The organism is Sinorhizobium glycinis (genome assembly GCF_001651865.1).
Lineage (GTDB): Bacteria > Pseudomonadota > Alphaproteobacteria > Rhizobiales > Rhizobiaceae > Sinorhizobium > Sinorhizobium glycinis.
In genome coordinates this window covers 1,075,851-1,132,676 of sequence record NZ_LPUX01000053.1, presented here as the reverse complement: position 1 = coordinate 1,132,676, position 56,826 = coordinate 1,075,851, and the positions used below count along the sequence as shown (strand labels likewise).

The window sequence follows — 56,826 nt, the reverse complement described above, 5'->3', positions numbered from 1 at the left end:
GGAGACCTATCTGGAAAGCGGCGAGCCGCTCGGCTCGCGTAACCTCTCGCGCCTTCTGCCGATGTCGCTGTCGCCCGCCTCGGTGCGCAACGTGATGAGCGATCTCGAGGATCTGGGGCTCATCTATTCGCCTCATGTCAGTGCAGGTCGGTTGCCGACCCAGAGCGGGCTGCGCTTCTTCGTCGACGCCTTCATGCAGGTCGGCAACCTCTCCGCCGAGGAGCGAGCCTCTATCGAGCGGCAAGTGCGCCCCGGCAATCGCGACCAGCCGGTCGAGAGCCTTCTCGCCGAGGCAAGCCAGATGCTTTCTGGCATGTCCCGCGGCGCCGGGCTGGTCATCACGACGAAGAGCGATCCGGTGCTGAAGCATGTCGAATTCATTCGGCTCGCGCCGACCAAGGCGCTCGCGGTCCTGGTCGGCGACCATGACCAGGTGGAAAACCGCATTATCGAGCTGCCGGCGGGCATCACCAGCGCACAGCTCACCGAAGCGGCGAACTTCGTCAATGCGCATCTTGCGGGCCAGACAATCCCGGAACTGCGTGCGCAATTGGAGAAGGTCAAGGAGACCGTGCGCGGCGAACTCGACGCGCTGTCGCAGGATCTGGTCGAGCGCGGGCTAGCGATCTGGTCGGGCAGCGAGGGCGACGAGAAGCCGGCCCGCCTCATCGTGCGCGGCCGTGCCAACCTGCTCGAGGGCCTGGAAGGAAGCGAGGACATCGAACGGCTGCGCATGCTGTTCGACGACCTTGAAAAGAAGGACAGCCTGATCGAGCTGCTCGATCTTGCCGAAAGCGGCCCGGGCGTGCGCATCTTCATCGGCTCGGAGAACAAGCTGTTTTCGCTGTCCGGATCGTCGCTGATCGTCGCCCCCTATCGAGACGGCGACGACCGGATCGTCGGCGCCGTCGGCGTTATCGGCCCCACGCGGCTGAACTATTCGCGGATCGTGCCCATGGTCGATTACACCGCCCAGCTCATGTCGCGGCTGTCGCGCTGAGCGATTCCTTTTCGATGATGGACCGATGGACCCTTGATTTTTCGGGCTCAAACCTCGATATCGGCTTCAAATCCAGGCAACAGAACGTTCAAGCAAAGCGACTTCCGCTGGTTTGATGATGCCGAACACACCAAAGACAAGACATTCGGAGAACGTCATGACCGACGAAACGAACAAGAACGGACCTGAGGCCGCGGCGCCGGAAGACACTGTAAAGGCAGCAGCCGGGCCGGAAGCGGCGGAAACAGCGCAAGCGGATGCTTCCGCCGCTGCGCCGGATCCGCTGGAGCTCGCCAAGGCGGAAAATGCGGAGCTGCGCGACAAATATCTTCGCCTCGCCGCCGAGATGGACAATCTGCGCCGCCGCACCGAGCGCGACGTGAAGGATGCAAAATCCTATTCCGTCGCCGGTTTCGCGCGCGACATGCTGGCCGTTTCCGACAATCTGCGCCGCGCGCTGGAAGCCATTCCGGCCGAGGCGAGGGAGTCCGGCGATGCCGGCCTCACCGCGCTGATCGAAGGCGTCGAAATGACCGAGCGCTCGATGCTGGCGGCGCTCGAGCGCCATGGCGTGAAGCAGCTGGACCCGACCGGCCAGAAGTTCGATCCGAACTTCCATCAGGCCATGTTCGAGGTTCCGAACCCCGAAGTTCCGAACAACACCGTCGTCCAGGTCGTGCAGGCCGGCTACACGATCGGCGAACGCGTCCTGCGCCCGGCCATGGTCGGCGTCGCCAAGGGCGGCCCGAAGGTCGCCGCCGCGGAAAGCGAGACGCCGGCCGCCTGACGGCAAAAGACGGGTTTTGGCCGTGACCGACGCAAACGAAAGCGCACAGAAAGAAATCTGTGAGAAGTATGGCGCGGCTTATTACCCTTCACCATCAGGGATGAAGGTGGGAATAGCTCTGAACGGACGGAATGGCACAACGCCCATCAACGGCTTGCGCCATCCGCCGGAGGGCGACACCACCGGCTGGTTTATATGGGCCGGTGACGAGCTATCTGATGATCCGGATTTCTTTAAGCCGCTGCATGTGCAGCATTTGCGTGCTTGGTGTCCACAGGTGCAGAAGTACCTTGCTTTGCCGCCCGGGTGGCGATTTCTGGTAGCAGGGGACTATGAGGATGTTTGGTACGACGAGTCGTTATTGAACATCTAAGCGAAAAGCTGCCGCAGATGGTCGTTGAGGAAACGGCCCTCCGGATCGACCTTTGCCCTTAGCGCCCGGAAGTCGTCGGAGCGCGGATAGAGTGCCGTCACGTCCTCGGCGCCGAGGAAGTGCAGCTTGCCCCAGTGCGGGCGCGAGCCGTATTGGCGGAGAATCGTGTCGACGTCCTTCAGATAGTCCCAGTAGTCCGTTCCGGGCTCGCCGGAGACGGAGAGGGTAATCGAGTCCTGCTGGTAGAACGGGCTGATCCAGCCGGAATCGCCCGCGGTGAAACGGTATTCGATCGGGTAGATGCAGGTCGGATGCTTTTCGAGCATCAGCTTGCGCACCGCCTTGACGGCCTCCTTGCCGTGGGCGACCGGCACCGCATATTCGAGCTCGTGGAAGTTCGGCACATATTCGATCGGGTAGATTTCCGAGGAATAGGCGATCCTTTCGAAAGCGCTCTCCATCGGTGGCCGGTCGGTGATGTCGATCACCTTCATTTCGCAGACGTCGGCCGTCTTCTCCGTCGTCGAGACGGACGAAGTATCGGGCAGGCAGTAGCAATGGCGGCTTTCCGGAACCGGGCACCAGAAGAAGCCGAAATGCCGGTGCCTGGCGGCGAGTTCGTCGTGCTGCTCCATGCATTCGTCGAAATCGCAGCGCCACAGCTTTTCGTGAAGCTTGTAGCTGTCCATCACCTGCAGCGTGATTTCGGAGATGACGCCGAGCATGCCGACGGAGACGCGTGAGGCCTCGAGCAGATCCGGGGTCGTCTCGTCGACGACGAGGATAGAGCCGTCGGTCTGGACGAGGCGCATGCCGACGATTTGCGACGCCATGTTGCCGAGCGCCGCGCCGGTGCCGTGGGTGCCGGTGGTCAGCGCGCCGGCCAGCGCCTGGCTGTCGATGTCGCCCTGGTTGATCAGCGACAGGCCGTTCGACTTCAGCGTCTTGCCGAGCTGGTTGATGGTCGTTCCGGCGCTCGCCGACACGCGTTTGCGCTCCTGGTCGACATTGGTGACGCCCTGCATGCCGGACAGCGTCAGATGCAGGCCGCTCGTCAGCGCCACCGGCGTGAAGGAATGGCCGGAGCCGGCGCAGCGGACGTTGAGACCGGCCGACGTCGCTTCCCGCACCATTTCGGCAAGGGCTGCTTCGCTCTCCGGGACGCCCCGGTGACGGACGATGCACGACTGGTTTCCGACCCAGTTGCGCCAATGACCACCCGCTTGCAGCATTCTCGCGTCTCCTTAGACCGCCGTGAAGCAATTGTCGACGAACAGGTGCGTGCCGTTGACGAAGCTCGACTCGTCGCTCGCCAGGAACAGCGCGGCGTTGGCCACCTCCATCGGATCGCACATCCGCCCCTGCTGGGCAGCGATCGCCGCGTCCGACACGTCGACCCCGTATTTGCTCAGGCCGACGAGCTCGCGCTTGCCGTGGTCGGTGGCGATGAAGCCCGGGCAGACGGCGTTGCAGCGAATACCCCGGTCGCGGAACTCGACGGCGATCGCCCGGGCGAACATGTGGCAGGCGCCCTTGGTCGTGTCGTAGAGCACTTCCATCGGCGTCGCCGCCACCGCCGAGATCGACGAGGTGCAGACGATGCTGCCGCCGCCGGCGCCGATCATGCCCGGCAGCACCGCCCTGGTCATCAGGAACATGCTCTTCACGTTCACCGCCATCAGCCGGTCCCACTCCGCCTCTTCCGTTTCGAGGAATGGGCCGACGGCGAGAATGCCTGCATGGTTGAAGAGGACGGTGATCGGGCCGAAGGCATCCTCGACGGCATGGACGGCGGCGCTCACCTCGGCCGAGACCGAGACGTCGGCGGCCGCGAACACGGCTTGCCCGCCCTCGGCGCGAATGGCGGCCGCAGCCTCCTCGCCCCTACTCTTCGGCAGGTCGACGATGCCGACCTTGGCGCCCTCGCGCGCGAAGAGCCGGGAAGCCGCCAGCCCGCAGCCGCCGGCGCCGCCGCTGATCAGCGCAACCTTGCCCGAAAGCCTGCCCGTCATGATGTCCTCCTCCCGCATCGCCGATCGGATGCCGTGTGGTGGATTATTGTTGACGACGGCGAGGCTGTCGATAGCCCCTCAGGATGGGCGGCAGCACTCTTTTGGAGATAGGCGAGGAGCGGCGGAACGTTTGAATTCCTTGATCATTCCGGATGCACGCAGCGCCATTGTAACGGAAACACGATCGCGCCGGTTTTCGGTCAGTTACAGGGATCCGAGTCGCGCCATTGCGGCCGCTTGTCACGCGGCGTGCGAAGTCGTGTCTTCGTTGAGGAGCATGTAGATGGCGCTAGCGGAATCGGTCGCCCGGATTCGCGTCACCATGTCATGGTCGCGAAGCACCCGCGCAATGCGCGACAGTGCCTTCAGATGATCGGCTCCGGCGCCTTCCGGCGCCAGCAGCAGGAAGACGAGGTCCACCGGCTGGTCATCCAGCGCCTCGAAATCGACGGGCGTATCGAGCCGCGCGAAGATGCCGACGAGCGAGGAAAGATTGCCGAGCTTTCCATGCGGGATGGCGATGCCGTTGCCGACGCCGGTCGAGCCGAGGCGCTCGCGTTGCAGGATGACGTCGAAAATCTCCCTTTCCGGCAGGCCGGTGAGTTTCGATGCTTTTGCCGCCAATTCCAGAAGGAGCTGCTTTTTCGAGTTGGCCTTCATGGCCGGGATGATCGCATTTTGATGCAGCAAGCCTGCCAATGCCATTCTTTTATCCTCGTTCGCCGGTCAGGGCCCGACAACTTGATCACAAATATGCCGCAATGGCTCTAACCATCTTCAGCCTGGCGGGTCCCATGCACAGAAAAATCGAACTTTCCCGGCGGCCCGCCGATCAGAACGGCGGGGAAGGCCGACGGCGCCGGCATTCCCCAATCCACTCATCCCTTGATATTGGCGGCGTCGATCCAGCCAATATTTCCATCGTTGCGCCGATAGACGATGTTCAGATCTTCCTTGCCTGGGGTGCGAAACATCAGCACCGGTTCGTCCGTCATGTCGAGCGCCATGACGGCGTTGGCAACGGACATCGTTCTCAATTGCTTCGTGCTTTCGGCAACGATGGTCGGTGCATAATCGTCGGGAACTTCCTCGTCCTCGAAAGGAACCGAGTCCATCACCCTATAGGCCACCTCGGCGGCATTCTGGCCGTTGCCGTTGTGATGGTCCTTGAGCTTGCGCTTGTAGCGCCGGAGCCGCTTCTCGATGCGGTCCGAGGCTGCGTCGAAGGCCGCCTGTGGCTCATTCGCCTGACCGTTCGCCTGCAAGACCACGCCCGTATCGAGATGAAGCTTGCAGTCGGCGCTGAAGCGTGAGCCGGATTTTTCCACAGTGACCTGGCTTGAATATCCTCCGTCGAAATATTTGGTTACGGCCTCGCGGACCTGCTCGCCGATGCGCGAGCGAAACGATTCGCCGATTTCCATATGTTTACCGGATACACGCACACTCATGGAGTTTCCTCTCTCGTTCGTGACTTGCGCATCCAGTCTATTCCAAGCGCCTTCGTCATCCAAGCATTTCAGCAAGGGTGCGGATGGGCCGCTTGAAGCCGCCGAAGGTGGAGTGATGGCCTCGGCAATTCGCGGCGGCCTCATATCGCCTGCGTCGTAAGGAGTCAATTGCAGCCCAAAAAAACCGCAATCAGAAGCCGGCTGCCTTTGCAAGGGCGCGCTTCTCGCGACGGCGCTGGACCGAGGAGGGGATGTTCATCGCTTCGCGATATTTGGCGACGGTGCGTCGCGCGATGTCGACGCCGGCCTGTTTTAGGACATCGACGATATCGTCGTCGGACAGCACGGCGTCGGCGCTTTCCTGGCTGATCATAGTGCGGATCCGGTGCCGGACGGATTCCGCCGAATGGGCGTCGCCGTTCTCCGCCGAGCCGATCGAGACGGTGAAGAAATACTTCAGTTCGAAAAGGCCGCGCGGGGTCAGCATGTACTTGTTCGAGGTGACGCGGCTCACCGTCGATTCATGCATCTTGATCGCGTCGGCGATGATCCTGAGGTTCAGCGGCCGCAGGTGGTCGACGCCGTGGACCAGGAAGGCATCCTGCTGCCGGACGATCTCGCTCGCGACCTTCATGATCGTCCTGGCGCGCTGGTCGAGACTGCGCGTCAGCCAGTTGGCGTTCTGCATGCATTCGGCGAGAAAGGCCTGCTCGGCACTGTTCTTCCGGCTATGGCGCGAGACCTCGGCAAAATAGTCGTGGTTGACGAGTACCCGCGGCAGCGCGTCGGGATTGAGCTCGACCAGCCAGCCGCCATCGGGCGCCGAACGGACGATGACGTCGGGTATGATCGCCTCGGTGACGCCGGTCTCGAAGCTTGTCCCCGGCTTCGGGTCGAGCTTGCGGATCTCGGCGAGCATGTCGACGAGATCCTCCTCGTCCACCCCGCAGATCTTCTTGAGGCTGGCGAAGTCGCGGCGGGCCAGAAGCTCGAGATTGGCGACAAGCGCCTCCATGGCCGGATCGAGGCGGTTGCGCAACCGAAGTTGAATGGCCAGGCATTCGCTGAGATTGCGCGCGAAGACGCCGGGCGGATCGAACTGCTGCAGCACGAGAAGGACGCGCGTCACATCCTCCGTCGTCGCGCCGAGCCTTGCCGCCGTCTCCGCGATCTCCGCATGCAGATAGCCCGCTTCATCGAGCTGATCGATGAGATGCTGCGCGATCAGACGGTCGCCGGGGGTGCCAAGCGCAAAGGGGACCTGCTCGATGAGCGTCTCGCGCAGCGTCTTCCGGTCGGCGACGAAATCGTCGAGATCATACCCCTCGCCATCGTCGCTGCCGCCCGCACCCGGCATCGATTTCCACTGGCCGAGCAGTTCCGGGGCATCGGCGCGCTGCGGCGCCGTGTCGTCCTGGAAGACGTTGGCGAAGTCGGCATCGAGTTCTTCACTGAGCCGCTCGCCGGAGCTTGACGTGGCGCTGTCGTAGAAATCGCCCTGGCCGGCGCCCTCTTCCGTCCCGCCGCCCGCCTCGGCGGTCAGGCTTGCCTCGTCGCGTTCGGACCGATCGGTGCCGATGCCCGCCTCCTCGGCGGATTGAAATTCAAGCAGCGGGTTCTTTTCGACTTCCTGGGCGATGAACTGGCCGAGCTCAAGATGCGTCATCTGAAGCAGCTGGATCGACTGCATCAGTTGCGGCGTCATGACCAGCGACTGTGACTGTCGCAAATGAAGGCTGGCGGACAAAGCCATGCAGACGCGAAACTCCCGTCAAATCTCCGGGCCAGTCTTGCGTGGACGGGCCTTTTCTTAGTTGGCCCAAAAATTGCTTATTACTAGGATTTGGTCAAGCGCCGAGGCGTTGTGGAGCGGCAATTCGCCTGCACGCATGGTTACAGGCTGAAATTGTCGCCCAGATAGAGCCTGCGCACATCCGGATTGGTGACGATGTCGTTCGCACGCCCGTGCGTCAGCACTTCACCGGCATGGATGATATAGGCGCGGTCGATCAGTCCGAGTGTCTCGCGCACGTTGTGGTCGGTGATCAGGACGCCGATGCCGCGCGAGGTCAGGTGCCGGACCAGCGCCTGGATGTCGGCGACCGAGATCGGATCGACGCCCGCAAAGGGTTCGTCGAGCAGCATGAAGGTCGGGTCGGTCGCAAGTGCGCGCGCGATTTCCAGGCGCCGGCGTTCGCCGCCCGAAAGGGCGATGGCCGGCGACTTGCGCAGATGCGTGATCGAAAATTCGGCAAGCAGGTCGTTGAGCTTGCTCTCGCGCCGATCGACGTTCTTGTCGTGGATCTCGAGCACGGCGCGGATGTTTTCCTCCACCGTCAGCCCACGGAAGATCGAGGCTTCCTGCGGCAGGTAACCGACCCCGAGCCGCGCCCGGCGGTACATTGGCATGCTGGTGACATCGTTGCCGTTGATCTCGATCGATCCCTCGTCGACCGGGACCAGTCCGGTGATCATGTAGAAGCAGGTCGTCTTGCCGGCGCCGTTCGGGCCGAGCAGGCCGACCGCCTCGCCGCGCCGCACGACAAGCGAGACCCCGTTGACGACGCGCCGCGAGCGGTAGGACTTCGTCAGGTTGCGGGCAATCAGCGTGCCGTCATAGCGCGCCTTGTCGACCGTGCGCGCAGCAACGGCTGCCGCCGGCGGTTTCTTGACCCGTTTGCGTTTGGGAAGAAAGGGAATCTGCACGTCCGAATCTTGCATCAATTCTGCTTGCGGGACTGCGGATCGAGCTGAATCTGCACGCGGCCGCCGCAGGCCTCGAGCTGGGCTTCGCCCGTATCCATTTGCACATTCAACTGGCAGCCGACGAAGACGTTCTTGCCCTCGGACAGCACCACCTTCTCACCCTTCAGCACGATCGTCTGTTTGGTCATGTTGACGATGCCGCTGTCGCCGGTCGCCTGCTGGGTGCCGGAGCTCAGGAACACGCGATTGTCGACCTCGATCCGGTCGATATCGGCATTGCCGCTCGTGATCGTGGCGCCCTCGGTCGCCTTGTAGAAGACGGTCATGTTGCCGGCCTGCAGCGTCGTCGTGCCCTGCACGACCTTCACATTGCCGGTGAAGATCGCCTTGCTTTCCGGATCCTTGATCTCGAGCTTGTCGCTCTCGATCTGGATCGGCTTGTCATTGGAAAGCTGCAGGCCCTTCATGCGGCTGGATGTGGCCTGCGCCAGGGCGCCGGAAGCAATGATCAAAGCGCCGATGCCGGCGGCAGCCAGGGTGGCGGATACCTTGAAAGAAACGGTAGAAGTGACCGACATGGGGATGCACCAGGTCCTATTTGGCGTTCTTGCGGATGGCGCTGGGCTCGACATTGACCCTGACCATGCCCTCGAATGTTACAATACGTCCCTTATCTGTCATTCGCAGCGACTGCGCAATGATCGATCCGCCGTTCATGCTGATGGCAATCGGACGTTTCGTTTCCATCTCGCCGACGTCGATATCCAGATAAGCCGACTGGAAATCGGCATTGACGCCATTATTCATCGAAATAGTGAACGGGGCGTTCATGTCGAGCGTATTTGCGCCCCGATCGTAAATGCCGCTCGTCGCGTCCACCGTGGCGATCAGCGTCTCGTTGACCGGCATTTCGGCGTGGATCCGCTCGAGCGTGATGATATCCGGATTGGCGATGTCCTGCAGCGCGCGCTGCGCCTTCATGGAATAGCTGATGTCCTGCCGGTTGCGGCCGGAAATAGCCGGGTTCTGCATGACGATCTTTCCGTTTTCGATCGTCGCTGTTTCGAGCTGCAATTCCTCCGGCAGGAAGGCGCGCACGAAGGAAACGGCCGCAAAGACGAGAGCGATCACGCCGGCCGCGAGCGGCAAGACGACTTTCAGGCGCTTTACCCGCGCGGAATGCCGCGCCGCCGATGCATAGGCATCTGCGGGGCTCGTGCCCGAATCGGCAAAGATATCGGGAAAGCGCGCTTGGTTCAGCATCAAGAGCTCGTCAATTCCGTTGGGTTCCTGCGGTGCGCGCAGGATGCGCATTCACATTGAAGGGCGTAAGTCACGGCGAATATGGTTATTTTGTTGTCGTCCGGCAATGGAGCGGCAAAAACTTTGAAGGGGCTGCGAAAAGCACCGGCTTTCGACTTTCCTCGGCCGCCAGCCGCGCCTATCTAGCCTGCCACCGCGCGTGCAGATAGCATGTTCCTGGGGAAACTGACAGAACCCGCGCCAAGATTTGGGAGATGCCCATGGACGAACTCGCCATTGCCGACCGTCGCAGCCTGCGCAGGAAGCTGAGCTTCTGGCGCTGGGCGGCTGCTGCCATTCTTGTCCTGGGCGGTTTCGCGCTGATTGCCTTTTCCGGCTGGACCGAGGTCAGCGAGCGGGCCCGCGAGCATGTTGCCCGCGTCACCGTTTCGGGCGTCATCCAGGACGACCGGGAACTGGTCGAGAGGCTGGAGCGGATTGCCGACAACAAGTCCGCCAAGGCTCTGATCGTGACGATCTCGTCGCCGGGCGGCACCACCTACGGCGGAGAAGTGCTCTATAAGGCCATCCGCAAGGTCGCCGCCAAGAAGCCGGTGGTCTCCGATGTCAGGACGCTCGCCGCCTCGGCCGGCTACATGATCGCGCTCGCCGGCGATCGCATCGTTGCCGGCGAAACCTCCATCACCGGCTCGATCGGCGTCATCTTCCAGTATCCGCAGGTCAAGCAATTGATGGACAAGGTCGGCGTGTCGCTGGAATCGATAAAGTCGCGGCCGCTGAAGGCCGAGCCATCGCCGTTCCACCCGCCGAGCCCGGAGGCCAGGGCGATGATCCAGACGATGATCGACGACAGCTACGACTGGTTCGTCGATCTGGTGTCAGAACGGCGCAAGCTGCCGCGGCCGGAGGCGCTGGCTCTAGCCGATGGCCGCATCTTCACCGGGCGGCAGGCCCTCCACGGCAAGCTCATCGATACGATCGGCGGAGATGACGAGATCAGGGCATTTCTGGCCGAACGCAAGGTGTCGAAGGACTTGCCCGTGGTCGAGTGGGAAGCACCGGGCGGTTCCTTTCCTTTCGGGCTTTCGACGGTCGTCTCCCATTGGCTCAAGCTGTTGGGATATGACGCTTTTCCGGCGATGAACGGGCTCGAAAAGATCGGCGGCGACAAGTTGTTTCTTGACGGTCTTGTTTCGGTTTGGCAGGTTGATGCTCAATAAGGAAGGCTCCACAAGCCGCCCTGAGCGCCATATGGCTCTCACCGCAGAACGGGGTCGGGCGAGACCTTCCAAGCGTCATAATGCAGACGGAACAAGCAAAAGACCGAGGGGGCGAACGTGATCAAGTCAGAACTGGTGCAGATTGTTGCCGCGCGCAATCCGCACCTCTATCACCGTGATGTCGAAAATATCGTCAATGCGGTTCTCGATGAGATCACTGATGCCCTTGCGGCCGGAAACCGGGTCGAATTGCGCGGCTTCGGTGCCTTCTCGGTGAAGAACCGGCCGTCGCGATCGGGCCGCAACCCGCGCACGGGCGATTCCGTGTTCGTCGAGGAGAAATGGGTGCCTTTCTTCAAGACCGGCAAGGAGCTGCGCGAGCGGCTCAATCCCGGCATGAACGGCAAGGACGAAGACTGAACGAGAGGCGTATCGGCCGGGCGGACCGTTCTCCGAAGGCGCGGGCGTCCCTCTCATTGCAATCTGCGCGCCGTGCCTGCCGAAGAGCATTCCCAGCCGGTGCCATAGCCGGAGCGGTGCATGTTCAAGAAAATCGTCAACATCGTCGTGCTCGTACCGCTTGGGGTGATCCTCATCGCCTTGAGCGTGGCCAACCGGCAGACCGTCACTTTGGCGCTCAATCCCTTCGATACCGCCGACAGCGTGCTTTCGGTGTCGGCGCCCTTTTTCCTTTTCCTTTTTCTCGCGGTGATCGTCGGCCTCGTACTGGGAGCGGCCGCGGTCTGGCTCAGCCAGGGAAAATACCGTCGCCGCGCGCGCAGCGAGGCCCATGAGGCGCTGAAGTGGCATCAGGAGGCGGAAAAGCACCGCAGCGAGGCCGAAAGGCTGGCGCAGACGAGCCTGCCGGCGCCGCAGAACTGACGGGCGCCGGCACGGGTCGTTTCAACTCGCCGCTTCGGCGCCGCCGCTGATGGCGAGGTTGATATTGGCGAAGAACTGATGTGCAAGCTTCTTGGCCGTCGAATCGATCAGGCGAGAGCCTAGCTGGGCCAGCTTGCCGCCGACTTCGGCCTTGACGTCGTAGCGCAGCACTGTTTCGTCGCTTCCTTCAGCGAGCGTGACATCCGCCGCCCCCTTGGCGAATCCGGCGATGCCGCCCTTTCCCTCACCGGATATCCTGTAGCTCTCGGGCGGGTTCAGGTTGGAGAGCGTGACGGTGCCGTTGAAGGTCGCCGACACCGGACCGATCTTGACCTTCACGACGGCAGTGAGTTCCGTCGGCGAGATCGCTTCGATCGCCTGGCAGCCGGGTATGCATCGCTTCAGGATGTCGGGGTCGTTCAGGCATTGCCAAACCGCCTCGCGGCGTGCCGCGATCCGCTCCTCTCCGGTGATTTCCATCGAGCTTCCTCCCGTCTGCTGCATGTGTCCTTAAATCGACCTCGATTTAAGGACACATGCAGCAATTCAAAGTGCTACAGAGACCTTTGCGCGCCTGATAAGGCACGCGGCAGCTGTAGGTGACGCTACCGATCTTCGCAGACCGGAAACGGCTTTGCCAAGAGCATCCACGATGCTATTGCACGCATTGAACATGTCGCGCGTCCAATTCGGGACGCGAACAAGGCACTCGCACGCGAGCTTCCGCCCGATTGCCGGGCGAGAGCGGATGTGCCGGTGGTCGAGCGAAATCCAAGGGTCAGCGCGTGAAGGAAAAAGATCGGCGATCGAAGAACGCCTCGGTCACGGCGGCGAAGGGCCGCGGCGCGGAGGCCCGTGGCGGTCGTCACGAGCAAAGGCATCCATCGGCAAAGAGCGGCCCTCCGAAGGGCAAGGCCGGCGGGCTGCCACCGCCCAAAGCGGCGCCGCAGAGATCGCCGCGGCCGGCCGCACAGGAGAGCGCCCCGGCCCGTGTCATCGAGCCGCGCAGCGGCGAGAAGCCGGCCGAGACCGTGCCGCTCATCCTCGAAACGGTGCCGACCGCCGGCTACCACCTGATCGACAGCGGCGACGGCGAGAAGCTTGAGCAGTACGGCCCGTATCGGATCGTCCGGCCGGAGGCTCAGGCGCTGTGGCCGAAGGCACTCCCGGCCGCCATCTGGGAAAAGGCGGATGCGATCTTCACCGGCGACACCGACGAGGACGGCATGGGCCGCTGGCGCTTCCCGCGCGAAGCGCTCGGGGAAACCTGGCCGATGCAGCTTCTCGATACGGATTTCCTCGGCCGCTTCACCTCCTTCCGCCACGTCGGCGTCTTCCCCGAGCAGCTTGCCCACTGGTCGTGGATGAAGGACCAGGTGGCGTCGGCCGGCCGGCCGCTGAAGGTCCTCAATCTTTTCGGCTATACCGGCGTCGCCTCGCTGGTCGCCGCGAAGGCGGGCGCGGAGGTGACCCATGTCGATGCCTCGAAGAAGGCGATCGGATGGGCACGCGAGAACCAGGCAATGGCGCGCGCCGAGAAACTGCCGATCCGGTGGATCTGCGACGACGCCATGAAGTTCATCCAGCGCGAGGAGCGGCGCGGCAGCCGCTACGACATCATCCTGACCGACCCGCCCAAGTTCGGCCGGGGGCCGAACGGTGAGGTCTGGCAGCTCTTCGATCATCTGGCGGCGATGCTCGACATCTGCCGCGAAATCCTGTCTGAGGATGCCCGCGGCCTGGTGCTGACCGCCTATTCGATCCGCGCCAGCTTCTATTCGATCCACGAACTCATGCGCGAGACGATGCGCGGGCGCGGCGGCCGGGTGGAATCGGGTGAGCTCATCATCCGCGAGGGCGGTCTTGACGGCAGGGCGCCGGGGCGGGCGCTTTCCACCTCACTTTTCAGCCGCTGGGTACCCAAATGAACTCTGACAGAAGCGAACACGGCACGCCGCGCGTCGGCCAGGTGAAGGAGGTCACCAGCCTCACCAATCCGATCATCAAGGATATCCGCGCGCTGGCCCAGAAGAAGCATCGCGACGAGACCCGTTCCTTCATGGCCGAAGGGCTGAAGCTGGTTATCGATGCGCTCGATCTCGGCTGGAAGATCAAGACGCTCGTCTATGCCAAGGCGGCCAAGGGCAAGCCGCAGGTCGAGCAGGTTGCGGCAAAGACCGTGGCAAAGGGCGGTCTCGTTCTCGAGGTCAGCGAAAAGGTGATTTCGACGATCACCCGCCGCGACAACCCGCAAATGGTGGTCGGCATTTTCGAGCAGCGCTATCAACCGCTGAAGGATATCCGCCCTCACGAGGGCGAGACCTATGTGGCGCTTGACCGGGTGCGCGATCCGGGCAATCTCGGCACCATCATCCGCACCGCCGACGCCGCCGGTGCCTCCGGCATCATCCTGGTCGGCGAGACCACCGATCCTTTCTCGCTTGAAACCGTGCGGGCGACGATGGGCTCCGTCTTCGCCATGCCGATCGCGCGTGCCAGTGCCGAGGAGTTCGTCCGCTGGCAGAAGTCGGCGGGCGTCCAGGTCGTGGCGACGCATCTGGCGGGCTCCGTCGACTACCGCACCATCGACTACCGGTCAAAGCCGGTCGTCCTGCTGATGGGCAACGAGCAGGCAGGCCTGCCGGTCGAACTCGCCCGCGAAGCCGGCGCGCTGGCGCGCATTCCGCAAGCGGGGCGCGCCGACTCCCTCAATCTGGCGATCGCCACCGGCATCATGCTGTTCGAGGCGCGCCGCCACCTTCTGTCGCTGGATGCCCGCTGATGAGCGATCGGAACACTCCTTTTTCCCGGCCGCTGCCGATCGCGCTTTTCATTCTCGTCGCGCTCGTTGCCGACCAGGCCATCAAATACCTGGTGGAAGCCTTCCTGCCCTTTCAGGAGGCCGTGCCGGTCATTCCGATGCTCGCCCTCTACCGGACCTATAATTACGGCGTCGCCTTTTCGATGCTCTCCGGCATGGAAGGCTGGTTCATCGTCGGCATCCGCCTGGCCGTTGTCACCTTCGTGCTCTGGCTGTGGCGCCGCACCCCGAAGGATCGCTTCTTCGCCCATCTCGGCTATGCGATGATCATCGCCGGGGCACTCGGCAATCTCGTCGACCGGCTGCTTTTCGGCTATGTCATCGACTACATCCTGTTCCACACGCCCACCTGGTCCTTCGCCGTCTTCAATCTCGCCGACAGTTTCATCACCATCGGTGCCGGAGCGATCATTCTGGACGAGCTCCTGCAGGCGAAAAAGACGCGGTCGCTAAAACTTTAGAGGTCCGTTGAAGCCCTTCGGAAGGCTTGCCATGCCAGGTTGAGGGCATGAGCAAGCTTCCATCGGCCAAGCAAGGGAAACAACGCGGCCCGGGCGCAAGATCTGGGGTCGTTGAGATCGCGCCACCGGCGATGGTCGTGGCGGCCGGCGGCCTCTTGCGGTCTGCGAACGACAGCGAAACATCCGTTGGCCGAGTTCTCTTTGCCCTCGCTGGCCTCGCTGCTGCGGGCCTTCTCCTCGTCCTCGGCGCGCGCGCCGATTTTTATCTGTTGCCGGTCCTTGCTGCCATCAGTGCTCTCGCTGGCACCTATCTGCTGCTCTCCGGCAATGGCGCGGCCCGGCAGGCCTCTGAAACGGGCGAGATCGGAGGCGATGCGAGGCGGCAATGTTCCGAGACGGCGAAGCTGTTGTCGACGATCCACGACGCGCTGGGGGACATCGCCGTCATCCGCGGCATGGACGGCAGGATCGTCCAGGCAAACGGGGTGTTCACTCGAATTTGCGGCCGAGCCGACGTACGGGGGCTGACCTGCGCTTCACTGGGCCTGACTTTCGAACCGCGGTCGGATCCCGATCGTTTCATCGTCCGTTTCGCGACGCCGGCCGGCTTGCGTCTCTACGATTGGCACGACGTCGTCATCCGCGAGCCGGCAACCGGCCGGCTGATGCGTCACAGCATCGCCCGGGACGTGACGGAAGAGGCACAGGCGGCGCGTCGGGGGGAGGAGGCCCGGCTGCGCGCCGAAGAGGCGAGCCAGGCGAAATCGCGCCTGCTTGCGACCGTCACGCACGAGATCCGCACGCCGCTCTCCGGCATCCTCGGGATGAGCCATCTGCTCGCCCAGACGGAATTGTCCGCCGAGCAGAGGAACTATCTTGCCGACATGCAGCAGTCGGGTCACGCTTTGGTTCAACTCGTCGAGGATCTGATCGACTTCTCCTCGCTGTCTGCCGGCCGCTTCCAGTTGCATCCGTCCGAACTAGACCTGCGCCTCGTCATCGAGAACGTGGTGGAGATGCTTTCCCACCGGGCCCACGAGAAAGGCATCGAAATCGCCGCTGCGATCGATGCGAATGTGCCGGACCGCGTCGCGTTCGATGCGGCGCGTCTCAGGCAGGTGCTGTTCAACGTGATCGGCAATGCCGTGAAATTCACCGAAGTCGGCGGCGTGCTCGTCACGGCCGACCTCGACGGAGGGCGGATCCGCATCCGCGTCGATGACAGCGGCCCCGGCATGTCGGCCGACGAATTGGCGCGCGTCTTCGAGGAGTTCGAGCAGGCCGGTGACGACGCCCAGCGTTCCAAGGGAACGGGTCTCGGGCTGGCGATATCCCGACGCATCATGGAGGCTTTCGGCGGCAGCCTGACGGCGTCGAGCGCGGCGCGAGAGGGGAGCCGCTTCGAAATGCGCTTTCCGGTCGAAGGCGTTGGTTCAGCGGCTCAGCCCCGCTGCGGCATCCTCGCAGGCGCTCATGTACTCTTGCTCGCTCCCGATGGCCCCGCTTCGACGGCGCTTGCCGCGACGATCGAGACGCTTGGCGGTCAATGCCATCGCGCGCCGGACCTGTCGGCCGCGCGCGATGTGGTGGCCAAGGCGCTTGCGGGAGCCCTGCCGCTGACGGATATGATCGTCGATCATCGTCGTGCGGCACAGTTCCGCGAGCTCCTGGCCCTGGAGCCCGCACTCGAACGACAGCGCTTGCGAAGAACCTGCCTGATCAGCCCCGAAGAGCGCAGCAGTCATCCGGTGAACCGTATGGGCGGGTACGAAGCCTGGCTGATCCGTCCGTTGCGGGAGAAATCCCTGGTGGAGGTGCTGCTCGGCCGCATGACGGGCATCGAAAAACGCGACGGGATCAATGACAACAGGCCGATCCTGAGGGCCGAGCCGCCGAAAGCCGAAGCGGCCCCACCGCGCCGCCGGGTGCTGCTCGCCGAAGACGATCCGGTGAACGCGCTGGTTCTGCGGAAGATGCTGGAGAGGGCCGGACACAGCGTCGACCATGTCAGCGACTTCGCCGCGCTCGAAGCTGCCGTGCGAGGGAAGGAGGCGCCGGGGCTCGTCGTTACGGACTTCAACATGCCGGGCGGAGACGGTCTTGCGCTGCTGCGGCACCTTCACGGAAGGGAGACGCCCGGGGAGTGGAGCCGGGTGCCGGTGGTCGTTCTGACTTCGGACGTCCGCGGCGAACTTCATCGGCTGCTGCTTGCGAGCGGCGCGAACGCGGTTCTCACAAAACCGGCCGAACCGGAGCGGCTCCTCACGGAAGTCGCTCGGCTGATCGAGACGGGGCAATCGTAGCCTCGGTCGGATCGGGGTTGCCTCGCGCCTTGGTGTCACTATGTTGTTGCACAAACGTGGTCTAAGCCCGACGGACACTCACGATTCGGGATGACACGGCATGACGATCGACCTTCTGGATTCGACGAGCGTGGTTGACACTTCACAGGCTTGCGTCCGCAGGACGATTGCGGCACCGGCAACCGATGTTCTCGGCCGCATCGCCAATCTCGAGACGCGGCTTGCCCGTTCTGCAGCGGAGATCGATGCGGCGCAGGCGGTGCGTTACCGCGTCTTCGTCGAGGAGATGAAGGCGCAGGCGACGCCTGAAGCCGAACGGCGAAAGCGCGATGTCGATGGCTGGGACGCGATTTGCGACCATCTGCTCGTGCTCGATACGTCCATCGAAGGCGATGCGGAGGAGCAGATCGTCGGCACCTATCGCCTGCTGCGCCAGGATGTCGCGGCGCGGGCGGGCGGCTTCTATTCGGCTTCCGAGTTCGCAATTGACGATCTTCTCGCCCGTCACCCGGACAAGCGCTTCATGGAACTCGGCCGCTCCTGCGTGCTGCCCGAATACCGGACGAAACGTACGGTGGAACTGCTCTGGCAGGGCAATTGGGCCTATGCGCTGAGGCATGGCGTCGATGCCATGTTCGGCTGCGGTTCGCTTCCGGGGGTGGTTCCCGAGGAACACGCGCTGGCGCTTTCCTTCCTGCACCACAATCTGCTCGCCCGGGACGAATGGGCGGTCGCCGCCCGGCCGGAGCTCTATCGCACGATGGACCTGATGCCGTCCGAAGCCATCAATCCGAAGAAGGCGCTTGCGGCGCTGCCGCCCCTCATCAAGGGCTACATGCGCCTCGGCGCCATGGTCGGAGAGGGTGCCGTGGTTGATCACGCTTTCCGGACGACGGACGTGCTTGTCGTTCTGCCGATCAGCAATATATCCGGACGCTATCTCAACTACTACGGTGCCGACGCCGGGCGTTTTTCCTCGTCTGTCTCCTGATCTGCGTTGTCTCCTGATCTCCGTTCGGGCCGACCGCTGGTGCGATCCGCTCGGGCGAAGCCGTGCCATGTTTAACGTCGCTCAAGTATTAACCACTTGTTAAGTATGCGTTTGACTTTCATCTTGGGAACGGCGAAGTGTATCTTCGTGGTTGGGGTCTAAATTTCATCGCCTAGCATTGTAAAAAACAAAGGGGATGATCGCCGATGTGGCTGGAGGGAGCCGCGTCGCGGTAAATTCCTGTCATTTTTTCATGACGTAAGGTATAGATCAGCCACAACGAATTGAGCCCACTTCCTTTCCGGGAAGTGGGCTCTTGTTTTGCTTAGAGCGCTTGTGCCGTTATTGCGCAGCTTCGCGATTCTGTCCGATTGCGGTAAGGCAGTTCGTCCCGAAGCGACACGCGTAGCGGTCACGTCCCGGCATTATAGGCGGCGATTGCCGCCATGTTGACGATGTCCGAATCCTTCGCCGACATCGAGACGATCTGCACCGACTTGTCGAGGCCGACGAGCAGCGGGCCGATGACCGTCGAGCCGCCCAGTTCCTGCAGCATCTTGGTGGAGATCGAGGCCGAGTGGAAGGCGGGCATCACCAGCACGTTGGCCGTGCCGGAAAGCCGGCAGAAGGGATATTGATCCATCACCCGCGCGTTGAGAGCCACGTCGGCAGCCATTTCGCCGTCATATTCGAAGTCGACGCGGCGTCTGTCTAGGATCTTCACGGCCTCGCGCACCCGCTCGGAGCGTTCGCCGGATGGATGGCCGAAGGTCGAATAGGCAAGCATCGCGACCCGCGGCATGTAGCCGAGCCGCTTGGCGAGGCCGGCTGCCTCCTCGGCGATGTCGGCCAGCTCCTCTGCCGAGGGCATGTCGTGTACGGCCGTGTCGGCAACGAGCACGGTGCGGCCGCGGCAAAGCGCGATCGTCACGCCGATCACGCGGTGGCCGGGCTTGGCGTCGATGCAGCGGCGAACGTCCTCGAGCGCCGTCGAATAATTGCGCGTAAGGCCGGTGACCATGCCGTCGGCGTCGCCCAGTGCCACCATCGAGGCGGCGAAATGATTGCGATCGTTGTTGATCAGCCGCTGCACGTCGCGGAACAGATAGCCTTTGCGCTGGAGCCGGGCATAGAGGTAATCCGTGTAGGCCGCCACGCGCTTCGACAGGCGCGCGTTGACGATCTGGATCCCCGGCCGGTCGAGGTCGATGCCCTCCTGTTCCGCGGTTTCGCGCATCTGCTCTTCTCGCCCGAGCAGGATGGCCGTTCCGAGCTGCTGGTTCGCATAGGCAATGGCCGAGCGCATCATCTGCACTTCCTCGCCTTCGGCAAAGACGATGCGTTTCGGCTGGCGGCGGACGCGCTCGTAGATCCGCTGCAGCGTCGAGGCGATCGGATCGCGCCGGGCCGAAAGCTGCTGCCCGTAGGCATTGAGATCCGCGATCGGCTTGCGCGCCACTCCGGTTTCCATGGCGGCCTTGGCGACCGCCATCGGAATCGCCGAGATCAGGCGCGGATCGAAGGGCACGGGAATGATATATTGTGCTCCGAAGCGCGGCCGGTTGCCCTGGTAGGCGGCGGCGACGTCGTCCGGAACGTCCTCCTTGGCGAGGCTGGCCAGCGCTTCCGCCGCGGCAATCTTCATCGCGTCGTTGATCGTCGAGGCGCGCACGTCGAGCGCGCCGCGGAAGATGTAGGGGAAGCCGAGGACGTTGTTGACCTGGTTCGGATAGTCGGAGCGGCCGGTCGCGACGATCGCATCGTCGCGGATCTGGGCGACCTCTTCGGGCGTGATTTCCGGATCCGGGTTGGCCATGGCGAAGATGATCGGCTTCGGCGCCAGCGAGCGTACCATGTCGGGCGACAGCGCACCTTTCGCGGAAAGACCGAAGAATACGTCGGCACCTTCGACCGCCTCGGCCAGCGTGCGGCGGTCGGTCTCGACCGCATGCGCGGACTTCCACTGGTTCATGCCGTCGGTGCGGCCCTTGTAGATCACCCCCTTGGTGTCGCAGAGGATGATGTTTGCCGGGTTGAAGCCCATCGCCTTGATCAGCTCGATGCAGGCGATGGCGGCAGCGCCCGCGCCGTTGCAGACGAGCTTCGTCGTCTTGAAGTCGCGGCCGGTCAGCGCCAGCGCGTTGATGAGGCCGGCGGCGGCGATGATCGCCGTGCCGTGCTGGTCGTCATGGAACACAGGGATGTCCATGACCTCGCGCAGCCGCTGCTCGATGATGAAGCAGTCCGGTGCCTTGATGTCCTCGAGATTGATGCCGCCGAAGGAGGGGCCGAGGAAGCGCACGCAGTTGATGAACTCGTCGACATTCTCGGTGTCGACTTCGAGATCGATCGAATCGACGTCGGCGAAGCGCTTGAAGAGCACGGACTTGCCTTCCATCACCGGCTTCGAGGCCAGCGCCCCGAGATTGCCGAGGCCGAGGATCGCCGTCCCGTTCGAAATCACCGCCACCATATTGCCGCGCGCCGTATAGTCGTAGGCCGTCGCCGGATCCTCGGCGATTGCCTTGACGGGCACGGCGACGCCCGGCGAATAGGCGAGCGACAGGTCGCGCTGCGTCGCCATCGGCTTCGTCGGCGAAATCTCCAGCTTTCCGGGACGACCCTGGGAATGGAAGTCGAGTGCTTCCTGTTCAGTGACGCTCGTCATCGTGCGGTCGGACTTGTCGGTAGCCGGCATGTTTCCTCAACCTCCTGTGGGCGACCCTTTCGATCAGCCTCTTTGTTGTTGTCGTCTATAAATGCTTGGAGATAGTGTGCCATCTCTTTTTTTGGAACAATCATGAATTTCCTGAGTGACGCATCGAGCCGCACGGGCGACGTCCTTTCCGTGTCCGATCTGGCGAGCGAGGAGAGCCGCTCCACTGCCACGCCGATGATGGAGCAGTTCATCGAGATCAAGGCGAACAACCCGGATTCGCTGCTGTTCTACCGCATGGGCGATTTCTACGAGCTGTTCTTCCAGGATGCGGTGGAAGCCTCCCGCGCGCTCGGGATTACTTTGACGAAGCGCGGCCAGCATCTCGGCCAGGAGATCCCGATGTGCGGCGTGCCGGTGCATGCCGCCGACGACTATCTGCAGAAGCTGATCGCGCTCGGCTTCCGGGTCGCGGTCTGCGAGCAGGTTGAGGATCCCGCCGAGGCGAAGAAGCGTGGCAGCAAGTCCGTCGTGCGCCGCGATGTCGTGCGGCTGGTGACGCCTGGAACGATCACCGAGGACAAGCTGCTCTCGCCCTCTGAAACCAATTACCTGATGGCGCTCGCCCGCATCCGGAGCGGCTCGGAGCCTGCCTATGCACTCGCCTGGATCGACATTTCGACCGGCATCTTCCGCCTCGCCGAAACGACCGAAGGCCGCCTGCTCGCCGACATCCTGCGCGTCGAGCCGCGCGAGCTGATCCTGCCCGACACAGTGTTCCACGATCCGGAGCTGCGCCCCGTCTTCGACGTGCTCGGCCGGGTGGCCGTGCCGCAGCCCGCGGTCCTGTTCGACAGCGCGACCGCCGAGGGCCGGATTGCCCGCTACTACGGTGTCAAGACCCTCGATGGCTTCGGGAGCTTTTCGCGCGCCGAACTTGCAGCCGCTTCCGCCGCCATCTCCTATGTCGAGAAGACCCAGATCCAGGAGCGTCCGGCGCTCGGTATTCCCGAGCGGGAGAGCGCCGCCTCGACGCTCTTCATCGACCCGGCAACCCGCGCCAATCTCGAACTCGTCAAGACGCTGTCCGGCGCCCGTGAAGGAACCCTGCTGAAGGCTCTTGACCGGACCGTCACCAGCGGCGGGGCGCGTCTGCTCGCCGAGCGGCTGATGTCGCCTCTGACCGACCCGGATCGGATTAATCAGAGGCTCGATTCGATTGAGGTGCTGCTCGACCAGCCAAGCTTCGCCATGGATGTCCGTGACACCTTGCGACGCGCCCCGGACATGCCGCGTGCCCTGTCCAGGCTCGCGCTCGGCCGCGGTGGACCGCGCGACCTCGGAGCCATCCAGGCGGGTCTGCGGGCTGCGGCGGCGATCGCGACGCTGCTCTCGGGTGCCCGGCTTTCCGAAGAGCTGGCCGAGGGGCACGCCGCGATCGCCGCGCTGCCGGCACCCTTGCTGGCGCGTCTCGATTCAATGCTCGGCGAAGATCTGCCGCTCCTGAAGCGCGACGGCGGCTTCCTGCGCGAAGGAGCAAGCGGCGAGCTCGACGAAATGCGGGCCCTGCGCGACCAGTCGCGCCGCGTCATCGCCGGCCTGCAGCTTCAATATTGCGAGGAGACCGGCATCAAGTCGCTGAAGATCAAGCACAACAACGTGCTCGGCTACTTCATCGAAGTCACCGCCGGCAATGCCGGGGCGATGACCGACACGGACGCCGGACGCGCCCGCTTCATCCATCGCCAGACCATGGCGAGCGCCATGCGCTTCACCACCACGGAACTCGCCGAGCTCGAAACGAAGATCGCCAATGCCGCCGACCGGGCGCTGGCGATCGAGCTCGAGGCCTTCGAGGCCATGACGCGCGAGGTCGTCGCCGATGCCGAGACGATCAAGGCGGCGGCGCAGGCGCTCGCGACGCTCGACGTCTCGGCGGGGCTTGCCGTCCTTGCCGAGGAGCAGAACTATGCGCGGCCCGTCGTCGATCTGTCGCGGATGTTCGCCATTGATGGCGGGCGTCACCCTGTCGTCGAGCAGGCCTTGAGGCGCCAGGCGGCCAATCCTTTCGTCGCCAATGGCTGCGACCTCTCCCCTCCGGACGGGCCGGAGGCCGGCGCCATCTGGCTGCTCACCGGCCCCAACATGGGCGGCAAGTCGACCTTCCTGCGCCAGAACGCGCTGATCGCCATCATGGCGCAGATGGGCTCCTTCGTGCCCGCCAGCGCCGCCCATATCGGCATCGTCGACCGGCTCTTCTCGCGCGTCGGCGCCTCGGACGACCTCGCCCGCGGCCGCTCGACTTTCATGGTGGAGATGGTCGAGACGGCGGCGATCCTCAATCAGGCGAGCGACCGATCGCTGGTCATCCTCGACGAGATCGGCCGCGGCACGGCGACCTTCGACGGCCTGTCGATCGCCTGGGCGGCGGTCGAGCATCTGCACGAGGTCAATCGCTGCCGCGGTCTCTTCGCCACCCATTTCCATGAATTGACCGTGCTTTCCGAAAAGCTCGGACGCCTGTCGAACGCCACCATGCGGGTCAAGGAGTGGGACGGCGACGTGATCTTCCTGCACGAGGTCGGCCCAGGTGCGGCCGACCGCTCCTACGGTATTCAGGTCGCCCGCCTCGCCGGTCTCCCCGCGTCGGTCGTCGCGCGGGCGAAAGACGTCCTCGCCAAGCTGGAAGATGCCGACCGCAAGAACCCGGCAAGCCAGCTGATCGACGACCTGCCTCTCTTCCAGGTCGCCGTCCGGCGGGAGGAAGTGGCAAGGGCCTCAGGGCCCTCCAAGGTCGAAGAGGCGCTGAGGGCTCTCAATCCCGACGACATGACGCCGCGTGATGCGCTCGATGCGCTCTACGCCTTGAAAAAGGACCTCGCCGGCCGCTGACTTCACGCGCGTGTCGTGTCTTTTGCCCCACCGTTTTTCCCTGTCAATCGACGGGCAAAAAGGCTATACAGCGCCGCGTGCCTTTTCATGAAGGCATGCGGTAGTGCTTGAAATGCTGCATGATTCCGGCTCTACGGCGCCGCGCGCCTATAAGGCGCGCAAAGATCGCTGTAGCACTTTGAATGCTGCACGTTTTCATCCTTGGATCGGCTGCGATTTAAGGAAACATGCGGTGGACAGAAGCCGGTCCGGGTGACATGCAGGAGCGCTTGCACATGCAGCGAACCATACGATCAGTCGGACAGGACGCCTCCCGGCACTATATGGCCAGACACGAAACTTCCTTCCCCGAAATTCTCGACGTCACCGCACTTCGGGCGAAGTGCGGCTTCATCGCATCGGCCCATGCCGAACAGCGCGAACCGATGCGCCGCGCGCTTCTTGCCGCCTTCAAGGAGGCGAACAGTGCCGGCCGCGCCAAGGCGCGCGAACTGCTCGCCGCCGACGGCGCCGGCATCAAGTGTGCCGAGCGTATCTCCTGGCTGCAGGACCAGCTCATCACGGTGCTGCACGATTTCGTGCTGAACGAGGTGTTCGACGCGGCCAATGCTCCGCCGGCATCCCGGCTCGCCGTGACCGCCGTCGGCGGCTACGGGCGCGGTACGCTGGCGCCGGGCTCGGATATCGACCTGCTCTTCCTGCTGCCTTCCAAGAAAGCGGTCTGGGCGGAACCCGCCATCGAATTCATGCTCTATGTCCTGTGGGATCTCGGCTTCAAGGTCGGCCATGCGACGCGGACCATCGATGAGTGCATCCGCCTGTCGCGTGCCGACATGACGATCCGCACGGCGATCCTCGAATGCCGCTACATTTGCGGTTCAGAGGCCTTGGCGGCCGAGCTAGAGCAGCGCTTCGACCACGAGATCGTCCGCAACACCGGCCCGGAATTCATCGCTGCCAAGCTTGCCGAACGCGACGGGCGCCACCGCAAGGCGGGCGACACCCGTTATCTGGTCGAGCCGAACGTCAAGGAAGGCAAGGGGGGCTTGCGCGACCTGCACACGCTGTTCTGGATCGCCAAGTATTTTTACCGGGTCAAGGACCCGGCCGACCTCGTCAAGCTCGCCGTGCTGTCGCGCCAGGAATATAAGCTGTTCCAGAAGTCCGACGATTTCCTATGGGCGGTGCGCTGCCATATGCATTTCCTGACCGGAAAGTCGGAGGAGCGTCTATCCTTCGACATCCAGCGCGAGATCGCCGAAGCGCTCGGCTACCACGACCATCCGGGCCTCTCGGCGGTCGAACGCTTCATGAAACACTACTTCCTCGTCGCGAAGGACGTCGGCGATCTCACCCGCATCTTCTGCGCGGCGCTCGAAGACCAGCAGGCCAAGGACACGCCGGGGATTTCGGGCGTCTTCAGCCGCTTCAAGCACCGCACCCGCAAGATCGCCGGCACGCTCGACTTCGTCGATGACGGCGGCCGCATTGCGCTCGCAAGCCCCGACGTCTTCAAGCGCGACCCGATCAACCTGCTGCGCCTGTTCCACATCGCCGATATCCACGGGCTGGAGTTCCATCCGAACGCCCTCAAGCAGGTGACGCGCTCGCTGGGGCTGATCACGCCGCATTTGCGCGAAAACGATGAGGCCAACCGGCTCTTCCTGTCGATCCTGACCTCGCGGCGCAATCCGGAACTGATCCTGCGGCGAATGAACGAGGCGGGCGTGCTCGGCCGCTTCATTCCGGATTTCGGCAAGATCGTCTCGATGATGCAGTTCAACATGTATCACCACTATACGGTGGACGAGCATCTCCTGCGCACCGTCGACGTTCTCTCGCGGATCGATCGCGGCCTCGAGGAGGAGGCGCATCCTCTGACGGCCAAGCTGATGCCGGGCATCGAAGACCGCGAAGCGCTCTACGTTGCGGTGCTGCTGCACGATATCGCCAAGGGCCGCCCCGAGGATCACTCGTTCGCCGGCGCAAAGGTGGCCCGCAAGCTCTGCCCGCGTCTGGGCCTTTCGCCGAAGCAGACGGAAACGGTGGTCTGGCTGGTCGAGGAACACCTGACGATGTCCATGGTCGCGCAGACCCGCGACCTTAATGATCGCAAGACCATCCTCGACTTCGCCGATCGGGTGCAATCGCTCGACCGCCTGAAGATGCTGCTCATCCTGACCGTTTGCGACATCCGCGCCGTCGGCCCCGGCGTCTGGAACGGCTGGAAGGGGCAGTTGCTGCGCACGCTCTACTACGAGACGGAGCTGCTGCTCTCCGGCGGCTTCTCCGAACTGTCGCGCAAGGAGCGGGCAAAGCACGCCGCGCTCATACTCGGCGACGCGCTCAAGGATTGGCCGAAGAAGGAGCGGGACGCCTATGTCCGGCTCCATTATCAGCCCTATCTCCTCACTGTGGCGGTCGAGGATCAGGTACGGCACGCCGAGTTCATCCGCGAGGCGGACCGCGCCGGCAAGACCCTGGCGACGATGGTTCGGACCCATCATTTCCACGCCATCACCGAAATCACCGTGCTTTCGCCGGACCATCCGCGCCTGCTGACGGTCATCGCCGGTGCCTGCGCCGCCGCGGGCGCCAACATCGTCGATGCGCAGATTCATACGACCGTAGACGGGCGAGCTCTCGATACGATCCTCGTCAACCGGGAGTTTTCGGTCGACGAGGACGAGATGCGGCGGGCCGCGAGCATCGGCAAACTGATCGAGGACGTGCTCTCCGGCCGCAAGCGCCTGCCGGAGGTGATCGCCAGCCGCACCCGGGCGAAGAAGCGCAGCAAGGCCTTCAGCGTGACGCCCGAGGTGACGATCAGCAACACGCTGTCGAACAAGTTCACCGTCATCGAGGTCGAGGGCCTCGACCGGACCGGCCTGCTTTCCGAGATCACCGCGGTGCTTTCCGACCTGTCGCTCGACATCGCCTCGGCCCATATCACCACCTTCGGCGAGAAGGTCATCGACACCTTTTATGTCACCGACCTGGTGGGCGCGAAGATCACCAACGAGAACCGGCAGGGCAATATTGCCGCGCGCCTGAAGGCGGTGCTCGCCGGCGAGATAGATGAGGCGCGCGAGCGCATGCCCTCCGGCATCATTGCGCCGGCTCACCCGCCGCGCGCATCCCACGCGTTCAAAACGACAAAAGCCGAAACATGAGCCTGGTCAAGAAATTCGCAACCGTCGGAGGCGCGACGCTCGGAAGCCGCGTCTTCGGCTTCGTGCGCGAGACCTTCATGGCGGCCGCACTCGGCACCGGACCGGTCGCCGACGCCTTCAACACGGCCTTTCGGCTGCCGAATACCTTCCGCCGGCTTTTCGCCGAGGGAGCGTTCAACGCCGCCTTCGTGCCGCTCTTCGCCAAGGAGATCGAGGCACGCGGCATGGACGGTGCGCGCCGCTTTTCAGAAGAAGTCTTCGGCGTGCTTTTCACCGTCCTTCTGTTTCTGACGATCGCGATGGAACTGGCGATGCCGTTCATCGTGCGCGAGCTGATCGCCCCGGGTTTCGCCGACGACCCGGCCAAATTCGCGAGCACCGTGACCTTCGCGACGATCATGTTCCCCTACCTCGCCTGCATGTCGCTGGCGGCGATGATGGCGGGCATGCTCAATTCCCTGCATCGCTATTTCGCCGCGGCGATTGCGCCGGTGTTCCTGAACGTCATCCTCATCGGCGTGCTTGCCTATGCCTGGTATAGCGGCCAGGACGCGATTGCGGTCGGCTACGGCCTCTCCTGGGGCGTCATGGCTGCCGGCCTCGTTCAGCTGGCGATCGTCTGGATCGCCGTCCGCAACGCCGGGATCAAGATCGGTTTCCGCCGCCCGCGGCTGACGGCCAATGTCCGGCGCCTGCTCGTCCTGGCGCTGCCCGCGGCGATCACCGGCGGCATCACCCAGATCAACCTGCTGATCAACACCAATATCGCCTCGGCCAAGGAAGGGGCGGTCTCCTCGCTCGTCTATGCGGACCGCATCTACCAGCTTCCGCTCGGCGTCGTCGGCATTGCGGTTGCGACGGTACTCCTGCCGGAACTGGCGCGAGCGCTTCGCGCCGGCAATCTCAACGAGGCGTCGAACCTCCAGAACCGCTCTGTCGAATTCACCCTGTTCCTCACACTGCCGGCCGCCGCCGCGCTGCTCGTCATGTCCGAGCCGATCGTCAGGTTGCTCTTCGAACGCGGCAAGTTCTCACCGGAAGCGACCGTCGTCGTCGGTCATATCCTTGCGATCTACGGTCTCGGCCTGCCGGCCTTCGTGCTGATCAAGGCCTTCATTCCAGGCTTTTTCGCGCGCGAGGACACCCGCACGCCGATGATCTTCGCGGCGATCTCCGTGGCGGTGAACGTCTCGCTGGCGCTGACGCTGTTCCCGTCCTTGGCAGCAAGCGGCATTGCCACAGCCGAGGTCGTCGCCGGATGGGTGAACGCGCTCCTCCTCTTCGCAACGCTCGCCTGGCGCGGGCACTGGGGCCGCGACATTCCGCTGCTGACCCGCATTCCGCGACTCGTGATCGCCGCCGCGATCATGGCGGCCGCACTCCACTATGCGATCCAGTGGCTGGCCTTCCCGCTTTCTTCCGCCGCGCCGGTTCTAACGCAAGCCGCGACGGTCTGCGGCTTGGTGGCAGTTGCGATGATCATCTATTTCGCCGCTGCCTTCGGGCTCGGCGGCGCCAGCCTGGGGATGATCCGTCGCAGTCTGAAGCGCAATGCGGCACCTGCGGCTGCCCCTGCAGCGGGCGAAGGGACGGACGTCCCATGAGGCAGACCATTGCCCGGGTCGCCATTCTCGTCCCGGACTATGAAGAGGCGCTTGCCTTCTATTGCGGCCGGCTGGGCTTCGACCTGATCGAGGACACCGATCTTGGTGGCGGCAAACGCTGGATCGTGGTGCGGCCGCGGGGCGCGACCGAAACGGCGCTGCTCATTGCCAAGGCCGAAGGCGAACGGCAGGATGCCGTGATCGGCAACCAGGCCGGCGGCCGCGTCGGCTTCTTCCTCTTCACAGACGACTTTGATCGCGATCATGCGGAAATGCTCGCCGCCGGCGTCGAATTCCTCGATACGCCGCGCCATGAGGCCTACGGAACGGTGGCCGTCTTCACCGATCCGTTCGGCAACCGTTGGGACCTCCTGCAACCCGCCTGACCGCTACTGCATGATTCCTTAAATCGGAATCGATTTAAGAAAGAGATCATGCAGCACTCAAAATGCTACAGCGCCGCGCGTCTGATTAGACGCGCGGCGCTGTATGTGCCTCTTGATTGCATTTGGCCCGCCGTGCATAAGCGCGGCGGTATCAATTGGTGGGCCCTCCACAAGCCCGATGAGGACGACATGAACGAATTCAAGCCGCTCGTATTTTCCGGCGTTCAACCGACCGGCAATCTGCATCTCGGCAACTATCTCGGCGCGATCCGCAAGTTCGTCGCCCTGCAGGAAAACAACGACTGCATTTATTGCGTCGTCGACCTCCACTCGATTACAGCGCAGCTCGTGCACGACGACCTGCCGGGCCAGATCCGCTCGATCGCCGCGGCCTTCGTCGCCTCAGGCATCGATCCGGAGAAGCATATCGTCTTCAACCAGTCGGCGGTGCCGCAGCATGCGGAGCTTGCCTGGATCTTCAATTGCGTCGCCCGTATCGGCTGGATGAACCGGATGACGCAGTTCAAGGACAAGGCCGGCAAGGACCGCGAGAACGCCTCCCTCGGCCTGCTCGCCTATCCAAGCCTCATGGCCGCCGACATCCTCGTCTACCGCGCCACCCATGTTCCGGTCGGCGACGACCAGAAGCAGCATCTCGAACTCACCCGCGACATCGCCCAGAAGTTCAACATCGATTTCATGGAGCACATCCGGGCGCGCGGCTACGGCGTCGATATCGTCGTCGGCGAGGAGCCGATTCATGCCTATTTCCCGCCGGTGGAGCCATTGATCGGCGGGCCGGCGCCGCGCGTCATGTCGCTGCGCGACGGCACGAAGAAGATGTCGAAATCCGATCCGTCCGATCTGTCGCGCATCAACCTGATGGATGATCCGGAGACGATCGCCAAGAAGATCCGCAAGGCGAAGACCGATCCCGATGCGCTGCCGAGCGAAGTCGAGGGGCTGAAGGGTCGTCCGGAAGCGGAAAACCTCGTCGGCATCTATGCGGCGCTTGCCGACCGGACCAAGGATGCGATCCTCGCCGAGTTCGGCGGTCAGCAGTTTTCGGTCTTCAAGCCTGCCCTCATCGATCTCGCCGTCGACGTGCTCGCGCCGATCACCGGCGAAATGCGCCGCCTGATGGACGACACGGCGCATATCGATGCGATCCTCAGGAATGGCGGCGAGCGTGCGCGGGCGAGGGCGGAAAAGACGATGCGCGAGGTTCGCGAGATCATCGGCTTTTTGCAGTAATCCGCCGAAATGAGAGCTTGCGGGACGCGTGCGGCGATGTAATGTTCGCCGCATGGTTTCCACCCGACTCTCAAGACTGGAAGGTCATCGCCGCAAGTTCATGGCGGTGATCGACGACACGCCCGAATGTGGCCGTGCCGTGCATTATGCAGGCATGCGCGCCAAGAACTCCAATGGCGGCCTTGTGCTCCTCTACGTGATCGCCGACGGCGACTTCCAGCAGTGGCTTGGGGTGGAGGAGATCATGCGGGCCGAGGCGCGCGAAGAGGCCGAGGCGACGCTTGCCAAGGTAGCGCAGACGGTGCGCGAGCGGATCGGCATCGAGCCTGAAATCGTCATTCGCGAGGGCATTGCCACGGAGCAGATCCACGCCATCATCGAGGAAGACCGGGATATCGCCATCCTCGTTCTTGCGGCTGGGTCGGCCAAGGAGGGACCCGGTCCGCTGGTGTCGTCGATCGCAGGGAAGGCGGCAGCCTTTCCCATCCCCGTCACGGTCATCCCCGATCTTCTGACCGACGAGGAGATCGACGCGCTGACCTGACGTGCGGCAGAACGCCCCCTTGCGGCGCCGAAGCGATGTCCCTATATTTTTGAACTATTCTAAAGAGCCGGTTGAGAGCGCTCCCGGCGCAACGGAGAGAATCATGTTCATCCAGACCGAAGCCACGCCGAATCCGGCCACGTTGAAGTTCCTGCCGGGCAAGGTGGTCATGGAGAGCGGTACAGCCGAATTCCGAACTGAAGAAGAGGCGCGCGCCGGTTCGCCGCTCGCGGCACGGCTTTTTACGATTCCCGGCGTCACCGGCGTCTATTTCGGCTACGACTTCATTACGGTCAGCAAGGAAGGGCAGGAATGGCCGCACCTGAAGCCCGCGGTTCTTGGCTCGATCATGGAACATTTCATGTCCGGCCAGCCGGTCATGTCGGGGGCGGGGCGAGCCGAGGAAACGGATCAGGAAGGCGAATTCTATGACGAGGGCGACGAGGCGATCGTCGCGACCATCAAGGAACTGCTCGACACGCGGGTGCGCCCCGCCGTCGCCCAGGATGGCGGCGACATTACCTTCCGGGGATTCAAGGACGGCACCGTGTTCCTGAACATGAAGGGGGCGTGCTCCGGCTGCCCATCCTCGACCGCGACCCTTCGGCACGGCGTGCAGAATCTGCTGCGCCATTTCGTGCCCGAGGTCGAGTCGGTCGAATCGGTCTGAAGCGGGCGAGTTGGCAATGTGTGGAGCGGCGGCGCTTGCGGTCCGCTCTTGCGGACTCGGTTTGTAGCGATCTCGGCTGATCGCAGCCCCAGAGATTTCGGAACGCCGACGACAGGCGAAGGCTGCCGCGCGACGGTCGTGCCTCGCAGAGGGAGGAGCGTCTCCGCAGGCCGGCGACGTAGTGCAGGGAGGTCATGGCGTCTGATAATGCTGGTTCTAGCCATCGATACATCCGGCAGCGGCTGCGCCGCGGCGGTCTACGACGCTGCGGCGGGCGAGGTCCTGGCGCGTGCCGGTGCCGACATAGGTCGCGGCCATGCCGAGCGCCTGATGGATTTCGTCGATGAGGCGCTCTTCGCCTCCGGCAGGCAACTTGCGGAAATCGACCGGATCGCCGTCACCATAGGGCCGGGATCTTTCACCGGCATTCGCGTCGGCGTCGCGGCGGCCCGCGGCCTGGCGCTTGCCCTCGGCAAGCCGGCCATAGGCATCACCACGCTTCAGGTTGTTGCGGAGAGTGCCAGGGAGAAGCATCCCGGCCGCCCGGTGCTCGCGCTCATCGACGCGAAACGCGATGAGATCTATGTCCAATCCTTTTCCGCAAGCGGCGAACCGGAAAGAGAACCCGGGATTCTGCCGCTCGCCGAGGCGCGCGACCGCTTTTGCGGCTTCGCCGGCGTCATTTGCGGATCCGGCGCATCGCTCGTTGCCTCGACCGGAAAGGTCGGCGAGCCGGACGAGATCGACGTCTCGCTGGTCGGCCGGCTGGGCGCTGCGGCCGATCCAGCCTCGGCCAAGCCGAAACCGCTTTATCTGCGTGGCCCCGATGCGAAGCCTCAAGCCGGCTTTGCGGTGACGAGGGCGACAGCCGGATAGAGCCGTGCAGTCAATCGAAACAGGGGCCGCGCCTCTCACGGCGCCGGCACTGTCGAGCCGGATGCGTAGGACCGAGATGAGCTTCACCGATTATTTCACTCGCCGGACTGAATTCGACATCTTCCCGCTGGAGGAGGCCGACCTCATTGCGGCAGCCGCGCTGCACAGCCAGCGTTTCGCTAGCCCGTGGAGTGACGGCGAAATTCACGCGCTGCTGCTGCAGGACACGGTTTTCGGCTTCGCCGCCCGCCAGACGAACGGCACGTTTCGCCCGGCATTCGGAGGCTTCGTGCTGTCGCGTACCGCCGCGGGGGAGGCCGAGATCCTGACGATCGGCGTCGACTCGCGCTTTGCCCGTTCCGGGCTCGGCTGGCGGCTGATGCAGGCGGTGATGCGCGAGGCGTTCATCAAGGGCGCCGAAACGCTGTTCCTTGAAGTCGACGAGACGAACCTGGCGGCGATCGGTCTCTATGGCAAATTGGGCTTCGCGAAGGTCGGCGAGCGCAAGGCCTATTACCAGGCAGCGAGCGGGTCGCGCACGGCCGCCCTTGTCATGCGGCTCGATCTTCGCTAGAGCATTTTGCAGGCAGGTGGGCTCACCTGCCGTCGCACAAATGCGGCAAACCAATCCGATAGAGCGGCGGCGCGAACGCATGTGAGCGCACCTCGCTCCAGTCCCGTCGAAGTGGTCGGATCAGAAAGTCTTTCCGGATGATCAACTGGATACGGATCGCGCTCAACGCCATCCTGCTCGCGATCGTCTCTTTCTTGCTGATGCCGGTCCAACTGGTCTGCCTCTGGCTGGATCTCAAGCCGCGCCGCCTGCTGCCGCGGTTCTGGCATCGCGTCGCCTGCCGCCTGCTCGGGCTGCGGGTACGGGTCCATGGGGAATTGGATCGGCGGCGGCCGCTGCTCATCAGCGCCAATCACGTCTCCTGGAAGGACATACTGGTCCTGTCGTCGGTCGCCGATGTGGTGTTCGTCGCCAAATCGGACGTCAAGGACTGGCCGGTCTTCGGTCTCCTTGCCCGGCTGCAGGCTTCCGTCTTCATCGAGCGCCAACAGAAGCGCACGACCGGCGACCAGGTGAGCGAGATCGGCCGGCGGCTTGCCGACGGCGAGATCGTCGTTCTCTTTCCCGAGGGTACGACTTCCGATGGCAACCGCCTGCTCGAGATCAAGACGTCGCTGTTCGGCGCAGCCGCCTCGGCCGTGCCCCAGTCGCCGACCGGCGTGGTTCACGTTCAACCGGTGGCGATTTCCTATACGGGCATCCACGGCATGCCGATGGGCCGCTACTATCGGCCGATCGCGGCCTGGCCGGGCGACATTGGGCTGCTCCCGCATCTCGTCGGGGTGCTCAGGGAAGGGGCGCTCGATGTGGAGGTCGATTTCGGCGAGGCGGTGGATTACGGCCGGGGCTCCAACCGCAAGGAAGTCAGCCGCATCGTCGAACAGCGGATTCGCAGCATGTTGTCGGACCGGCTGAGAGGACGGTCTCCGGCGCGCCAGAAGACCGCTGCCTAACCATCGCAAGCCGTCCGCCGCCTTCGGCGCGGCGCCCGAAAATGCTTCAATTTTGGGCCGCTTTGCACTAAAGAACCCGCATGACCCAGGATACCGCTCTTCTGCCGAAATCGCTCGTTGCGGGCGACGAACCCGTTCCGGCGCGCAAGGTCTTCGTCAAGACCTATGGCTGCCAGATGAATGTCTACGATTCCGACCGCATGTCCGACGCCCTGTCGCGCGATGGCTACGTCGCAACGGACGTGGTGGAAGACGCCGATTTCGTCCTGCTCAACACCTGTCACATTCGCGAGAAGGCGGCCGAAAAGGTCTATTCCGAACTGGGCCGCCTGCGCGAGCTGAAGAAGGCGAAGGCGAGCGAGGGCCGCGAGATGGTGATCGGCGTCGCCGGCTGCGTCGCTCAGGCCGAAGGCAACGAGATCCTTCGCCGCGCCCCGGCCGTCGATCTGGTCATCGGCCCGCAAACCTACCATCGGCTGCCCGAGGCGCTGAAGCGGGCAAGGAGCGGCGAGCGCGTCGTCGAGACGGACTACGCCATCGAGGACAAGTTCGAGCATCTGCCGGCGCCGGACAAGGTCAAGACCCGTGCCCGCGGCGTCACCGCCTTCCTCACCGTGCAGGAGGGATGCGACAAGTTCTGCGCCTTCTGCGTGGTGCCATACACCCGCGGCGCCGAGGTCTCGCGGCCGGTGGCGCAGATCGTCGCCGAGGCGGAAAAGCTGGTCGACGGCGGCGTGCGCGAGATCACGCTGCTCGGCCAGAACGTCAATGCCTGGCACGGAACAGGGCCGGACGGCGGCGATTGGGGCCTCGGCGATCTGCTGCGGCGTCTCGGCGAGATCGACGGGCTCGCGCGGCTGCGCTACACCACCAGCCATCCGCGCGACATGGACGAGAGCCTGATCGAGGCGCATCGTTCGATGACCAAGCTGATGCCCTATCTGCATCTGCCGATCCAGTCGGGATCCGATCGCATCTTGAAGGCAATGAACCGGCGCCATACGGCGGCCGAGTATCTTGCTCTCGTCGAGCGGATCCGTCGCGCCCAACCCGATCTGGCGCTTTCCGGCGATTTCATCGTCGGCTTTCCCGGCGAGACCGAGGCGGATTTCGAAGACACCATGCGTCTCGTCGAGGCGGTGGGTTATGCACAGGCATTTTCCTTCAAATATTCGAGCCGGCCGGGCACGCCGGGCGCCGATCTCAAGGATCAGGTTCCAGAGGACGTGAAGGCCAAGCGCCTGGAAAGATTGCAGTTCTTGCTCATCAATCAGCAGCGTGACTTCGCCGCATCATGCGTCGGCAGGGAGATCGACCTGCTTCTGGAAAAGCCCGGCCGCATGCCCGGCCAGCTGGTCGGCCGCTCTCCCTGGCTGCAGCCCGTGAATGTTGATGCAAAACGATCGCAAATCGGTGACATTATCAGGGTACGAATCACCAGGGCCGGTCCGAACAGCCTGTTTGCCGAAGTGATCGAGTGAAGCAGAGGCACGAGGTTCTCTTCTTGGGAGCTTTTGCGCAGCTAAAGCGTTAGAACGTTCTCTGCGCGTCATCTTGCGCGCGGTGCTATGGATCGAGAGCGAGGAGCCTGAACCGCTTGAACGGACATGAAATGATTTCATCCTCATCGCGCCATTCGAAGACAACCGCGACAGACGCCAATCACTTCGTGCTCACATTCGAGAACAACCGGTTCGCCAGCGAGCTCTTCGGCCAGTTCGACCAGAATCTGAAGCTGCTCGAGGAGCGCCTGCGTGTCGACGCCCGGCCGCGCGGCAATTCCGTTGCCATCTCCGGCGATATCGTGGCGACCAACCAGGCGCGGCGCGCGCTCGACTATCTCTATGGAAGACTGCAAAGTGGGGCCTCGATCGATACGTCCGACGTCGAAGGGGCGATCCGCATGGCGGTCGCCGCCGACGACCAGCTGCAGTTGCCGACCATGGAGCGCAAAGCCAAGCTGACGATGGCGCAGATTTCGACGCGCAAGAAGACGATCGCTGCGCGCACGCCGATGCAGGATGCCTATATCCGCGCCATGGAGCGGGCGGAGCTCGTCTTCGGAGTCGGCCCGGCCGGCACCGGCAAGACCTATCTCGCCGTCGCCCATGCCGCCCAGCTTCTGGAGCGCGGCGCGGTCGACCGCATCATCCTGTCGCGGCCGGCGGTCGAGGCGGGTGAGCGTCTCGGCTTCCTGCCCGGCGACATGAAGGAGAAGGTCGATCCCTATCTGAGACCGCTCTACGATGCGCTCTACGACATGATGCCCGGCGACAAGGTCGAACGGGCGATCTCGGCCGGCGTCATCGAGATCGCGCCGCTCGCCTTCATGCGCGGCCGTACGCTCGCCAATGCCGCGGTCATTCTCGACGAGGCGCAGAACACCACATCGATGCAGATGAAGATGTTCCTGACCCGTCTTGGCGAGAACGGCCGGATGATCGTCACCGGCGACCCGAGCCAGGTCGACCTGCCGCGCGGCGTGAAGTCGGGTCTGGTCGAGGCGCTGCAAATCTTGAAGGGCGTGGAAGGCGTGTCGGTCATCCGGTTCAAGGATGCGGATGTGGTGCGCCACCCGATGGTGGCGCGGATCGTCAGGGCCTATGAAAGCCATACGGCCGTTCACGACGAAAGCGAACAGAGCGATCGCTGACGCGATCGCCAGCGGTCATGACGGTTTTGGATATTCAGATCAGCGTCGAGGAGGGTGACTGGCCGCCGGAGGACGAGCTGCAGTCTGTTTCCACGCGCATTCTCGGCGCAGCTGCGGATTTCCTGGCCGAGGAAGAGAAGCAGCCGTTCCCGGGCGAGCCGCCGGAACTGTCTCTGGTCTTCACCGACGATCAGTCGATCCGCGAGATCAACGCCGAATGGCGCAACCAGGACAAGCCGACCAATGTGCTGTCCTTCCCTGCCTTTCCGGTGACGCCCGGCAGGATGCCGGGGCCGATGCTCGGCGACATCATCGTCGCCTACGAGACGTTGAAGCGTGAGGCGGATGAATTGGAGAAGCCGTTCGAGGAGCACCTGACGCATCTTCTCGTGCATGGATTCCTCCATCTTTTCGGCTATGATCATATCGAAGACGAAGAAGCGGAAAGAATGGAGGGGTTGGAGACTCGCATTTTGGCGCGTCTTGGCCTATCTGATCCCTACGGGGACCGACCCCCGGATTGACAGTTTGGAACAATGAGCGACTTCAAGATACAGCCGGCAACGGTTGCCAGCGAGGAGGCCGACGCCTCCGGCGAAGCCGACGCGGGCAGTAGTAGTACCACCGCCCGACCAGAGGGCAACAAACCAATTTCATCCTTCTGGAGCCGTGCGGCCCGCCTGTGGCGCGGTGCGGGTGCGTCGAGTCTGCGCGAGGACCTCGCCGACGCGCTGATGACGGATGCCGACAGCAACACCGCCTTTTCGCCCGAGGAGCGGGCGATGCTCAACAACATCCTCCGCTTCCGCGAGGTCCGCGTCGAAGACGTGATGGTGCCGCGCGCCGACATCGAGGCGGTGGATCAGAGCATCACGCTCGGCGAACTCATGGTTCTCTTCGAAGAATCCGGCCGTTCGCGCATGCCGGTCTATAGCGATGGCCTCGACGACCCGCGCGGCATGGTCCATATCCGCGATCTGCTCGCCTACGTGACCCGGCAGGCCCGCAACCGCCGCCGCAACGGCAAGGCACAGCCCGCGATCGCCGCCGACAAGGTGGAGAAGACGCCGCGCCAGCCGAAACCGGGTTTCGATCTCGCGCGCGTCGATCTGAATAAGACGCTTGAGGAGGCGGGCATCATTCGCCAGGTCCTCTTCGTGCCCCCTTCGATGCTGGCCTCCGACCTCATGCAGCGCATGCAGGCCGCGCGCATCCAGATGGCGCTCGTCATCGACGAATATGGCGGCACGGACGGCCTCGTCTCGCTCGAGGACATCGTCGAGATGGTGGTCGGCGACATCGAGGACGAGCACGACGATGAGGAGGTGATGTTCGCCCGCACATCGGACGACGTTTTCGTGGCGGACGCGCGCGTTGAGCTCGAGGAGATTGCCGAGGCGATCGGTCCGGATTTCGACGTGCGGGAGCAGCTCGAGGATGTCGATACACTCGGCGGGCTGGTTTTCGCATCCCTCGGCCGCATTCCGGTCCGCGGCGAGGTGGTGCAGGCCATTCCCGGCTTCGAGTTTCAGATCCTCGACGCCGATCCGCGTCGCGTAAAGCGCGTGCGCATCATGCGCAAGCGGCCGCCGGCGCGCCGGCGGGTGGTCAAGCCCGAAAAGGAAACCTTGCCCGAAGCGCTGCCGGCGAACGGTGGCGCTCAGGCAAACGTCCCGCCTCCAACCTCGGCGGAGTGACCGCGGCGGCGCCGCGCACGTCCGCTCGTTCTGATCTCAGGGAGCGACGCTTTCTCCTGCCGGCTTGACCGGCTGCGGCGTCCCCTGTGGGTGACGGTCGATCTCGCTGCGCAGCGAGATGAGATCGATGAAGTGGTCGGCCTGCCGGCGCAGTTCGTCGGCAATCATAGGCGGTTGGGTCGAAAGCGTCGAAACGACGGAAACCTTGCGGCCCCTGCGCTGCAGCGCCTCGACAAGCGTCGTGAAGTTGCCGTCGCCGGAGAAGAGGACGAAATGGTCGATGACGTGGCACTGTTCCATGGCACCGATCGCGAGCTCGATATCCATGCTCCCCTTGATCTTGCGACGGCCCTGGGCGTCCGTGAACTCCTTGGCCGGTTTGGTGACGACCGTGTAGCCGTTGTAATCCAACCAGTCGATCAACGGCCGGATCGAAGAAAACTCGAGGTCTTCGATCAGCGCGGTGAAATAATAGGCTCGCAGCAGGTAGGCGCGTTTCTGGAATGCGCTCAATAACTTCCGGTAATCAACGTCGAATCCTAGGCTTTTCGATGTCGCGTAGAGATTGGCGCCGTCGATGAAAAGCGCGATCTTTTCGCGGGTATCGAACATGGTGACCCCTTTGTTATCCGAAATGCTGTCTCGGATCGCCTGCACTACAGCGCCGTGCGTCTTATCGCACAAGGACGCTGCATCACTTAGAATCTCTGCTGTTTTGGTCCTTGGATCGGCTACGATCCAAGGAAACATGCAGTAAACGCGTCGCCTGGGTATGGCGCCTGTTCCAAATTAACGGCATCGTACCCAAGATGGAAACAACCTGCAGTGACCGACACAAAGATTTCGGCAACTGTGGTTAATCACAGCTCGATCATATCTCAACCAGTCGGCGAGGTCACCGGGTGGTCTCATCATGTCGCCATGATCGCAGCGCAATCCCGATATCGCTGCAGGGAGACGCGGAAACCGCCGTCTGCAGTTTGCCTCCCTTGAACAAACGCGGAGTGGTGGGTACTGCACGTTTCCGCTGCAGGGGACAAGCCGGCGCTTATTTGGAAAACTGTCGGCACTGATTCGATCGTTCGTCCGCGTCGGGCCCCGCCGGCCGGCGCCAATTGGAGGTTGCATGGAAAGACTGGCTGGCAGGATCATATTGCTCTCCGGAGCGTCTCGCGCGATCGTCGGCTTCCTCGCGGGTCTTTTGGCGATGTTCGCCCAGCCGCCTTTCGGAATCTTCGCCGCGGTCTTCGTTTCCTTCCCGATGCTCGTCTGGCTGATCGACGGTGTAGCGACCCATCCGGACGAAGGTGCCGTTCGGCGGCTCTTGCCGAGCGCTTCGATCGGCTGGTGTTTCGGCTTCGGCTATTTCCTCGGTGGCCTCTGGTGGCTCGGCAACGCCTTTCTGGTCGAAGCGGATCTCTTCGCCTGGGCCCTGCCGCTCGCCGTGGTAGGCCTTCCTGCCTTGCTCGCGCTGTTCTATGCGCTTGCAGTGCTCATCGCGCGCTGCCTCTGGTCCGACGGCGTCGGTCGCATTGCTGCCCTTGCCGTCGGTTTCGGTGTCGCCGAGTGGCTGCGCAGTTTTCTTTTCACCGGGTTTCCCTGGAACGCGATCGGCTATGCGGCAATGCCGATGCCGTTGATGATGCAGTCGGCGAGCGTCCTGAATGTCGCGACGATCAACATGCTGGCGGTCTTCGTGTTTGCCGCCCCGGCCCTCATCGGTACGGGCAAGGGCGCCCGCATCGGCCTTGCCGCCGCCGCCGTGCTCTTCGCCGCACATATCGGCTACGGCTATTACAGGCTTTCCCTGCCGGTGCCGCCGCCGCCGGAACGCACCGTTCGCCTCGTCCAGCCGGTGATCGACCAGGCGAAGAAGATGGACGATCGCGAGCGCGCGGCGATCTTCGAGGAGCATCTGGCCCTCACGGCCGCGCCGCCGCAGGGGGGCGACAAGCGGCCGGATCTCATCGTCTGGCCGGAAACCTCGATCCCCTTCATCCTGACCGACAATCCCGACGCACTGAGCCGGATCGCAGAGGTTCTCCAGGAGGGTCAGGTTCTCGTCGCCGGCGCCGTGCGTGCCGAGGATGCCGGGGCGGGCCTGCCGCCGCGCTACTACAATTCGATCTACGTCATCGACGACCGCGGCCAGATCGTCGGCGCCGCGGACAAGGTGCATCTCGTTCCGTTCGGCGAGTATCTGCCCTTCGAAGACATGCTCAATTCCTGGGGCTTGAGTTCGATCGCCGCGAATATGCCCGGCGGCTTCTCGGCGGCATCGAGCCGTTCGGTCCTGACCCTGCCCGGCGGCAGGACCTTCTATCCGCTGATCTGCTACGAGGCGATCTTCGCCGAAGAGGTCGACGGCAATGCACGCCTTGCCGACGCGCTGCTGAACGTCACCAATGACGCCTGGTTCGGCGACACGCCCGGGCCGCGCCAGCATTTTCATCAGGCGCAGCTGCGCACCGTCGAGACCGGCACGCCGATGATTCGCGCCGCCAATACCGGTATATCAGCAATTGTTGATGCACGTGGTGTTTTAGTGGTAGGATTGGGATACAATTACAAGGGAGTGACGGACGCAATTCTGCCGGGCAAGATGCCCACGATGACCGATAGCGCGACGCGTGGCAGGATCTTCTGGTTCACGGGCGGTTTTCTATTGCTGGTTGCCGCAATCTCACGCAGAGGTTTTAATTTTAGGACGAATTGACCTAAAACCCCTAAAATTGCATAGTGACTTGTGCCATCAACTCATGCCTGCCAAATGGAGCCGCGCTTCGCTTCCAGGTTGTTCATAAACGTGGCGTAGCAGTGAAGGGTTGTGGCCTATCGCAACAGCGTGTTCAGGAACGCGAATATGGTTGAAAACAAGAAGAAGCCGAACCCGATCGACATTCATGTCGGTAGCAGGATTCGCCTTCGCCGGACGATGCTTGGCATGAGCCAGGAGAAGCTCGGCGAGAGTCTGGGGATCACATTCCAGCAGATCCAGAAATACGAGAAGGGTACGAATCGAGTTGGTGCCAGCCGGCTGCAGAACATATCCTCCATCCTCAATGTCCCGGTCTCGTTCTTTTTCGAGGATGCTCCGGGCGAGGGCGCCGGATCCGGCATGGCCGAACCATCGAGCTCGAACTATGTGGTGGACTTCCTGTCCTCTTCCGAAGGCCTGCAGCTCAACAGGGCCTTCGTGAAGATCTCCGACCCGAAGGTCCGGCGCAAGCTCGTGGACCTTGTGAAGGCGCTGGCGGCGGAGGCCGAGAGCGAATAGACGGAGATTTCCGATCCTTCGAAAAAGCGGCCCCCGGCCGCTTTTTTCGTACGGTGGCTGCACTTCAGAAACAGTTTTTGTCCGTTCGGCGCGAGTTCGAAGAATGCCGTTCCATCCTTCGGGGCGATACTGATATAAAGATATATTTATGTCCTTGTGCGCTTGTTTTTCGGCGGCAAAACCACTAACAGTGAAGCCGCTTCTTTCATTGAGGGGACTTCCCGCATGCGCGCAAACTACCTGTTCACCAGCGAATCCGTTGCCGAAGGTCATCCGGACAAAGTGTGTGACCGCATTTCCGACGAGATCGTCGACCTGGTGTACCGCGAAGCGGCGAAAACCGGCGTCGACCCCTGGACCGTGCGCATTGCCTGTGAAACGCTGGCGACGACCAACCGTGTCGTCATCGCCGGTGAAGTCCGCCTGCCGCCGAGCCTTCTGAAGAAGGACAAGAACGGCAACGACGTCATCAACCCCTCGAAGTTCAAGGCCGCCGCCCGCAAGGCGATCCGCGACATCGGCTACGAGCAGGACGGCTTCCACTGGAAGACGGCGAAGATCGACGTGCTCCTGCACTTCCAGTCCGCGCATATCGCCCAGGGCGTCGACAATGCCGCCGACAAGCAGGGCGAAGAAGGCGCCGGCGACCAGGGCATCATGTTCGGCTATGCCTGCCGCGAGACCGCCGAGCTTATGCCGGCGCCGCTCTACTATTCGCACCGCATCCTGCATCTGCTCGCCGCAGCCCGCAAGAAGGGCGAGGGCGACGTCGCCAAGCTCGGCCCGGACGCCAAGAGCCAGGTGACGGTACGCTATGTCGATGGCAAGCCGAGCGAGGTCGTCTCCATCGTCCTTTCGACCCAGCACCTTGACGATAGCTGGGATTCCGCCAAGGTCCGCAAGGTCGTCGAGCCCTATATCCGCGAGGCACTGGGCGACCTGAAGATCGCCGACGACTGCACCTGGTACATCAACCCGACCGGCAAGTTCGTCATCGGCGGGCCGGACGGCGACGCGGGCCTCACCGGCCGCAAGATCATCGTCGATACCTATGGCGGCGCTGCGCCGCATGGCGGCGGTGCCTTCTCCGGCAAGGACACGACCAAGGTCGACCGCTCGGCCGCCTATGCCGCCCGCTACCTGGCGAAGAACGTCGTGGCAGCCAACCTCGCGGAACGCTGCACGATCCAGCTCTCCTATGCGATCGGCGTCGCCCAGCCGCTGTCGATCTATGTCGACCTGCACGGCACCGGCAAGGTCTCCGAGGACCAGGTCGAGAAGGCCATCCGCAAGACGATGGACCTTTCGCCGACCGGCATCCGCCGTCACCTTGACCTCAACAAGCCGATCTATGCCAAGACATCCGCCTATGGCCACTTCGGCCGCAAGGCCGGCCGCGACGGCTCCTTCTCCTGGGAGAAGCTCGATCTCGTCAAGCCGCTCAAGGAAGCGATCTCGCTGGACGCCGCGGCGATCAACAGCCGCGCCGCTTAAGTCCGAGCAATCGGCGACGTTCCAAGGAAACTGCAGCAGCAGATCGGGGGCGGATGCTCGGAAGGGCCTCCGCCCCTCTGCTTGCGCGGGCCCTCTGCTTGCGCGGGCCCTCTGCTTGCGCGGGCCCTCTGCTTGCGCGGGAATGTGTGAACGTTCCGGAGCGCGGCGTCTGGACATACTGAAGTCGATCATGTTTGTGATCCTGATTGAATGAACCCGGAACCGCCCGACCCAAGGAAGTATGATATGACCGAACCGCGCCGCGCCAGAGCAACGGAGGCCTTCTTCGGCCGCCGCAAGGGCAAGCCGTTGCGGGAACGCCAGGCCGCGCAGATCGAGAATTTGCTGCCGGCCCTGAGGCTCGATCTCAAGGAGCCGGCGCCGGAAGACCTGTCGGCGCTGTTCCCCGCTGCGGTGAAGCGCACCCGCCTGGAAATCGGCTTCGGCGGCGGCGAGCATCTCATTCATCGGGCGGCGGAGGACCCATCCACCGGCTTCATCGGCGTTGAGCCCTTCGTCAATTCCATGGCAAAGCTGCTCAGGCAGATCGAAGCGAGAGAGATCGACAATGTCCGGCTCTATGACGACGACGCGACGCAGGTGCTGGACTGGCTGCCGCCGGCCTCGATCGATCAGGTCGATCTGCTCTATCCCGATCCCTGGCCGAAGCGGAAGCATTGGAAGCGGCGTTTCGTATCAAAGGTCAATCTCGACCGCTTCGCGCGCGTCCTGAGGCCCGGCGGCCTCTTCTGTTTCGCCTCGGACATCGACAGCTATGTCAACTGGACGCTCATCCATTGCCGCGACCACGCCGCCTTCGAGTGGACGGCGGAAAAATCGGCCGATTGGCTGACCCCCTTCGCGGGTTGGCCGAGCACGCGCTACGAAGCCAAGGCCCGCCGGGAGGGGCGCGGTTCCGCCTATCTGACGTTCCGCCGCGTGTGAGTTTTGCCTCTCACCCTACTGCAAGCGGGGCGAGGAGACTGGGGAGCGTTGCCGCGAGTCTCCTTCGCCCCGCTCGCGGGGAGAAGGTGGCCGGCAGGCCGGATGAGGGGCGGACCGGGCGGGGACCCCCCGCGCGAAATCAATGCAGGCTGACGGTGCGAAGGTCGTCCTCGGCAGCCTTGAAGAAGGTGCTCGAGCGGTTGTCGGTCAGAAGGATCGGCGTGCCGTCCGCCGCGAACAGGGCCCAAAGATCGATCCCCGGCCCTATTTCGGGGGCTTCCGGAAAGCAGCGGGAGACCTCCTCCGATCGCATCTTGCGGATATAGCCGACTTCGCCCGCGCCGAGATGCGCAAGGTCGTTCTTCGACAGCGATGAGGTGATGGTTTTCAGTCCCATGGTGATGCTCCGTGGTCGCCGGCGCGGGAGGAAAATCCCGCCGGTTATCTTATTCTGGGACCGAAATATTAATTTTCTTTACCATGCGTACCGGCTCGGGGCGCACCAGATCGACCGAAAGAAGCCCGTTTCGAAGCTCGGCGCCGAGCACATGCATGCCGTCGGCAAGCACGAAGGTCCGCTGGAATTGCCTGGCGGCGATGCCGCGATGGAGATAATCCCTTTCGCCGGTGTCGACCTGACGTCCGCGAATGACGAGCTGGTTTTCTTCCGTCGTCACCTCCAGATCCTCTTCGGAAAACCCGGCAACGGCGAGCGTTATCCGCAACCGCTCCGGCGAGCCGGAAGCGCTATCGCCGCGTATGCGCTCGATATTGTAGGGTGGGTATCCGTCGTTCGCCTTGGCGATCCGCTCGAGGGTCTTTTCCATGCTGTCGAAGCCCACCAAAAGCGGGCTCGTAAAAGGCGTAATCCTGCTCATTCCCAAGTCCTTGCGAGCTCAAGCGACCATCTTTTCGGACCTGCCAAGCAGCATCCCTGCGAAGCAATATGGTAGCTGTGCGCAACGAGTGCAAGCGGCTTGCCTCGGGCGCGCACGCAAATCATAGTCCGCTGCAAAGGCTCAAAATCCCGGCGCGAGTGAAGGCTGCTGCATGGTAGTCTCCCTTCGCCCCAGCCCGTCGGAATGCAGGTCATGGCCCGGCATCCGACACCATCCGGCTCGCAGGAGGAAGAAAGTGACGAACGCGAGAAAGATCATCATCGACACGGATCCGGGACAGGACGATGCCGCCGCGATCATGCTGGCCTTCGGCAGTCCGGAGGAGATCGATGTGCTCGGCATCACCACTGTGGCCGGCAATGTGCCGCTCACGCTCACGACGCGCAACGCGCGGATCGTCTGCGAGCTCTGCAACAGAACCGACGTCAAGGTCTTTGCCGGCGCCGAGCGGCCCGTCGCGCGTCCGCTGGTGACCGCCGAGCATGTGCACGGCAAGACCGGGCTCGACGGTCCCGAACTAAACGAGCCGGCGATGCCGCTTCAGGAGCAGCACGCCGTCGATTTCATCATCGAGACGCTGCTTGCCGAAGCGCCTGGCACGGTGACGCTCTGCACGCTCGGCCCGCTGACCAATATCGCGCTCGCGCTCACCAAGGCGCCGGAGATCGCGCCCCGGGTGCGGGAACTGGTGATGATGGGCGGCGGCTTCTTCGAGGGCGGCAACATCACGCCGGCGGCCGAATTCAACGTCTATGTCGATCCGGAAGCCGCCGAGATCGTCTTTCGCTCCGGCATCCCGATCGTGATGATGCCGCTCGACGTGACGCATCGCGTCCTGACCCACAAGGTTCGCGTCGAGAAGATCCGCGCCATCGGCAGCCCGGCGGCGGTCGCACTCGCGGAAATGCTGGAGTTCTTCGAACGCTTCGACATCGAGAAATACGGTACCGACGGCGGTCCCCTCCACGACCCGACGGTGATCGCCTATCTGCTCCGGCCGGAGCTCTTCACCGGCCGGGACTGCAACGTCGAGATCGAGACGACCTCCGCGCTGACGACCGGCATGACGGTCGTCGACTGGTGGCAGGTGACCGGCCGCAAGCACAATGCCAGGGTCATGCGCCACATCGACGACGAGGGCTTCTTCGACCTTTTGACCGACCGACTGGCGCGTCTTTAGGTTCGTACTTGGCAAATTCATGAAGACCCCTCCCCAACCCCTCCCCACAAGGGGGAGGGGCTCGGTGCCCGCGGCAATTCCCCTGCCATTTCCGACCGTAGCATCAGGCCCGAAGGGTCGACTTGGCAACGTAAGCGGTGCGGCAAAGCAAGCCCCTCCCCCTTGTGGGGAGGGGTTGGGGAGGGGTTTGAGTGGGCAGTGAAAAAGAAAAACGGCGCCGCGAGGGCGCCGCTTCACTGTTCAAATGTGAACGGATCAGAACTCTTCCCAATTGTCCCGCGCGAGCGCATTGCCGCCGGCCGTCTGCGCGAGAACGCGTTGCGTCGAGCTGGAATAGCCGCGTGCCGCAGGCTTTTCCGCCGCCGGGCGGGGAGCCTCTGCGGTTCGCATCTTGACGGCGGTGCCGCGCAGCATGTCGCCGGACGATTGCCCCGGCTCGCCCTGGGCCACCCGGAACCGCGAGACCAGCGCGCTCAGCGTCCGGGCTTCCTCGTTCAGGGTCATGCTGGCCGCCGTCGTCTCTTCGACCATTGCCGCATTCTGCTGCGTCACCTGATCCATCTGGTTGACCGCCGCGTTGATCTCCTTGAGCCCGACCGCCTGTTCCGAGGCGGAGCTCGATATCTGGCGGATCAGCCCGTTGATCTGCACCACCTGCTCGGCGATCTTCTTGAGCGCGCCGCCCGTCTTGCCGACGAGGTCGACGCCCTCGCGCACCTGGCCGGCCGAGGTGTTGATCAAGGTCTTGATCTCCTTGGCGGCATTCGCCGAGCGTTGGGCAAGCTCGCGGACCTCCTGCGCGACGACGGCAAAACCCTTGCCGGCCTCGCCGGCGCGGGCGGCTTCGACACCCGCGTTGAGGGCGAGCAGGTTGGTCTGGAAGGCGATCTCGTCGATGACGCCTATGATGCGGCTCACCTCGTTCGAGGATTGCTCGATACCTTGCATCGCCGCAATCGCCTTCTGCACGACCGCACCGGACTGCTCGGCGTCGCTGCTCGCCAGTTCGACCGACTTTGCCGCGACTTTGGCATTCTCAGCGCTGGCATCGACCTGCGACGTCAGCTCATCGAGGGCGGCAGCGGTTTCCTCGAGGCTTGCGGCCTGCTGCTCGGTCCGGTGCGAGAGGTCGTTGGCGGCGCTGGAGATCTCGCCGGTGCCGCTGCCGATGTTGACGACCGAGTGGTTGACGGTGCGGATCGTCTCCTCGAGGCTCTCCATCGTCGCGTTGAAGTCGCGCTTCAGCTGGGCGTATTCGCCCGGGAACTCGTCGGCGATCCGATATGCAAGGTCGCCGGAAGCAAGATGCGAAAGGCCCTTGCCGAGACGGGCGACGATGTCGCGCTGTAGCGCGCCGGTCTCGGCACGCTCGCTTTCCGAGCGGCTGCGCGCCAGTTCGGCCTGTTCGCGTTCGTGACGGGCTTCCCCCTCGAGGCGCTTTGCGTCGGCGAGCTGATGACGGAAGCCTTCGAGCGCCTTGGCGACGGAGCCGGTCTCGTCCGAGCGGTCCTGCCCGGAGATCGGCCTGGCATAGTCGCCATTGCTGAGCGTTTCGACGTCATGGACGAGCCCGGCGAGCGGCTTTTGGACAAAGCGGCGGACGGCGAGATAGAGGCCGGCGAGCACGGCTGCGAGGACGACGATACCGCCGATGATCATCATATAGGTCTGATCGTTGACCGGCGCATTGATGGCGGTGCGCGGCACGTCGACGAGGATGACCCAGCTCGCATTCACATCGGGCAGCTTGAAGGGATAGACCACGCGGTCGAAAGGCGCGTTCCCGTCATAGGTCAGGTTCTTGATCATGCCTGAAGCGTCGGAGGACAGCGCGCTCTTGATGACCGCTTCACCCTCGCCTTCATAATCCTTCATCAGGAGATCGGGGATCGGTGCCGCCAGCCATTTGCCGCCCTGCGACAGCAGATAGACCCGGCCCGAGCCAAAGGGCTTGAGCGTCCCGAGCCGGTCGGCAAGGGAGGCGAGCGAGATGTCGACCCCCGATACGCCGATCATCTTGCCGTCCGACATGACCGGATAGGCAATCGATGTCATGGTCGTCGGGACGTCGGTGCCTTCGGCCAGGTAAGGCTGGGTGATGGCGCCCTTGCCGCTCTTTGCGGCAAGGCTGTACCATTCGGCCGCATAGTCGGCACGGAAGGTCGAGAGCTGTGCCTTGCCGTTGCGGTCCTTCGACCAATAGGGCGTGAATGCACCTTCGGCATTGCCGCCAAGCTCGGTGTTGTCGACGACGTCCTTGCCGTCAAAGGCTTTCGGCTCTTCGGCGAACCAGCTGCCGAAGGCGAAGTCATGCTGATCGAGGTTTGCCTTCAACAGGTTGATGGCGCCGGTACGATCGATCGATTTCTCGGCATGGCCGCGGCCAAGGACGCCCGTCATGGTGCGGGCGGCGGCGGCAAGCTCCCCGACGCTGCCGGCGATATCGGCGGCAATCGCACGAGCCTCCGTCTTCGCACCGTCGAAGACGAGCGTCTCGACGCGGTCCTGAGTCTGGGAGATGAGAACGAAATTCGAGGCGAGCAGCACGAGGGCGATCGTCCCGCCTGTGACGGCGATCAGCTTGGTGGCTAGCGATTTGGCATGGAAGTTGAACATGAAATCCTCACGCACGAGAGGTCCGCAGGTTTGTGCCTGCGGCATGACATTCCAAAGTGTGGGTGAAACTCCATCATGGAGCGCGTGATGCCGACCGGCATGCAGGAGCCGGCCCGACGTGAGCGGGCTGCCTCGCAATCTGGATAGACGATCAAAGATTAAAATACGGCCAACGCGCCAAGCGATTCAGGGCTGTTCGGACGGATTCTGCGCGGCCAGCATCGTTGCCGCGCCAAATCCTATCCAGATCGCGAAATGGGCAGAAATCGGCTGTCGCGGTCAAAGACGCGCGGCGACTTCCGATGCGAGCGGTATGGACGGTTGCGCTCCCGCCTTCAGGCAGGCGAGCGAACCGGCAACCGCTGCGCGGCGCAGCGCATCGGGAAAGGCGAGGCCCTCATCCAGGCTTGCGGCGAGATAGCCACAGAATGTGTCACCCGCCCCAACCGTATCCAGCGGCTCGATCGTCAGTCCTTTTGCGCGGTGGATTTCTCCTTGATGGGCGGCTGCGACCCCTTCGGCGCCGAGGGTGACGATCACGGTCTGGCCGGTTTCTCCGTGAAGGCTCTTCATCGCCGCTTCCCGCTCCGCGCCGGCGATGCCGCTTTTGCCGGCCAGGAGTTCGAATTCGGTCTCGTTGGCAATGACGATATCGGCCATGCGGCCGAGGCGAGCGGCCTCCGGCGTCAGCGGCGCGATGTTGATGATCGAACGGATGCCGCGACGGTGGGCTTCGACGAGCGCCTTTTCCACCGAGGCACCGGGAATCTCGAGTTGCACCATCAGCGTGTCGCCGGCCGACATCTGCTCGACAGCGGCAACCGCGTCGCTCTCGCTCACCGTCGCATTGGCGCTGGCGACGACGACGATGACGTTCTCGCCATCGCCGCCGACGAGGATATGCGCGGTCCCGGTCGGCTCGTTCACGGTTTTGGTAAGGCCAAGGTCGGTGCCCGCCTCCTTGAGCAGGGCAAGCGCGCCTTCGGCAAAGCTATCCGAGCCGACGGCGCCGGCCATCCGCACGGCTGCGCCGGCGCGGCGGGCTGCCAGCGCCTGGTTGGCGCCCTTGCCGCCGGCGGCGGTGGAAAAGCCCGTACCAGCGACGGTCTCGCCGGGCTTCGGGAGGCGTGCGGTCGTGGCGATCAGGTCCATGTTGATGGACCCAAGAACAGTGATCATGTGGAGATGTCCCGTCGGGTTGCTGGTTTCGCCGGAGAGTGCCCGAGGCCATCAGTCCTCGTCAACCACCCGCAGCTTCAATTGCCCGATGCGGTTGTCGACCATCCGGTCACCCTTGCCGCCCGTACCCTTACCCCCCTCGGCACCTGGCGCAACCGCCTCCAGTTCGAGCGCCTCGATCTTGGCGCCGCGTCGCGTCAGCTTGTCCGAGGAGATCAGGATGTCCTCGACATCCTTCTGCGTCATCGCGAAGTGGCCCTGCAGCTTCCTGACGCGCTCGTCGAGGCGAGTCAGATCCTCCATCAGCCGCACCACCTCGCCCTGGATTAGATGCGCCTGCTCGCGCATCCGGGCGTCCTTGAGGATCGCCTGGATCACCTGGATGGAGAGCAGCAGCAGCGACGGCGAAACGATGACGACCCGCTGGCGATGCGCCTTCTGCACGATCGCTTCGAAATGCTCGTGGATTTCGGCGAAGATCGACTCGGACGGCACGAACAGGAAGGCCGTGTCCTGCGTTTCGCCGGCCAGCAGATATTTGCCGGCGATATCGCGGACATGCACTTCCATGTCGCGGCGGAAGGATTGGGCCGCCTGCTGACGCCGCTCGGCGCTCTCCGCATCGCGCATGGCGTTCCAGGCTTCGAGCGGGAACTTCGCGTCGATGACGAGCGGCGGCTGGCCGTTCGGCATGCGGATGATGCAATCCGGCCGCGCGCCGTTCGAGAGCGTCGCCTGGAAGGTGAAGGCCCCGATCGGCAGGCCGTCGGCGACGATCGTCTCCATGCGCGACTGGCCGAAGGCGCCGCGCGTCTGCTTGTTGGCAAGAATGCTCTGCAGCCCGGCCATGTCCTTGGCGAGCGACTGGATGTTGTTCTGGGCGCTGTCGATGACCGCCAGCCGCTCCTGCAGGCGCCTGAGGTTCTCGTGCGTCGCTTTCGTCTGCTCGCTGATCGAGGCGCCGAGCCGGTGCGTCATGCCGTCGATCCGCTGGCTGAGCGTTTGGTTGAGCTCCGCCTGCCGCGTGCCGAATACCTCGGCCATCGCGGCGACGCGCCCCTGCATTTCGGTTTGCGCCGCCAGCAGCGCCGATAGCTGTTGATCCCGGTCGTCGGCGCGGCGCGCGCGGGCCTTCCGTGCGGACGCAAGCGCCAGCAAGACCGACAGGAAAGCAGCAACGGTGACGAGGTGGCCAGCCGTTACGGGAAGGGTGCCGAGCAGCAAAAGCGGCTGGTCGAAGGAAAATGCATTGGGCTCCATGCGCGCAGCCTAAACAGATTCGCGTTCGAAGACCAGATCAAAACAAGAACAGACTGCCGGTGCTTCCGATCGGCAATTTTCTTGCGCCAGGGCTGAAAGATCGGCTATGGGAGCAGCATGACGATCAAGCCGCTCATCATCCTTCCCGATCCCCTCCTGCGCCAGGTATCGACGCCGTTCGAGACGATAGACGACGACGTTCGTCGCCTTGCCGACGACATGCTCGAAACGATGTATGACGCCCCCGGCATCGGTCTCGCGGCGATCCAGATCGGCGTGCCGAAGCGCCTCCTGGTTCTCGACGTCTCGAAGGAAGGCGAGGAAAAGAAGCCGCTTGTCTTCATCAACCCGAAGATCGTGAAATCCTCCGAGGAGCGCTCGGTCTACGAGGAAGGCTGCCTGTCGATCCCGGACTACTATGCGGAGGTCGAGCGGCCGGCTGCCATCACCGTCGAATATCGCGACCGCGATGGCAAGGAGCAGGCGGTCGAGGCCGAGGGCCTGCTTGCCACCTGCCTGCAGCACGAGATCGACCATCTGAACGGCGTCCTGTTCATCGACTATATCTCCAAGCTCAAGCGCGACATGGTGGTCCGCAAGTTCACCAAGGCAGCCAAGACACGCGGCGCCAAGGCAATTTGATTGTCGCGCGCCCCTCGCTGACTGGCGCTTGAATCGGAGCCGCTGCCCTGTTTCGGGCGAACTGCATGTCTCCTTAAATCGCCTTCGATTTAAGGATAAAGACATGCAGCAATTCAAAGTGCCACAGCGACCTTTGCGCGCCTCATAAGGCGCGCGGCGCTGTGAAGAAAGACGGAGTTCACCGCCTTGCCGCTTCGCATCATCTTCATGGGCACACCGGAATTCTCCGTGCCGACGCTCTCCGCCCTCGTCGACGCCGGGCACGAGATCGCAGCCGTCTATACGCAGCCGCCGCGGCCCGGCGGCCGGCGCGGCCTCGATCTCAAGAAGTCGCCGGTGCATCAGGCGGCCGAACTTCTCGGCGTTCCGGTGTTGACGCCCGTCAACTTCAAGGATGTGCCGGATCGGCAGACCTTCCGCGATTTCGATGCCGATGTCGCAGTCGTCGTCGCCTATGGCCTGCTGCTGCCGGAGGACATCCTCTCCGGCACCCGCTACGGCTGCTATAACGGCCATGCCTCGCTGCTGCCGCGCTGGCGTGGCGCGGCACCGATCCAGCGGGCGATCATGGCCGGTGACCCCGAAACCGGCATGATGGTGATGAAGATGGACAGGGGGCTCGATACCGGCCCCGTCGCCCTCACGAAACGCGTTCCGATCGGCGGGACGATGACGGCCGGCGAGTTGCACGACAAGCTGATGCATGTCGGGGCGGCGCTCATGAAGGAGGCGATGGTGCAGCTCGAGATGGGCGAACTGACGCTGACGCCGCAGCCCGAGGAAGGCGTCGTCTACGCCGCCAAGATCAGCAAGGACGAGACGCGCATCGATTTCACCCGGCCGGCGGCCGACGTTCACAACCATATCCGCGGTCTTTCGCCCTTTCCGGGTGCCTGGTTCGAAGTCGAGATCGCCGGGCGGATGGAGCGGATCAAGGTGCTGGGGTCGGAGCGTGCCGAAGGGGCCGGTGCGCCCGGCACGATCCTGGACGACGGCTTGACGATCGCCTGCGGCGACGGCGCGGTGCGGCCGACGCGATTGCAGCGGGCGGGCGGCAAGGCGCTTGACACGGCCGACTTCCTGCGCGGCACGCCGATCGCCGCCGGCACGAGGATTTCCTGATGCCACGCTATCGACTGACCGTCGAATATGACGGCTCCGATTATGTCGGTTGGCAGCGGCAGGAGAACGGCCCCTCCGTGCAAGGGGCGATTGAGAAGGCGGTGCTGTCCTTGACCGGCGAGACCGTGTCGATCCGCGGCGCGGGCCGTACCGATTCCGGCGTTCATGCCATGGGTCAGGTGGCGCATCTCGACCTGGCGCGCGAATGGAAGCCGCATACGCTGCGCAATGCGCTGAACGCCCACCTGACGCTTGCCGCCGAGCGGGTCTCGATCCTCGAAGCGGCGGAAGCGCCGCCGGAGTTCGACGCGCGCTTTTCAGCCGTCCGCAGGCACTACCTCTATCGGATCATCTCCCGCCGCTCGCCGTTGGCGCTCGAGGCGCGGCGTGCATGGTGGGTGCCGAAGACGCTCGACCACGCGGCGATGCACGAAGCGGCGCAACACCTCGTCGGCCATCACGATTTCACGACGTTTCGCTCCGCCCATTGCCAGGCGACCAGCCCGCTGCGCACCATCGATCGGCTCGACGTGACGCGCGGCGGCGAGCTGATCGAGATCCGGGCGACGGCGCAGAGCTTCCTGCACAATCAGATCCGCTCCTTCGCCGGCTCATTGAAGCTCGTCGGCGAAGGCAAGTGGGCGCCGGACGACCTCAAGGCGGCACTTCAGGCCCGCGACCGCAAGGCCTGCGGTCCCGTCGCCCCGCCGGAAGGCCTTTTCTTCATGCAGGTGGATTACTAGAGCGGGCACCAGAAGGATTGCAACGGCGGAAATCGGGGGGTGACAGCTGGTGGCCCCCCAGGCGCCGGACTTTGTCACGTCGGCATCAAGCCGAATAAGTTCTGCAGGTACTGCGCGAGCATCATCGACGGTAGCAGGTAAAGGGCCGTCAGCGCGGAGGCGAGCAGGTTCTGGTTGCCGGTTATCGTGCGCAGCAGCCGGAAGAGCAAGGCGACGCCGGCAAGAAGGACGATCAGGGACAAGAGAGCGGTGAACTGATGACCTCCGCGAGCAAGCAGCAGGATCGCGGCCGGAATTGCCATGGCATAGGAAAGCGGCACCGAAAGCCAGTTCGTGGTGACAATCACCGGCACCACCAGCGCGCTGAATCCAAGGGGGCGCGAGAGGGCGGCGACCAGCACGATCGGCAGCAGCCAGCTGACGACATCGATGACGAGCAGTTTGAGGAAAAAGCCGAAGCCGACCGACGTGCCGCTCGGCATCGCCGAAAGATAATAGAGGCGCCAGGACGCCCAGGACACGGCCATGGCCGGCAGCGACCAGAGGATCGCCGCGAAGGAACGCCACAGGCCGACTTCGCTGATGTCCAGCCATTGATAGCCTTCGCGGTTGCCCTGGATCAGCAGCCAGAGCCCCTTGATATAGGCGAGAACCTCATCAAGCAGCGGCATGGCCGAACCAGCGGGCGACGAAGGTTTCATAGATGTCGGTCAAGGTCTCGAGATCGGCCAGCGCGACGCGCTCGTCCACCATGTGCATCGTCCGACCGACAAGCCCGAATTCGACCACCGGACAATAATCCTTGATGAAGCGCGCGTCCGACGTGCCGCCCGTGGTCGAAAGCTTCGGCTGGCGGCCCGTGATGGCCTCGACGGCGCCGGAAAGAGAATCGATCAGCGCATTGTTGCGCGTCAGGAAGACGTGGCTCGGCCGCTCGCTCCAGACGATGTCGTATTTCACGGGCTCACGGCCGGGCCGGAGGGTACCATTCATCGCGGCGCGGTCGAGGCGGGCGACGATCTCCGCCTTCAGGCTTTCGGCCGTCCAGCGATCGTTGAAGCGGATGTTGAAGGCGGCGCCGGCCTTGGCCGGAATGACGTTGACGGCGGCATTGCCGACGTCGATCGTCGTCACCTCCAGGTTGGACGGCTGGAAGTTCTCGGTGCCATCGTCGAAGGGAGGGTCCATCAGCGCTTGCGTCAGCTGCAGAATGCCGCGCACCGGATTGTCGGCGAGGTGCGGATAGGCGGCGTGGCCCTGGACGCCATGCACGGTAATCCGGCCGGAAAGCGAACCGCGCCGGCCGATCTTGATCATGCCGCCCAGTTGATCCGGATTGGTCGGCTCGCCGACCAGGCAGGCATCCCAGCGCTCCCCTTTATGGGCGGCCCATTCGAGAAGCTTCACCGTGCCGTTGATCGCCGGGCCTTCCTCGTCGCCGGTGATGAGGAAGGAGATCGAGCCCTTCGGCCGGCCGTGTTTTTCGACATGGCGGGCGACGGCCGCGACGAAGCAGGCGATGCCGCCCTTCATGTCGACCGCGCCGCGCCCGTACATTTCGCCGCCGGCGATCGCGGCGGAGAAGGGCGGGTGAGTCCAGGCGGACTCGTCGCCGACCGGCACGACATCCGTGTGGCCGGCGAACATCAGGTGCGGAGCTTCGGTTCCGAGCCGGGCATAGAGGTTCTCGATATCCGGCGTGCCCGGCGCCTTCGCCACGATCCGATCGACCGTGAAGCCGAGCGGCGCCAGCATCGTCTCGAGGGCGGTGAGCGCGCCGCCTTCGGCCGGTGTGACCGAGGGGCAGCGGATAAGGGCGGCGAGATTGGAGACAGGATCGGTGGGGAACATCTAGCGGATTGCCTGCGAGCCGTTGGGCCAAGGAACTGAGATTGCTGGTTTATCCGATCGATCCCCAACTGTCACGCCCGATCGGGCCGGCACGTATGCCGAAACGAGAACGGGCCGGATGGTGGTCCGGCCCGGGATGCTTGTTCCGGCAGGATGGCTATTCGCCGGGGGCGAGATGCGGCGCCTCGATATGGCCCCCCGCGTGCTTCAGTGGCCGCTCGCCGGAGAGCTTGCGGATCAGCACGTAGAAGACCGGCGTCATGAAGATGCCGAAGGCGGTGACTCCGATCATCCCGGCAAAGACCGCGACGCCCATGGCCGAGCGCATTTCCGCACCGGCGCCTGTCGAGGTGACGAGCGGCACGACGCCCATGATGAAGGCCATCGAGGTCATCAGGATCGGCCTGAGGCGAAGCCGGCTCGCCTCGATCGCGGCCTTCACTGGCGTGCTGCCGGACAGTTCGAGCTCGCGGGCGAACTCGACGATCAGGATCGCGTTCTTCGCCGAAAGGCCGACAAGCACGATCAGGCCGATCTGCGTGAAGACGTTGTTGTCGCCACCCGTCAACCACACGCCGGTCAGCGCCGCCATGATGCCCATCGGCACGATCAGGATGATCGAGATCGGTAAGAGCAGGCTCTCATACTGGGCCGCCAGCACCAGATAGACGAGCAGCAGCGCCAGCGGGAAGATCAGCACGCCCGAATTGCCGGCAAGGATCTGCTGGTAGGTCAGGTCCGTCCATTCGTAGCTGATGCCGGGCGGCAGCGTCTCGGCGGCGATCCGCTCTATTGCCTCCTGTGCCTGGCCGGAGGAAAAGCCCGGTGCCGGCCCGCCATTGATGTCGGCGGCGAGGAAGCCGTTGTAGCGGATCGCCCGCTCTGCGCCGACCGTCTGCTCGACCTTCAAGAGCGCCGAGAGCGGGATCATCTCGCCCGATTGCGAACGGACCTTCAGCTTGCCGATATCGTCGGCATGGCTGCGATAGTTCGCATCGGCCTGGATGCGAACGCTGTAGGTGCGGCCGAAGGCGTTGAAGTCGTTGACGTAAAGCGAGCCGAGATAGATCTGCAGCGTCTCGAAAACGTCGGTGACCGCCACGCCGAGCTGGCGCGCCTTGACGCGGTCGAGGTCGGCATAGAGCTGCGGCACGTTGATCTGGTAGCTCGAATAGAGTCCGGCCAGCTCCGGCGTCTGGGCGGCCTGTGCCAGGAAGGCCTTGGCCGCATCGTCGAGCGCCCGGTAGCCGAGGCCGTTCTTGTCCTCGATCTGCAGCTTGAAGCCGCCCGTCGTGCCGAGGCCCTGCACGGGCGGCGGCGGGAACATGGCGATGAAGGCATCCTGGATCGCGCCGAACTCCTGGTTGAGCTGCATGGCGATCGCGCCGCCCGAGAGTTCCGGTGTCGTGCGTTCCT

General features: G+C 63.7%; 52 protein-coding genes (2 of these 52 running past the window's edge). 33 read left to right on the top strand and 19 right to left on the bottom strand.

What is annotated here, in order from left to right; translation table 11 throughout:
* From hrcA to AU381_RS10095, 3 genes are all read left to right on the top strand, one after another.
* On the top strand, positions 1–1,000 hold the 3' portion of the coding sequence (hrcA, locus tag AU381_RS10105) for a heat-inducible transcriptional repressor HrcA (protein ID WP_064241573.1). Its footprint begins 80 nt before the window's first position; only the last 1,000 of its 1,080 coding nucleotides appear in the window; the start codon falls outside the window, past its left edge; its stop codon occupies positions 998–1,000.
* Between the two features lie 157 nt (positions 1,001–1,157).
* Positions 1,158–1,787 (top strand): nucleotide exchange factor GrpE, encoded by a 630-nt coding sequence (gene grpE / locus AU381_RS10100; protein ID WP_064241572.1) that lies wholly within the window; start codon positions 1,158–1,160, stop codon positions 1,785–1,787.
* A 22-nt stretch (positions 1,788–1,809) separates the two neighbouring features.
* The gene (locus AU381_RS10095) at positions 1,810–2,160 is read left to right on the top strand and encodes an immunity protein Imm33 domain-containing protein (protein WP_244520036.1); all 351 of its coding nucleotides are present in this window, start codon (positions 1,810–1,812) and stop codon (positions 2,158–2,160) included.
* Here the strand turns inward: AU381_RS10095 and AU381_RS10090 are convergent.
* The 8 genes from AU381_RS10090 to lptC all read right to left on the bottom strand — a co-directional run bounded on the left by AU381_RS10090 (position 2,157) and on the right by lptC (position 9,592).
* On the bottom strand, positions 2,157–3,392 hold the full coding sequence (locus tag AU381_RS10090) for a D-arabinono-1,4-lactone oxidase (RefSeq protein WP_064241570.1): 1,236 nt from the start codon (positions 3,390–3,392) through the stop codon (positions 2,157–2,159). The genes AU381_RS10095 and AU381_RS10090 overlap by 4 nt on opposite strands.
* Positions 3,393–3,404: 12 nt before the next feature.
* A complete protein-coding gene (locus AU381_RS10085) occupies positions 3,405–4,172 on the bottom strand; it encodes an SDR family NAD(P)-dependent oxidoreductase (RefSeq protein WP_064241897.1) in 768 nt (255 codons plus the stop codon).
* A gap of 240 nt (positions 4,173–4,412) precedes the next feature.
* Entirely contained in the window at positions 4,413–4,877 is a 465-nt protein-coding gene (gene ptsN, locus AU381_RS10080) for a PTS IIA-like nitrogen regulatory protein PtsN (protein WP_064241569.1), read from the bottom strand.
* A 173-nt stretch (positions 4,878–5,050) separates the two neighbouring features.
* Positions 5,051–5,623, bottom strand: coding sequence for a ribosome hibernation-promoting factor, HPF/YfiA family (hpf, locus tag AU381_RS10075; protein ID WP_064241568.1), 573 nt, complete (start codon positions 5,621–5,623; stop codon positions 5,051–5,053).
* Between the two features lie 190 nt (positions 5,624–5,813).
* Positions 5,814–7,376: an RNA polymerase factor sigma-54 gene (gene rpoN, locus AU381_RS10070; RefSeq protein WP_064241567.1), complete on the bottom strand. Its 1,563-nt coding sequence runs from the start codon at positions 7,374–7,376 to the stop codon at positions 5,814–5,816.
* Between the two features lie 140 nt (positions 7,377–7,516).
* Positions 7,517–8,344: an LPS export ABC transporter ATP-binding protein gene (gene lptB / locus AU381_RS10065; protein WP_064241566.1), complete on the bottom strand. Its 828-nt coding sequence runs from the start codon at positions 8,342–8,344 to the stop codon at positions 7,517–7,519.
* Positions 8,344–8,907: an LptA/OstA family protein gene (locus AU381_RS10060; protein WP_064241565.1), complete on the bottom strand. Its 564-nt coding sequence runs from the start codon at positions 8,905–8,907 to the stop codon at positions 8,344–8,346. The genes lptB and AU381_RS10060 overlap by 1 nt, the downstream gene beginning before the upstream one ends.
* A 16-nt stretch (positions 8,908–8,923) precedes the next feature.
* Complete coding sequence (lptC, locus tag AU381_RS10055; RefSeq protein ID WP_064241896.1) at positions 8,924–9,592, bottom strand: LPS export ABC transporter periplasmic protein LptC; 669 nt, start codon at positions 9,590–9,592, stop codon at positions 8,924–8,926.
* Between the two features lie 260 nt (positions 9,593–9,852).
* On the opposite strand from lptC, the gene sppA reads away from it, so the two are divergent.
* From sppA to AU381_RS10040, 3 genes are all read left to right on the top strand, one after another.
* Positions 9,853–10,812, top strand: a complete 960-nt coding sequence (sppA, locus tag AU381_RS10050; RefSeq protein WP_064241564.1) for a signal peptide peptidase SppA — start codon at positions 9,853–9,855, stop codon at positions 10,810–10,812.
* A 117-nt stretch (positions 10,813–10,929) separates the two neighbouring features.
* Entirely contained in the window at positions 10,930–11,232 is a 303-nt protein-coding gene (locus tag AU381_RS10045; RefSeq protein ID WP_064241563.1) for an integration host factor subunit beta, read from the top strand.
* A 120-nt stretch (positions 11,233–11,352) separates the two neighbouring features.
* Complete coding sequence (locus AU381_RS10040; protein WP_064241562.1) at positions 11,353–11,694, top strand: DUF1049 domain-containing protein; 342 nt, start codon at positions 11,353–11,355, stop codon at positions 11,692–11,694.
* A gap of 21 nt (positions 11,695–11,715) precedes the next feature.
* Here AU381_RS10040 and AU381_RS10035 read toward each other — a convergent pair whose 3' ends face one another.
* Positions 11,716–12,174 carry an SRPBCC family protein gene (locus AU381_RS10035; RefSeq protein WP_064241561.1) on the bottom strand — a complete coding sequence of 153 codons (459 nt, stop codon included), beginning with the start codon at positions 12,172–12,174 and terminating at the stop codon, positions 11,716–11,718.
* Positions 12,175–12,479: 305 nt separating this feature from the next.
* On the opposite strand from AU381_RS10035, the gene AU381_RS10030 reads away from it, so the two are divergent.
* The 5 genes from AU381_RS10030 to olsB all read left to right on the top strand — a co-directional run bounded on the left by AU381_RS10030 (position 12,480) and on the right by olsB (position 18,270).
* Positions 12,480–13,622 carry an RsmD family RNA methyltransferase gene (locus AU381_RS10030; protein ID WP_064241560.1) on the top strand — a complete coding sequence of 381 codons (1,143 nt, stop codon included), beginning with the start codon at positions 12,480–12,482 and terminating at the stop codon, positions 13,620–13,622.
* Complete coding sequence (locus AU381_RS10025; protein ID WP_064241559.1) at positions 13,619–14,476, top strand: TrmH family RNA methyltransferase; 858 nt, start codon at positions 13,619–13,621, stop codon at positions 14,474–14,476. The genes AU381_RS10030 and AU381_RS10025 overlap by 4 nt, the downstream gene beginning before the upstream one ends.
* Positions 14,476–14,976, top strand: coding sequence for a signal peptidase II (gene lspA, locus AU381_RS10020; protein ID WP_064241558.1), 501 nt, complete (start codon positions 14,476–14,478; stop codon positions 14,974–14,976). The genes AU381_RS10025 and lspA overlap by 1 nt, the downstream gene beginning before the upstream one ends.
* A 47-nt stretch (positions 14,977–15,023) precedes the next feature.
* On the top strand, positions 15,024–17,279 hold the full coding sequence (locus AU381_RS10015; RefSeq protein ID WP_064241557.1) for a hybrid sensor histidine kinase/response regulator: 2,256 nt from the start codon (positions 15,024–15,026) through the stop codon (positions 17,277–17,279).
* A 100-nt stretch (positions 17,280–17,379) separates the two neighbouring features.
* Positions 17,380–18,270 carry a l-ornithine N(alpha)-acyltransferase gene (gene olsB, locus AU381_RS10010; RefSeq protein WP_064241556.1) on the top strand — a complete coding sequence of 297 codons (891 nt, stop codon included), beginning with the start codon at positions 17,380–17,382 and terminating at the stop codon, positions 18,268–18,270.
* 412 nt (positions 18,271–18,682) lie between these two features.
* On the opposite strand, the gene AU381_RS10005 is transcribed toward olsB, so the two are convergent.
* Positions 18,683–20,968 (bottom strand): NADP-dependent malic enzyme, encoded by a 2,286-nt coding sequence (locus AU381_RS10005; protein WP_064241555.1) that lies wholly within the window; start codon positions 20,966–20,968, stop codon positions 18,683–18,685.
* A 102-nt stretch (positions 20,969–21,070) separates the two neighbouring features.
* Here AU381_RS10005 and mutS point away from each other — a divergent pair, with 102 nt between their 5' ends.
* From mutS to AU381_RS09935, 14 genes are all read left to right on the top strand, one after another.
* Entirely contained in the window at positions 21,071–23,818 is a 2,748-nt protein-coding gene (gene mutS, locus AU381_RS10000; protein WP_064241554.1) for a DNA mismatch repair protein MutS, read from the top strand.
* 323 nt (positions 23,819–24,141) lie between these two features.
* Entirely contained in the window at positions 24,142–26,991 is a 2,850-nt protein-coding gene (locus tag AU381_RS09995; RefSeq protein WP_156528563.1) for a [protein-PII] uridylyltransferase, read from the top strand.
* The gene (murJ, locus tag AU381_RS09990; protein ID WP_064241552.1) at positions 26,988–28,595 is read left to right on the top strand and encodes a murein biosynthesis integral membrane protein MurJ; all 1,608 of its coding nucleotides are present in this window, start codon (positions 26,988–26,990) and stop codon (positions 28,593–28,595) included. Before AU381_RS09995 ends, murJ begins: the two co-directional genes overlap by 4 nt.
* A complete protein-coding gene (locus AU381_RS09985; protein ID WP_064241551.1) occupies positions 28,592–28,981 on the top strand; it encodes a VOC family protein in 390 nt (129 codons plus the stop codon). Before murJ ends, AU381_RS09985 begins: the two co-directional genes overlap by 4 nt.
* Positions 28,982–29,170: 189 nt before the next feature.
* Positions 29,171–30,235, top strand: coding sequence for a tryptophan--tRNA ligase (trpS, locus tag AU381_RS09980; protein WP_064241895.1), 1,065 nt, complete (start codon positions 29,171–29,173; stop codon positions 30,233–30,235).
* Between the two features lie 52 nt (positions 30,236–30,287).
* Positions 30,288–30,779 (top strand): universal stress protein, encoded by a 492-nt coding sequence (locus AU381_RS09975; protein WP_064241550.1) that lies wholly within the window; start codon positions 30,288–30,290, stop codon positions 30,777–30,779.
* A gap of 103 nt (positions 30,780–30,882) precedes the next feature.
* Entirely contained in the window at positions 30,883–31,449 is a 567-nt protein-coding gene (locus AU381_RS09970) for a NifU family protein (RefSeq protein WP_064241549.1), read from the top strand.
* A 207-nt stretch (positions 31,450–31,656) separates the two neighbouring features.
* Entirely contained in the window at positions 31,657–32,325 is a 669-nt protein-coding gene (tsaB, locus tag AU381_RS09965; RefSeq protein ID WP_064241548.1) for a tRNA (adenosine(37)-N6)-threonylcarbamoyltransferase complex dimerization subunit type 1 TsaB, read from the top strand.
* A gap of 76 nt (positions 32,326–32,401) precedes the next feature.
* Positions 32,402–32,899: a GNAT family N-acetyltransferase gene (locus AU381_RS09960; protein WP_064241547.1), complete on the top strand. Its 498-nt coding sequence runs from the start codon at positions 32,402–32,404 to the stop codon at positions 32,897–32,899.
* A gap of 137 nt (positions 32,900–33,036) precedes the next feature.
* Complete coding sequence (gene olsA, locus AU381_RS09955; RefSeq protein WP_064241546.1) at positions 33,037–33,852, top strand: lyso-ornithine lipid O-acyltransferase; 816 nt, start codon at positions 33,037–33,039, stop codon at positions 33,850–33,852.
* Positions 33,853–33,932: 80 nt separating this feature from the next.
* Positions 33,933–35,333, top strand: a complete 1,401-nt coding sequence (miaB, locus tag AU381_RS09950; RefSeq protein ID WP_064241545.1) for a tRNA (N6-isopentenyl adenosine(37)-C2)-methylthiotransferase MiaB — start codon at positions 33,933–33,935, stop codon at positions 35,331–35,333.
* Between the two features lie 116 nt (positions 35,334–35,449).
* A complete protein-coding gene (locus tag AU381_RS09945; RefSeq protein WP_037378162.1) occupies positions 35,450–36,505 on the top strand; it encodes a PhoH family protein in 1,056 nt (351 codons plus the stop codon).
* Positions 36,506–36,522: 17 nt separating this feature from the next.
* The gene (gene ybeY / locus AU381_RS09940) at positions 36,523–37,029 is read left to right on the top strand and encodes an rRNA maturation RNase YbeY (protein WP_064241544.1); all 507 of its coding nucleotides are present in this window, start codon (positions 36,523–36,525) and stop codon (positions 37,027–37,029) included.
* A 12-nt stretch (positions 37,030–37,041) separates the two neighbouring features.
* On the top strand, positions 37,042–38,202 hold the full coding sequence (locus AU381_RS09935; RefSeq protein ID WP_064241543.1) for a hemolysin family protein: 1,161 nt from the start codon (positions 37,042–37,044) through the stop codon (positions 38,200–38,202).
* 36 nt (positions 38,203–38,238) lie between these two features.
* Here the strand turns inward: AU381_RS09935 and AU381_RS09930 are convergent, their stop codons facing one another.
* Complete coding sequence (locus AU381_RS09930; protein ID WP_064241542.1) at positions 38,239–38,814, bottom strand: LabA-like NYN domain-containing protein; 576 nt, start codon at positions 38,812–38,814, stop codon at positions 38,239–38,241.
* Positions 38,815–39,328: 514 nt separating this feature from the next.
* Between AU381_RS09930 and lnt the strand changes: the two genes are divergently transcribed.
* From lnt to trmB, 4 genes are all read left to right on the top strand, one after another.
* The gene (gene lnt, locus AU381_RS09925) at positions 39,329–40,918 is read left to right on the top strand and encodes an apolipoprotein N-acyltransferase (RefSeq protein ID WP_064241541.1); all 1,590 of its coding nucleotides are present in this window, start codon (positions 39,329–39,331) and stop codon (positions 40,916–40,918) included.
* Between the two features lie 147 nt (positions 40,919–41,065).
* Positions 41,066–41,479, top strand: a complete 414-nt coding sequence (locus AU381_RS09920) for a helix-turn-helix domain-containing protein (protein ID WP_064241540.1) — start codon at positions 41,066–41,068, stop codon at positions 41,477–41,479.
* A gap of 225 nt (positions 41,480–41,704) precedes the next feature.
* Positions 41,705–42,973 carry a methionine adenosyltransferase gene (gene metK / locus AU381_RS09915; protein WP_064241539.1) on the top strand — a complete coding sequence of 423 codons (1,269 nt, stop codon included), beginning with the start codon at positions 41,705–41,707 and terminating at the stop codon, positions 42,971–42,973.
* Positions 42,974–43,219: 246 nt separating this feature from the next.
* On the top strand, positions 43,220–43,918 hold the full coding sequence (gene trmB / locus AU381_RS09910) for a tRNA (guanine(46)-N(7))-methyltransferase TrmB (protein ID WP_064241538.1): 699 nt from the start codon (positions 43,220–43,222) through the stop codon (positions 43,916–43,918).
* A gap of 139 nt (positions 43,919–44,057) precedes the next feature.
* Here trmB and AU381_RS09905 read toward each other — a convergent pair whose 3' ends face one another.
* Both AU381_RS09905 and AU381_RS09900 read right to left on the bottom strand, forming a co-directional pair.
* Positions 44,058–44,315 carry a BQ00720 family protein gene (locus AU381_RS09905; protein WP_064241537.1) on the bottom strand — a complete coding sequence of 86 codons (258 nt, stop codon included), beginning with the start codon at positions 44,313–44,315 and terminating at the stop codon, positions 44,058–44,060.
* Between the two features lie 49 nt (positions 44,316–44,364).
* Complete coding sequence (locus tag AU381_RS09900; protein ID WP_064241536.1) at positions 44,365–44,796, bottom strand: Hsp20 family protein; 432 nt, start codon at positions 44,794–44,796, stop codon at positions 44,365–44,367.
* Between the two features lie 256 nt (positions 44,797–45,052).
* Between AU381_RS09900 and AU381_RS09895 the strand changes: the two genes are divergently transcribed.
* Positions 45,053–45,997: a nucleoside hydrolase gene (locus AU381_RS09895; protein ID WP_064241535.1), complete on the top strand. Its 945-nt coding sequence runs from the start codon at positions 45,053–45,055 to the stop codon at positions 45,995–45,997.
* A gap of 255 nt (positions 45,998–46,252) precedes the next feature.
* Here AU381_RS09895 and AU381_RS09890 read toward each other — a convergent pair whose 3' ends face one another.
* From AU381_RS09890 to AU381_RS09880, 3 genes are all read right to left on the bottom strand, one after another.
* Positions 46,253–48,613, bottom strand: coding sequence for a methyl-accepting chemotaxis protein (locus tag AU381_RS09890; protein ID WP_064241894.1), 2,361 nt, complete (start codon positions 48,611–48,613; stop codon positions 46,253–46,255).
* A 279-nt stretch (positions 48,614–48,892) separates the two neighbouring features.
* Complete coding sequence (locus AU381_RS09885; protein WP_064241534.1) at positions 48,893–49,792, bottom strand: ribokinase; 900 nt, start codon at positions 49,790–49,792, stop codon at positions 48,893–48,895.
* A 51-nt stretch (positions 49,793–49,843) separates the two neighbouring features.
* Positions 49,844–51,052, bottom strand: coding sequence for a DNA recombination protein RmuC (locus AU381_RS09880; RefSeq protein ID WP_064241533.1), 1,209 nt, complete (start codon positions 51,050–51,052; stop codon positions 49,844–49,846).
* A gap of 117 nt (positions 51,053–51,169) precedes the next feature.
* Here AU381_RS09880 and def point away from each other — a divergent pair, with 117 nt between their 5' ends.
* The 3 genes from def (at position 51,170) to truA (ending at position 53,559) form a co-directional block, all read left to right on the top strand.
* Positions 51,170–51,694, top strand: coding sequence for a peptide deformylase (def, locus tag AU381_RS09875; protein WP_064241532.1), 525 nt, complete (start codon positions 51,170–51,172; stop codon positions 51,692–51,694).
* A gap of 186 nt (positions 51,695–51,880) precedes the next feature.
* Positions 51,881–52,816, top strand: a complete 936-nt coding sequence (gene fmt, locus AU381_RS09870; protein ID WP_064241531.1) for a methionyl-tRNA formyltransferase — start codon at positions 51,881–51,883, stop codon at positions 52,814–52,816.
* Positions 52,816–53,559, top strand: coding sequence for a tRNA pseudouridine(38-40) synthase TruA (gene truA / locus AU381_RS09865; protein WP_064241530.1), 744 nt, complete (start codon positions 52,816–52,818; stop codon positions 53,557–53,559). The genes fmt and truA overlap by 1 nt, the downstream gene beginning before the upstream one ends.
* A gap of 74 nt (positions 53,560–53,633) precedes the next feature.
* On the opposite strand, the gene AU381_RS09860 is transcribed toward truA, so the two are convergent.
* The 3 genes from AU381_RS09860 to AU381_RS09850 all read right to left on the bottom strand — a co-directional run.
* The gene (locus AU381_RS09860) at positions 53,634–54,230 is read right to left on the bottom strand and encodes a hypothetical protein (RefSeq protein ID WP_064241529.1); all 597 of its coding nucleotides are present in this window, start codon (positions 54,228–54,230) and stop codon (positions 53,634–53,636) included.
* Complete coding sequence (gene dapE, locus AU381_RS09855; protein ID WP_064241528.1) at positions 54,217–55,410, bottom strand: succinyl-diaminopimelate desuccinylase; 1,194 nt, start codon at positions 55,408–55,410, stop codon at positions 54,217–54,219. The genes AU381_RS09860 and dapE overlap by 14 nt, the downstream gene beginning before the upstream one ends.
* Positions 55,411–55,567: 157 nt before the next feature.
* On the bottom strand, positions 55,568–56,826 hold the 3' end of the coding sequence (locus tag AU381_RS09850) for an efflux RND transporter permease subunit (RefSeq protein ID WP_064241527.1). The gene runs 1,927 nt beyond the window's last position; only the last 1,259 of its 3,186 coding nucleotides appear in the window; its start codon lies off the right edge, out of view; the stop codon is at positions 55,568–55,570.

Excerpts from the sequence above, each read along its gene's own strand:
- grpE (WP_064241572.1), top strand. The coding sequence starts at position 1,158 with ATGACCGACGAAACGAACAAGAACGGACCTGAGGCCGCGGCGCCGGAA.
- AU381_RS10090 (WP_064241570.1), bottom strand. The coding sequence starts at position 3,392 with ATGCTGCAAGCGGGTGGTCATTGGCGCAACTGGGTCGGAAACCAGTCG.
- AU381_RS10085 (WP_064241897.1), bottom strand. The coding sequence starts at position 4,172 with ATGACGGGCAGGCTTTCGGGCAAGGTTGCGCTGATCAGCGGCGGCGCC.
- ptsN (WP_064241569.1), bottom strand. The coding sequence starts at position 4,877 with ATGGCATTGGCAGGCTTGCTGCATCAAAATGCGATCATCCCGGCCATG.
- hpf (WP_064241568.1), bottom strand. The coding sequence starts at position 5,623 with ATGAGTGTGCGTGTATCCGGTAAACATATGGAAATCGGCGAATCGTTT.
- rpoN (WP_064241567.1), bottom strand. The coding sequence starts at position 7,376 with ATGGCTTTGTCCGCCAGCCTTCATTTGCGACAGTCACAGTCGCTGGTC.
- lptB (WP_064241566.1), bottom strand. The coding sequence starts at position 8,344 with ATGCAAGATTCGGACGTGCAGATTCCCTTTCTTCCCAAACGCAAACGG.
- AU381_RS10060 (WP_064241565.1), bottom strand. The coding sequence starts at position 8,907 with ATGTCGGTCACTTCTACCGTTTCTTTCAAGGTATCCGCCACCCTGGCT.
- lptC (WP_064241896.1), bottom strand. The coding sequence starts at position 9,592 with ATGCTGAACCAAGCGCGCTTTCCCGATATCTTTGCCGATTCGGGCACG.
- sppA (WP_064241564.1), top strand. The coding sequence starts at position 9,853 with ATGGACGAACTCGCCATTGCCGACCGTCGCAGCCTGCGCAGGAAGCTG.
- AU381_RS10040 (WP_064241562.1), top strand. The coding sequence starts at position 11,353 with ATGTTCAAGAAAATCGTCAACATCGTCGTGCTCGTACCGCTTGGGGTG.
- AU381_RS10035 (WP_064241561.1), bottom strand. The coding sequence starts at position 12,174 with ATGGAAATCACCGGAGAGGAGCGGATCGCGGCACGCCGCGAGGCGGTT.
- AU381_RS10025 (WP_064241559.1), top strand. The coding sequence starts at position 13,619 with ATGAACTCTGACAGAAGCGAACACGGCACGCCGCGCGTCGGCCAGGTG.
- lspA (WP_064241558.1), top strand. The coding sequence starts at position 14,476 with ATGAGCGATCGGAACACTCCTTTTTCCCGGCCGCTGCCGATCGCGCTT.
- AU381_RS10015 (WP_064241557.1), top strand. The coding sequence starts at position 15,024 with ATGAGCAAGCTTCCATCGGCCAAGCAAGGGAAACAACGCGGCCCGGGC.
- olsB (WP_064241556.1), top strand. The coding sequence starts at position 17,380 with ATGACGATCGACCTTCTGGATTCGACGAGCGTGGTTGACACTTCACAG.
- AU381_RS10005 (WP_064241555.1), bottom strand. The coding sequence starts at position 20,968 with ATGCCGGCTACCGACAAGTCCGACCGCACGATGACGAGCGTCACTGAA.
- mutS (WP_064241554.1), top strand. The coding sequence starts at position 21,071 with ATGAATTTCCTGAGTGACGCATCGAGCCGCACGGGCGACGTCCTTTCC.
- AU381_RS09995 (WP_156528563.1), top strand. The coding sequence starts at position 24,142 with ATGGCCAGACACGAAACTTCCTTCCCCGAAATTCTCGACGTCACCGCA.
- murJ (WP_064241552.1), top strand. The coding sequence starts at position 26,988 with ATGAGCCTGGTCAAGAAATTCGCAACCGTCGGAGGCGCGACGCTCGGA.
- AU381_RS09985 (WP_064241551.1), top strand. The coding sequence starts at position 28,592 with ATGAGGCAGACCATTGCCCGGGTCGCCATTCTCGTCCCGGACTATGAA.
- trpS (WP_064241895.1), top strand. The coding sequence starts at position 29,171 with ATGAACGAATTCAAGCCGCTCGTATTTTCCGGCGTTCAACCGACCGGC.
- AU381_RS09975 (WP_064241550.1), top strand. The coding sequence starts at position 30,288 with ATGGTTTCCACCCGACTCTCAAGACTGGAAGGTCATCGCCGCAAGTTC.
- AU381_RS09970 (WP_064241549.1), top strand. The coding sequence starts at position 30,883 with ATGTTCATCCAGACCGAAGCCACGCCGAATCCGGCCACGTTGAAGTTC.
- tsaB (WP_064241548.1), top strand. The coding sequence starts at position 31,657 with ATGCTGGTTCTAGCCATCGATACATCCGGCAGCGGCTGCGCCGCGGCG.
- AU381_RS09960 (WP_064241547.1), top strand. The coding sequence starts at position 32,402 with ATGAGCTTCACCGATTATTTCACTCGCCGGACTGAATTCGACATCTTC.
- olsA (WP_064241546.1), top strand. The coding sequence starts at position 33,037 with ATGATCAACTGGATACGGATCGCGCTCAACGCCATCCTGCTCGCGATC.
- miaB (WP_064241545.1), top strand. The coding sequence starts at position 33,933 with ATGACCCAGGATACCGCTCTTCTGCCGAAATCGCTCGTTGCGGGCGAC.
- ybeY (WP_064241544.1), top strand. The coding sequence starts at position 36,523 with ATGACGGTTTTGGATATTCAGATCAGCGTCGAGGAGGGTGACTGGCCG.
- AU381_RS09935 (WP_064241543.1), top strand. The coding sequence starts at position 37,042 with ATGAGCGACTTCAAGATACAGCCGGCAACGGTTGCCAGCGAGGAGGCC.
- AU381_RS09930 (WP_064241542.1), bottom strand. The coding sequence starts at position 38,814 with ATGTTCGATACCCGCGAAAAGATCGCGCTTTTCATCGACGGCGCCAAT.
- lnt (WP_064241541.1), top strand. The coding sequence starts at position 39,329 with ATGGAAAGACTGGCTGGCAGGATCATATTGCTCTCCGGAGCGTCTCGC.
- AU381_RS09920 (WP_064241540.1), top strand. The coding sequence starts at position 41,066 with ATGGTTGAAAACAAGAAGAAGCCGAACCCGATCGACATTCATGTCGGT.
- metK (WP_064241539.1), top strand. The coding sequence starts at position 41,705 with ATGCGCGCAAACTACCTGTTCACCAGCGAATCCGTTGCCGAAGGTCAT.
- trmB (WP_064241538.1), top strand. The coding sequence starts at position 43,220 with ATGACCGAACCGCGCCGCGCCAGAGCAACGGAGGCCTTCTTCGGCCGC.
- AU381_RS09905 (WP_064241537.1), bottom strand. The coding sequence starts at position 44,315 with ATGGGACTGAAAACCATCACCTCATCGCTGTCGAAGAACGACCTTGCG.
- AU381_RS09900 (WP_064241536.1), bottom strand. The coding sequence starts at position 44,796 with ATGAGCAGGATTACGCCTTTTACGAGCCCGCTTTTGGTGGGCTTCGAC.
- AU381_RS09890 (WP_064241894.1), bottom strand. The coding sequence starts at position 48,613 with ATGTTCAACTTCCATGCCAAATCGCTAGCCACCAAGCTGATCGCCGTC.
- AU381_RS09885 (WP_064241534.1), bottom strand. The coding sequence starts at position 49,792 with ATGATCACTGTTCTTGGGTCCATCAACATGGACCTGATCGCCACGACC.
- AU381_RS09880 (WP_064241533.1), bottom strand. The coding sequence starts at position 51,052 with ATGGAGCCCAATGCATTTTCCTTCGACCAGCCGCTTTTGCTGCTCGGC.
- def (WP_064241532.1), top strand. The coding sequence starts at position 51,170 with ATGACGATCAAGCCGCTCATCATCCTTCCCGATCCCCTCCTGCGCCAG.
- truA (WP_064241530.1), top strand. The coding sequence starts at position 52,816 with ATGCCACGCTATCGACTGACCGTCGAATATGACGGCTCCGATTATGTC.
- AU381_RS09860 (WP_064241529.1), bottom strand. The coding sequence starts at position 54,230 with ATGCCGCTGCTTGATGAGGTTCTCGCCTATATCAAGGGGCTCTGGCTG.
- dapE (WP_064241528.1), bottom strand. The coding sequence starts at position 55,410 with ATGTTCCCCACCGATCCTGTCTCCAATCTCGCCGCCCTTATCCGCTGC.